At 65.6% G+C, this 42,387-nt stretch carries 41 protein-coding genes and 2 pseudogenes; 26 read left to right on the top strand and 17 right to left on the bottom strand.

Going from position 1 to position 42,387, the window contains the following annotated elements; genetic code table 11:
• Nucleotides 1-121 (top strand): annotated as a pseudogene (locus XINFAN_RS22565) (IS110 family transposase); the annotation flags it as partial.
• A 57-nt stretch (nt 122-178) separates the two neighbouring features.
• Nucleotides 179-307 carry a hypothetical protein gene (locus XINFAN_RS22570; RefSeq protein ID WP_435530846.1) on the top strand — a complete coding sequence of 43 codons (129 nt, stop codon included), beginning with the start codon at nt 179-181 and terminating at the stop codon, nt 305-307.
• Nucleotides 308-347: 40 nt separating this feature from the next.
• Here XINFAN_RS22570 and pcaD read toward each other — a convergent pair whose 3' ends face one another.
• The 7 genes from pcaD to XINFAN_RS04310 form a co-directional block, all read right to left on the bottom strand.
• Complete coding sequence (pcaD, locus tag XINFAN_RS04280) at nt 348-1,121, bottom strand: 3-oxoadipate enol-lactonase (protein WP_124085252.1); 774 nt, start codon at nt 1,119-1,121, stop codon at nt 348-350.
• A 1-nt stretch (nt 1,122) separates the two neighbouring features.
• The gene (gene pcaF / locus XINFAN_RS04285) at nt 1,123-2,322 is read right to left on the bottom strand and encodes a 3-oxoadipyl-CoA thiolase (RefSeq protein WP_124085253.1); all 1,200 of its coding nucleotides are present in this window, start codon (nt 2,320-2,322) and stop codon (nt 1,123-1,125) included.
• Nucleotides 2,323-2,325: 3 nt separating this feature from the next.
• Complete coding sequence (locus tag XINFAN_RS04290; protein WP_124085254.1) at nt 2,326-2,994, bottom strand: 3-oxoacid CoA-transferase subunit B; 669 nt, start codon at nt 2,992-2,994, stop codon at nt 2,326-2,328.
• A gap of 3 nt (nt 2,995-2,997) precedes the next feature.
• On the bottom strand, nt 2,998-3,729 hold the full coding sequence (locus XINFAN_RS04295) for a 3-oxoacid CoA-transferase subunit A (RefSeq protein ID WP_124085255.1): 732 nt from the start codon (nt 3,727-3,729) through the stop codon (nt 2,998-3,000).
• A 625-nt stretch (nt 3,730-4,354) separates the two neighbouring features.
• The gene (catA, locus tag XINFAN_RS04300) at nt 4,355-5,293 is read right to left on the bottom strand and encodes a catechol 1,2-dioxygenase (protein WP_124085256.1); all 939 of its coding nucleotides are present in this window, start codon (nt 5,291-5,293) and stop codon (nt 4,355-4,357) included.
• Between the two features lie 70 nt (nt 5,294-5,363).
• Nucleotides 5,364-5,654, bottom strand: a complete 291-nt coding sequence (catC, locus tag XINFAN_RS04305) for a muconolactone Delta-isomerase (protein WP_124085257.1) — start codon at nt 5,652-5,654, stop codon at nt 5,364-5,366.
• A 12-nt stretch (nt 5,655-5,666) separates the two neighbouring features.
• Complete coding sequence (locus tag XINFAN_RS04310; RefSeq protein ID WP_124085258.1) at nt 5,667-6,845, bottom strand: muconate/chloromuconate family cycloisomerase; 1,179 nt, start codon at nt 6,843-6,845, stop codon at nt 5,667-5,669.
• Nucleotides 6,846-6,968: 123 nt separating this feature from the next.
• On the opposite strand from XINFAN_RS04310, the gene XINFAN_RS04315 reads away from it, so the two are divergent.
• Both XINFAN_RS04315 and XINFAN_RS04320 read left to right on the top strand, forming a co-directional pair.
• A complete protein-coding gene (locus XINFAN_RS04315; RefSeq protein WP_124085259.1) occupies nt 6,969-7,877 on the top strand; it encodes a LysR family transcriptional regulator in 909 nt (302 codons plus the stop codon).
• Between the two features lie 101 nt (nt 7,878-7,978).
• The gene (locus XINFAN_RS04320) at nt 7,979-8,914 is read left to right on the top strand and encodes a LysR family transcriptional regulator (RefSeq protein WP_354002126.1); all 936 of its coding nucleotides are present in this window, start codon (nt 7,979-7,981) and stop codon (nt 8,912-8,914) included.
• Here XINFAN_RS04320 and XINFAN_RS04325 read toward each other — a convergent pair.
• Nucleotides 8,911-9,654 carry an IclR family transcriptional regulator gene (locus XINFAN_RS04325; RefSeq protein WP_160144531.1) on the bottom strand — a complete coding sequence of 248 codons (744 nt, stop codon included), beginning with the start codon at nt 9,652-9,654 and terminating at the stop codon, nt 8,911-8,913. The genes XINFAN_RS04320 and XINFAN_RS04325 overlap by 4 nt on opposite strands.
• A 146-nt stretch (nt 9,655-9,800) precedes the next feature.
• Here XINFAN_RS04325 and XINFAN_RS04330 point away from each other — a divergent pair, with 146 nt between their 5' ends.
• The 3 genes from XINFAN_RS04330 (at nt 9,801) to XINFAN_RS04340 (ending at nt 12,530) form a co-directional block, all read left to right on the top strand.
• Entirely contained in the window at nt 9,801-11,354 is a 1,554-nt protein-coding gene (locus XINFAN_RS04330) for a 4-hydroxyphenylacetate 3-hydroxylase N-terminal domain-containing protein (RefSeq protein WP_124085262.1), read from the top strand.
• Between the two features lie 80 nt (nt 11,355-11,434).
• Nucleotides 11,435-12,064 (top strand): FAD synthetase family protein, encoded by a 630-nt coding sequence (locus tag XINFAN_RS04335; RefSeq protein WP_124085263.1) that lies wholly within the window; start codon nt 11,435-11,437, stop codon nt 12,062-12,064.
• Nucleotides 12,051-12,530, top strand: a complete 480-nt coding sequence (locus XINFAN_RS04340) for a flavin reductase family protein (RefSeq protein WP_124085264.1) — start codon at nt 12,051-12,053, stop codon at nt 12,528-12,530. The genes XINFAN_RS04335 and XINFAN_RS04340 overlap by 14 nt, the downstream gene beginning before the upstream one ends.
• Here the strand turns inward: XINFAN_RS04340 and XINFAN_RS04345 are convergent.
• The gene (locus XINFAN_RS04345) at nt 12,505-13,026 is read right to left on the bottom strand and encodes a hypothetical protein (RefSeq protein ID WP_124085265.1); all 522 of its coding nucleotides are present in this window, start codon (nt 13,024-13,026) and stop codon (nt 12,505-12,507) included. The genes XINFAN_RS04340 and XINFAN_RS04345 overlap by 26 nt on opposite strands.
• Nucleotides 13,027-13,108: 82 nt before the next feature.
• Nucleotides 13,109-15,802: a 2-oxoglutarate dehydrogenase E1 component gene (locus XINFAN_RS04350; RefSeq protein WP_124085266.1), complete on the bottom strand. Its 2,694-nt coding sequence runs from the start codon at nt 15,800-15,802 to the stop codon at nt 13,109-13,111.
• Nucleotides 15,803-15,951: 149 nt separating this feature from the next.
• Between XINFAN_RS04350 and XINFAN_RS04355 the strand changes: the two genes are divergently transcribed.
• From XINFAN_RS04355 to XINFAN_RS04375, 5 genes are read left to right on the top strand one after another with little or no spacing between them, the layout of a single operon-like run.
• Nucleotides 15,952-17,181 (top strand): CoA transferase, encoded by a 1,230-nt coding sequence (locus XINFAN_RS04355; RefSeq protein WP_124085267.1) that lies wholly within the window; start codon nt 15,952-15,954, stop codon nt 17,179-17,181.
• Nucleotides 17,182-17,207: 26 nt separating this feature from the next.
• A complete protein-coding gene (locus tag XINFAN_RS04360) occupies nt 17,208-18,893 on the top strand; it encodes an acyl-CoA dehydrogenase family protein (RefSeq protein ID WP_124085268.1) in 1,686 nt (561 codons plus the stop codon).
• A complete protein-coding gene (locus XINFAN_RS04365; protein ID WP_124085269.1) occupies nt 18,890-19,768 on the top strand; it encodes an HTD2 family dehydratase in 879 nt (292 codons plus the stop codon). The genes XINFAN_RS04360 and XINFAN_RS04365 overlap by 4 nt, the downstream gene beginning before the upstream one ends.
• A complete protein-coding gene (locus XINFAN_RS04370; RefSeq protein ID WP_124085270.1) occupies nt 19,765-20,592 on the top strand; it encodes an HpcH/HpaI aldolase/citrate lyase family protein in 828 nt (275 codons plus the stop codon). Before XINFAN_RS04365 ends, XINFAN_RS04370 begins: the two co-directional genes overlap by 4 nt.
• A 34-nt stretch (nt 20,593-20,626) precedes the next feature.
• A complete protein-coding gene (locus XINFAN_RS04375) occupies nt 20,627-21,784 on the top strand; it encodes an alpha-hydroxy acid oxidase (RefSeq protein ID WP_124085271.1) in 1,158 nt (385 codons plus the stop codon).
• A gap of 20 nt (nt 21,785-21,804) precedes the next feature.
• Here XINFAN_RS04375 and XINFAN_RS04380 read toward each other — a convergent pair whose 3' ends face one another.
• Nucleotides 21,805-22,254, bottom strand: coding sequence for a hypothetical protein (locus tag XINFAN_RS04380; RefSeq protein ID WP_124085272.1), 450 nt, complete (start codon nt 22,252-22,254; stop codon nt 21,805-21,807).
• Nucleotides 22,251-23,924 carry a GMC family oxidoreductase gene (locus XINFAN_RS04385; RefSeq protein WP_124085273.1) on the bottom strand — a complete coding sequence of 558 codons (1,674 nt, stop codon included), beginning with the start codon at nt 23,922-23,924 and terminating at the stop codon, nt 22,251-22,253. Before XINFAN_RS04385 ends, XINFAN_RS04380 begins: the two co-directional genes overlap by 4 nt.
• A gap of 168 nt (nt 23,925-24,092) precedes the next feature.
• Here XINFAN_RS04385 and XINFAN_RS04390 point away from each other — a divergent pair, with 168 nt between their 5' ends.
• Nucleotides 24,093-25,508: an FAD-binding oxidoreductase gene (locus XINFAN_RS04390; RefSeq protein WP_124085274.1), complete on the top strand. Its 1,416-nt coding sequence runs from the start codon at nt 24,093-24,095 to the stop codon at nt 25,506-25,508.
• Between the two features lie 18 nt (nt 25,509-25,526).
• Here the strand turns inward: XINFAN_RS04390 and XINFAN_RS04395 are convergent, their stop codons facing one another.
• The 4 genes from XINFAN_RS04395 to XINFAN_RS04410 all read right to left on the bottom strand — a co-directional run bounded on the left by XINFAN_RS04395 (nt 25,527) and on the right by XINFAN_RS04410 (nt 28,126).
• The gene (locus XINFAN_RS04395; protein WP_160144532.1) at nt 25,527-25,973 is read right to left on the bottom strand and encodes a DMT family transporter; all 447 of its coding nucleotides are present in this window, start codon (nt 25,971-25,973) and stop codon (nt 25,527-25,529) included.
• 21 nt (nt 25,974-25,994) lie between these two features.
• Nucleotides 25,995-26,684 carry an RraA family protein gene (locus tag XINFAN_RS04400; protein ID WP_124085276.1) on the bottom strand — a complete coding sequence of 230 codons (690 nt, stop codon included), beginning with the start codon at nt 26,682-26,684 and terminating at the stop codon, nt 25,995-25,997.
• A complete protein-coding gene (locus tag XINFAN_RS04405) occupies nt 26,681-27,334 on the bottom strand; it encodes an RraA family protein (protein ID WP_124085277.1) in 654 nt (217 codons plus the stop codon). The genes XINFAN_RS04400 and XINFAN_RS04405 overlap by 4 nt, the downstream gene beginning before the upstream one ends.
• A gap of 126 nt (nt 27,335-27,460) precedes the next feature.
• On the bottom strand, nt 27,461-28,126 hold the full coding sequence (locus XINFAN_RS04410) for a GntR family transcriptional regulator (protein ID WP_160144533.1): 666 nt from the start codon (nt 28,124-28,126) through the stop codon (nt 27,461-27,463).
• Nucleotides 28,127-28,535: 409 nt separating this feature from the next.
• Between XINFAN_RS04410 and XINFAN_RS04415 the strand changes: the two genes are divergently transcribed.
• The 12 genes from XINFAN_RS04415 (at nt 28,536) to XINFAN_RS04470 (ending at nt 41,265) form a co-directional block, all read left to right on the top strand.
• Entirely contained in the window at nt 28,536-29,282 is a 747-nt protein-coding gene (locus XINFAN_RS04415; RefSeq protein ID WP_124085279.1) for an SDR family NAD(P)-dependent oxidoreductase, read from the top strand.
• 73 nt (nt 29,283-29,355) lie between these two features.
• A complete protein-coding gene (locus tag XINFAN_RS04420) occupies nt 29,356-29,748 on the top strand; it encodes a GlcG/HbpS family heme-binding protein (RefSeq protein WP_124085280.1) in 393 nt (130 codons plus the stop codon).
• A 165-nt stretch (nt 29,749-29,913) separates the two neighbouring features.
• Nucleotides 29,914-30,585, top strand: a complete 672-nt coding sequence (locus XINFAN_RS04425; RefSeq protein WP_160144534.1) for an electron transfer flavoprotein subunit beta/FixA family protein — start codon at nt 29,914-29,916, stop codon at nt 30,583-30,585.
• A gap of 2 nt (nt 30,586-30,587) precedes the next feature.
• Nucleotides 30,588-31,562, top strand: a complete 975-nt coding sequence (locus XINFAN_RS04430) for an electron transfer flavoprotein subunit alpha/FixB family protein (RefSeq protein ID WP_124085282.1) — start codon at nt 30,588-30,590, stop codon at nt 31,560-31,562.
• Complete coding sequence (locus XINFAN_RS04435; protein ID WP_160144535.1) at nt 31,555-33,507, top strand: heterodisulfide reductase-related iron-sulfur binding cluster; 1,953 nt, start codon at nt 31,555-31,557, stop codon at nt 33,505-33,507. Before XINFAN_RS04430 ends, XINFAN_RS04435 begins: the two co-directional genes overlap by 8 nt.
• A 59-nt stretch (nt 33,508-33,566) precedes the next feature.
• Complete coding sequence (locus XINFAN_RS04440) at nt 33,567-35,201, top strand: GMC family oxidoreductase (RefSeq protein ID WP_124085284.1); 1,635 nt, start codon at nt 33,567-33,569, stop codon at nt 35,199-35,201.
• Nucleotides 35,198-35,623 (top strand): hypothetical protein, encoded by a 426-nt coding sequence (locus XINFAN_RS04445; RefSeq protein ID WP_124085285.1) that lies wholly within the window; start codon nt 35,198-35,200, stop codon nt 35,621-35,623. Before XINFAN_RS04440 ends, XINFAN_RS04445 begins: the two co-directional genes overlap by 4 nt.
• 74 nt (nt 35,624-35,697) lie before the next feature.
• Complete coding sequence (locus tag XINFAN_RS04450) at nt 35,698-36,555, top strand: amidohydrolase family protein (RefSeq protein ID WP_124085286.1); 858 nt, start codon at nt 35,698-35,700, stop codon at nt 36,553-36,555.
• A 1-nt stretch (nt 36,556) separates the two neighbouring features.
• Nucleotides 36,557-37,315 (top strand): maleate cis-trans isomerase family protein, encoded by a 759-nt coding sequence (locus XINFAN_RS04455; protein ID WP_124085287.1) that lies wholly within the window; start codon nt 36,557-36,559, stop codon nt 37,313-37,315.
• A 199-nt stretch (nt 37,316-37,514) separates the two neighbouring features.
• Nucleotides 37,515-38,624 (top strand): sugar ABC transporter substrate-binding protein, encoded by a 1,110-nt coding sequence (locus tag XINFAN_RS04460; RefSeq protein WP_199286358.1) that lies wholly within the window; start codon nt 37,515-37,517, stop codon nt 38,622-38,624.
• A gap of 107 nt (nt 38,625-38,731) precedes the next feature.
• A complete protein-coding gene (locus tag XINFAN_RS04465) occupies nt 38,732-39,736 on the top strand; it encodes an ABC transporter permease (protein WP_124085288.1) in 1,005 nt (334 codons plus the stop codon).
• An 8-nt stretch (nt 39,737-39,744) separates the two neighbouring features.
• Nucleotides 39,745-41,265 (top strand): sugar ABC transporter ATP-binding protein, encoded by a 1,521-nt coding sequence (locus tag XINFAN_RS04470; protein ID WP_124085289.1) that lies wholly within the window; start codon nt 39,745-39,747, stop codon nt 41,263-41,265.
• Between the two features lie 460 nt (nt 41,266-41,725).
• Here the strand turns inward: XINFAN_RS04470 and XINFAN_RS04475 are convergent.
• A pseudogene (locus XINFAN_RS04475) lies at nt 41,726-41,848 on the bottom strand (IS5/IS1182 family transposase); the annotation flags it as partial.
• A gap of 83 nt (nt 41,849-41,931) precedes the next feature.
• Here XINFAN_RS04475 and XINFAN_RS04480 point away from each other — a divergent pair.
• Complete coding sequence (locus tag XINFAN_RS04480) at nt 41,932-42,330, top strand: hypothetical protein (protein ID WP_124085290.1); 399 nt, start codon at nt 41,932-41,934, stop codon at nt 42,328-42,330.
• Nucleotides 42,331-42,387 lie beyond the last annotated feature (57 nt).

Here is a 42,387-nt window from a genome sequence, read left to right on the forward strand (position 1 = left end):
GATCCCGCCCGCCCAGGTGAAGCCCTTCGTCAAACGCCAGAAGAGCGATGCGGGGATGCCGGGGCGATCTGCGAAGCCGCGGCGCGCCCGACGATGCGCTTCGTGCCGGTGAAGAGCGAAGAGACGCGAGGAGCGGCGCCTCGCCACGGCGCTCGAACCAGTGGCGCACCATGGCTCGATGTTCCGTATCCGTGAACTGCTGATCCGGCAGCGCACGCAGGCGATCAATGCCCTGCGTAGCCCGCCGCCCGCCGTGATCTCCTTCAACGGCATCGAAACCGATCAGCGGGCACCGGCCGTAGCTTAAATCAGCCGGAAATCTGCCCACGGATCGGGGAGCAGATCATTCAGAGCCCGGCGATGAACCCTTGTAGCAGCGCGGCCATTTCATCGCTGGCCTCGACCGGCGGGATATGGCCGGTTTGCGGCAGGATATGCAGTCGGGCGCCGGGGATCAGCGCGGCCATCGCCTTGACGAGATCGGGCGGTGAGGCGCCGTCATCTTCGCCGCCGATCACCAGAACGGGCAGGCGCAGGGTGGCGGTGTTCGCGGTCAGATCAGCGCCCGCAAGCGCCTCACAGGCAGCAACATAGCCATCAAGAGGTGAGCGGATCAGCATATTGCGCCATGGCGCCAGATCAGGGCCGTTGCAGAAGGCGGGGGCGAACCAGCGCTCCATCACCGGGTCGGCGATGGCCTCGATCCCGCCCTTGCGGATGGTGTCGATCCGCGCAGCCCAGGCCTCTGCCGTGCCCATCTTCGGCGCGGTGTTCGACAGCACCAGGCCGCGCAGGAGGTCCGGGCGCATGGATGCCAGCGCCTGCCCGATCATGCCGCCGATCGACAGGCCGACAAAGACCACCGGGGCACCGCCCGCCGCCCCGATCAGCGCGGCGGCGTCTTCGGCGTAGCCCTCGACCGTGACTGCGCCGCCCAGATCGGAAAGCCCGTGGCCGCGCTTGTCAAAACGCACGGCCCGGATGCCGGGCAGGCGGGCGACGATGTCGTCCCACAGATGCAGATCGGTGCCGAGCGAGTTGGCAAAGATCACCGTCGGGCCGTTTTCCGGCCCGTCGATGCGGTAATGCATGGCTCCCCAGGGGAGGGAAAGGGCGGGCATGTCAGACCCTTTCCGTGGCAATGGCGATGCCTTGCCCCACGCCGATGCACATGGTCGACAGCGCGCGTTTGCCCCCCGTCAGCGCCAGTTGCAGCGCCGCCGTGCCGGTGATCCGCGCACCCGACATGCCCAGCGGATGGCCAAGCGCAATCGCGCCGCCATTCGGGTTCACGCGGGTATCGTCATCGGCAATGCCAAGCTGGCGCAGGGTGGCGACGCCCTGGGCGGCGAAAGCCTCGTTCAGCTCGATCACGTCGAAATCGGTCTGTTTCAGACCAAGGCGGTCGATCAGTTTCTGGCTGGCAGGGGCCGGGCCGATCCCCATGATCCGGGGCGGAACACCGGCGGTCGCCCCGCCCAGCACGCGCACAATCGGGGTTAGTCCGTGCTTCGCCGCAGCCTCCGCCGTGGCAAGGATCAGCGCAGCCGCCCCGTCATTCACGCCCGAGGCATTGCCCGCGGTGACGGAGCCCTTGGGAAACAAGGGCTTCAGCTTTGCCAGCGTCTCGATGGTGGTTGCGCGGGGGTGTTCGTCCTGCGCCACGATCAGCGGATCACCCTTCCTTTGCGGGATCGTCACCGGGGTGATTTCCTGCGCAAGGCGGCCATTTGCCTGCGCGGCGGCCGCCTTGTTCTGGCTGGCCAGCGCCATCGCATCCTGCGCCTCGCGCGAGATGCCAAAGTCATCGGCGACGTTCTGCCCGGTCTGCGGCATGGAATCGACGCCATAAGCCGCGTTCATCGCCGGGTTCACAAAGCGCCAGCCGATGGTGGTGTCGTGGATCTCGGCCGCGCGGGAAAAGGCGGTCTCGGCCTTGGGCATCACGAAAGGTGCCCGCGACATCGATTCAACCCCGCCCGCGATCATCAGATCAGCCTCGCCCGCCGCGATCTGACGGGCGGCGACCAGCACAGCATCCATGCCCGAGCCGCACAGCCGGTTGATCGTGGTGCCGGACACGCCGACCGGCAGGCCCGCCAGCAGCGCCGACATGCGGGCGACGTTGCGGTTATCCTCGCCCGCCTGATTGGCGCAGCCGAAGACCACATCGTCGACGGCCTCCCAGTCAACCTTCGCATTGCGCGCCATCAGCGCGCGCAGCGGCACCGCGCCCAGATCATCGGCGCGAACCGGGGACAGGCTGCCGCCGAAACGGCCAATCGGGGTGCGGATATAGTCGCAGATGAAAACGTCACGCATGGATCACAGCTCCGGCACGATAAGGTCAGCGACGGTTTCCGGGATCACCAGTTCGGCCCCGGTCACGGCTTGCAGATCTTCCACCGAGATCGAGGGGAGTTTCTCGCGCAGCACAAAACGCCCCCCTTCAATGTCGATCACCGCAAGCGAGGTATAGATGCGCGTCACGCATCCCACGCCCGTCAGCGGCAGGGTGCAGGCTTTCACCAGCTTGGGCTTGCCGTCTTTGGTAACGTGGTCGGTGATGACCGCCACACGTTTCGCGCCATGAACCAGATCCATCGCGCCGCCGACGGCAGGCACGCCCCTTGGCCCGGTGGACCAGTTCGCCAGATCGCCGTTCTCCGCGACCTCATAGGCGCCAAGGATCGCCACATCCAGATGCCCGCCGCGCACCATCGCGAAGCTGTCGGCATGGTGGAAAAACGCGGTGCCGGGCCTGATCGTCACGGCTTTTTTGCCGGCGTTGATCACGTCCCAGTCTTCCTCACCGGGTTTCGGGCTTTCGCCGAAATTCAGGATGCCGTTCTCGGTGTGAAAGATCGCCTCATGCCCTTTGGGCTGATATTGCGCGACTTTTTCCGGGAAACCGATGCCGAGGTTCACATAGGAACCCGCAACGATATCCTGCGCGGCGCGCCATGCGATCTGGTTGTTGGAGAGTTTTTCCATCGCTCAGGCCTCCAGCGGGTAGGTTGCATTGGCGCGGTTCAGATCCTCTTCCTGATGCGGATGGGAGACCTGAACGATTTTCTGCACGAAGATACCGGGGGTGACGATCACCTCGGGGTCAATCGCGCCCGGCGCAACGATATGGCTGGCCTGAACCACGGTTTGCGCCGCCGCCATACACATCAGAGGGTTGAAGTTCCGCGCCGCTGCCCGGTAGGTCAGATTGCCATGCCGGTCGGCAGTTTCCGCCTTCACCAGCGCGACATCGGCCTTGAGCCAGCGTTCACGCACGTAAGAGCGCCCCTCGAATTCCTCGACCGGCTTGCCCTTTGCAAGATCGGTGCCAAACGAGGTCGGCGTATAGAAGGCCGGGATCCCGGCGCCTCCGGCGCGGATACGCTCGGCGAGTGTCCCCTGCGGCACCAGTTCCAGCTCGATCCTGCCGGCCAGATAAAGTTCGGTGAACACCACCGGATCGGCCGAACGCGGGAAGGAACAGATCAGCTTTCTGACCATTCCGGCCTCGATCAACGCGGCAAGGCCCACATGCCCGTTCCCGGCATTGTTGTTGACCACGGTCAGCGCCTTCGGATGCCCGGTCGCCCTGAAGCGATCAATCAGCGCGTGGATCAGCTCAATGGGCGATCCCGCGCCCCCAAAGCCCCCGATCATGACAGTCATCCCGTCCTCGATGCCCGCCACCGCCGTGGCAAGGTCTGCGACTGTCTTGTCCATCTGGAATCCTTTCCCCGGGTCAGGTTTCGACCTGTGACGGGGATAGGCAGCGCCAGGACTTCCGTAAAGATACTTTGTGCGATATGGTTACTTTGTTCATATATCGCACATGAAAGCTGATGATCATCCAGCAGCGCGACATGATGGCGGGCCTCGCCAGCGGCTTGCCGTGATCGAGGCGTTTGCCGCCACGCGACCGCGCCAGCCGATGGCCGAGGTCGCGGGGGGCTTCCGGCCTGGAGCGTGCCACCGCGCGACGGTGCCGGTTGACCCTGACGCAGCAGGGCTATGCGGATTGGGACGGTCTGTCTGGCCTCCATGCCCCTGCCGCAGATCGTGCAGCCGATGCCGGAGCGATTGTCGGATCAGATCGGCGAGAGCAGTTCGGTCGCCCTTCTGGCCCGTGACGAGACCGCCTGTGTCGCCCGCGCAGCGCAGCAAGGCCCAAGGGCCGGAGGCGCGTGGTGGCCAGACAGATGCCCCATCCTCTTCCTCCCGGCCATCGCTTTCGCAGAAACTGTCGTCTTCCGGCTTTGAGACTTAATGAGTCCGAAGCCTGGGGGTGGGACAGAAAACGCCGCCCGGATCCACATCCGGGCGGCGCGATAGTCGTATGGAAACCGGCTCAGGCGGCGGCGCGCTTGCGCTGTTCGTTGGCCTGATTGTCGACGCCGTCCAGCAACGGGGTCAGGTAGATGTCGAACTCGATCTCGGCGAACGGACCATTCAGCCCGTGTTCGCGGATGCTGTTCTCGTCGTTATGCTCCTTGATCGCCGGCACGAGGCCCTCGCGGGTGGCATAGGCGAAGTCGTCGTTGATCAGCGGGTCACCCTCGATATTGATCTGGGTGGTCAGTTTCCGGTGGTTCGGGTCGCTGACGAAGAAGTGGATATGCGCCGGGCGCTGGCCGTGGCGGCCAAGCGCCGAGAGCAGACGCTCGGTCGGGCTGCCCGGGGGGACGCCATAGCCCGAGGGCAGGATGCTCTGGAACTTGTAGCGGCCGTTTTCATCGGCGATGATGGTGCGGCGCATGTTGAAGGGCGCTTGCAGGCCGGTGGGGTCGAAATGCGAGTAGAAGCCACGGGTGTCGCAATGCCAGACCTCGACCTTCGCGCCCGGAAGCGGCTTTTTGTCGGCGTCATGGACCACGCCATGCATGATGAGGGTCTGGCCGTCGAGGTCGCGGCCATCGTCGAGCCGCGCAAAGCCCACCGATTCCGGTGCTCCTGCCACGTAAAGCGGGCCTTCGATGGTGCGCGGCGTCGGGTTGTCGATGCCAAGCGCGGCATCAATGGCGTCAAGACGTTCATCGATGAAATGGTCCAGACCCAGACCGGGCGAGATCAGCCCGGCCTGACCTGCGGCGCCAATGTCATTGAGCCAGGCGATCCCGGTCCAGTATTCATCGGGGGTGATGTTCAGATCGTCGATGGCCCTGAACAGATCCGTCATCAGGCGATGCGTGATCTCTTTCATCCGGGCATTGCCTTTGGAGTTATCAAGCCCGCTCAGCGTTTTGAGAAAGGATTGCACATCTGGGCGGTCGAAAATCTTGACGGTCATGGGTTTTCTCCTCCTGGATCGTCTGGAAACCGGGGCGCGCAGCTCCTCACACGCCCCATGAGTGGTGGGGTCAGCTGTCGTCCTCGCGGATCGAAGACGGATGGCGCAGAAGCGGCGTCACCTGTATTTCCATGAATTTGAACAGCGGCAGACCCACCAGGATCTCATGCAGTTCGGTATTGTCGCGCACATCGAAGATGCTGAAATTCGCGTATTCCCCGGCAAGGCGCCAGATGTGGCGCCATTTGCCGCTGGCCTGCAATTCCTGCGAATAGGCCTTTTCGCGGGCGAGGATCTCCGCCGCCTCATCTGCGGGCAGGTCGCGGGGAATACGGACATCCATGCGGACGTGAAACAGCATCGGCTTCTCCTCTCAGCGGCTTTTGCGGGCGAACCCATCGCGGGCAAAAAAGGCGACCCGATCCTCATCCAATGCGATGCCAAGGCCGGGGGCGTTCGGCACTGTCAGCTCGAAATCACTGTAATCGAGCGGCTCTTGGAGGATTTCCTCGGTCAGAAGCAGCGGGCCGAACAGTTCGGTCCCCCAGTCGAGGCGCGGGAAAGTCGCAAAGAGATGGGCCGAGGCCACGGTGCCCGGCGCCCCTTCCAGCATGGTGCCGCCGTAAAGACCGATCCCCGCCGCATCGGCAATCGCCGCGGTGCGCTGCGCGTTGAAAAGCCCGCCATTCTGCTCGATCTTGATCGCGAACACATCGGCACCATGGACCCGGGCGATCTCGAACGCCGATTCCGGCCCGGTGATCGATTCATCGGCCATCAGCGCGGTCGGAAAGCGGCGCACAAGGCGCGACAGGCCCGGGGCGGTGGCGACCGGCTGCTCGACCAGTTCACAGCCGGCATCGGCCAGCGCCGCCATGCCCCAGGCCGCCTCGACCTCGTTCCAGGCCATGTTCACATCGACGCGTACGGCGGCACGATCCCCCAAAGCGCGTTTGATTTCCGCAACATGGGCGATGTCGGTCCGCAGATCCTTCGCGCCGATCTTCAGCTTGAAAATCCGGTGGCGGCGCAGGTCGAGCATCTTCCCGGCCTCGGCAATATCGCGCGCGGTATCCCCCGAGGCCAGCGTCCAGGCGACCGGCAGCCGGTCCCGCCGCCGCCCGCCCAAAAGTTCCGAAATCGGCAAGCCGGTGCGTTTGCCCTGTGCATCCAGCAGCGCGGTCTCAACCGCACTTTTGGCAAAGCGATTGTCCTTCACCATCTTGCCGATCCGGGCCATCAGCGCCTGAACCCGGCCCGCATCCTGGCCGATCATCAGCGGCGCGAAATAGGTGTCGATCGCCAGCTTCATGCTCTCGGGGCTTTCGCCGCCATAAGCGAGGCCGCCAATGGTCGTGCCCTCACCGATCCCGGTGATCCCATCGCTACAGGTCACCTTCACCAGCATCAGCGTCTGGCCGTTCATCACCGCAACCGAGAGTTTATGCGGGCGGATGGTCGGCAGATCGACAAGCAGGGTCTCGACCCGCTCGACACGGATGCCTGTGGCCGACTGGCTGCTTTGCGGGTGGGAGGCGATAATATGATTCATGGCGTGGATCATGTGGCGCGCTTTCGCCCGCGTCCAAGATCATTTGCATTTGCTGTGATACCTGAAAGGTATTATCCTGCGCCTGACTCCATCCCAGGATGAGGTGCGGCAGGGGAGGGCAGCATGGATCTTCGCCAGATGCGCTACTTCGTGGCCGTCGCGCGTGAGCGTAATTTCACCCGTGCCGCGCAGGTTCTGAACATCGCGCAGCCGCCGCTCAGCCGTCAGATCCAGTTGCTTGAGGAGGAGCTTGGCGTCCCCCTGATCCTGCGCGATACCCGCCCGATCCGGCTGACCGATGCCGGGCGGCTGTTCCATGAACATGCATTGCAGGTCTTGGGCCGGGTCGAGCAGATGCGGGCTGCAACCCGCCGCGTGGGCCTGAACCAGAACCGCGTTCTGTCCATCGGCTTCGTCGCCTCGACCCTTTACGGCGGCTTGCCGACACTGGTGCGCAAGCTGCGCCAGCAGGTGCCGGATCTGGATATCCAGCTTCTGGAAATGCTCTCGGTGCAGCAGGTGCAGGCGCTGAAAGAGGGGCGCATTGATATCGGTTTCGGCCGTTTGCGTCAGAGCGATCCCAATGTGACCAGCACCGTGATCTATGAAGAGCGCCTTGCGCTGGCGCTGCCGCCGGATGCCCCGCTGGCGGCAGATGAGGGGCCGCTGCCGCTTTCCAGCCTCGCGGGACAAAAGCTGATCGTCTACCCGAAAGAGCCACGCCCCAGCTATGCCGATCAGGTGCTGACCCTGGTGCAGGAGGCCGATATTCCGCTGGCCGAAGTGCAGGAAGTGCGCGAGATTCAGACCGCGCTTGGGCTTGTCGCCGCAGCGGCGGGGCTGTGCATCATCCCGGCCTCTGCCAGTCAGATGCGTTCGGATCTGACCTATCGGATGATCGAGGGCCCGCGCGCGGTTTCGCCCGTGATTGTCAGTCACCGCGCGGGGGACAGTTCGTCCTGGCTGCCTTTGGTGCAGGAAATGCTGGGTGACATTATCGACAGCGCACCGCCCTGGATGGAGCGTGACTGACCCTACCATATCAAAGAGGTATCCAAGAATACTTTTTTAGCGGGTTGTGGCAGGGTTTGGAATCCGCTTCCATCCGGGCTTCGGACGATCGCCCAAAGGCCATGTCGTTCCGGATTCCGCTCTGGGAGGAGATCATGGAATTCCGGCAGCTCAGATACTTTCTTGCCGTGGCCGAGGAGTTGCATTTCGGCCGGGCGGCGACGCGTCTCGATATGGCGCAGCCGCCCTTGTCGCGCCAGATCGCCGCGCTGGAGGAGGATCTGGGCGCGCAGCTCTTTGACCGCTCGCGCAGTCAGATCCGGCTGACGCAGGCCGGGCTGGTGCTGCGCGAGCATGCGCGCCAGCTGATCGAGCGGGTTGACGCCGCGCGGCGCGAGACGCGGCTGGTCGGTGCGGGCGGTGCCGGGCGGCTTCGGGTGGCCTTTGTCGGATCGGCCTCGCATGGGCTGCTTCCGATGCTGATAAAGGATTACCGTTCTGCCTATCCCGATGTCGAACTGGCGCTTTCGGCGATGAACAATGCCGAATTGCAGCGTGCCCTTGTGACGCGCGAAATCGACATCGCGGTGGCGCGGCCCGAGTTGAAGGATGACGAATTCCGGCGCGAGCTGTTGTGCCGTGAGCGGCTGATGCTGGCGATCCCCGATAATTCTCCGCTGGCGGCGCAATGCGAGGTGCGTTTTGCCGATCTGAGCGGGCAGAATTTCGTGCTTTATCCGCGCAGGCCGCGCCCGGGCTATGCCGATCTGGTGCTGTCGATCTGCGAACAAGAGGGCGTGAAACCGGGCAATCTGGAGCTGACCCAGGATTTCCAAAGCGCGATTTCGCTGGTTTCCGTGGGGGTTGGCCTGTCGGTGGTGCCGGAATCGGTCAGCAGCACCACGCGGCCCGGCGTGGTTTACCGCCATTACCAGGGCCATAATCCAGGCACCGCGCTGACAGTGCATGCGCGGCTGGATAATCGCGCGCCGCAGGTGGTGAATTTCCTGGAGACCACCCGCAAATTCGTCCGCGCCGGGCAAAGCGGCGCGGCCTAAAGCGCGGCGCGGTAGCCCAGCCGGACGGAAATCTGCTGCGCGGCCTCGATCGTCACCGAGCGGAAGGCGCGGGGCTGGCGGGCATGGCGCCCCTCGGGGACGGTCATCGACAAGACCGCCACCGCCCGTCCGGCATGGTCGAGCACGCGGGCGGCCAGGCACATGAGATCCGCATCCTCACCAACCGGGCCGCTGTCGAAACCGTCGCGGGCTATTCGTTGCAAATCCGCGACCAGTCGCTCGCGGCTGATCACAGCCCCGCCCGGCCGGCTGTGCTGATCCAGCCAGGCCTGCAACCGCGCCGGACTGAACGAGGCCAGATGCAGCCGCCCCGGCGGGGCCTCATGCAGCATCAGATGCGGGCCGATCACCGTGGGCGAGACATTGAGCGGGCGGCTGCCATCCATCGCCTCGACCAGCAAGAGGCGGCCATGGTCATGCATGGTCAGATGCAGCGTCTCGCCATGATCTGCCAGGAGCCGCGCCATCACGGGCCGCGCCGCGCCGAGGAGGACCGAGCTGTCCTCCAGCGTGTGGTAAAGCGTGGCGACCAGCGGCCCCAGCCGATAACGCCCCCGCTGGATCTTGTGCAAAAGCCCGATTGCGGCCATCCCGTCTACCAGATCATGTGTGCCACTGACCGAGTTCTGGGTCAGCCGCGACAGGGCGGTCACACTGTGTTCGGGCTCTTCCGCCGTGAAACAGCGCAGCACATCGCCCAGTTTGCGGATGGTTTTCATCGCATCTTCCCCCCACATCCCCCGATGTCACTTTCCGGTAATGCCGGAAAAAGAACAGGTATTACCCGATACCTTCCGCCAAATTCCCCTGCCTGCAAAACTTCCCCGCAGGAGAGGGTGCGAGTCCGTGCCCGAGGGAGGAAGCGATGAAAGACCAGACCACCGCCACCCGGACACCCTATACCGGGGCCGAATTTCTCGACAGCATCCGCGACAACCGCGAGATCTATATCCATGGCGAGCGGGTGAAGGATGTCACCACCCATCCGGCCTTTCGCAACTCTGCCCGGATGGTTGCGCGCTGGTATGACAAGCTGAACGCCGAAAAAGCCACGCTTGGCCGCCCGACCGATACCGGCTCGGGCGGGTGGACGCATCCGTTTTTCAAGGGCGCCAAAACCGCCGAAGACCTGATCGCGGGCCGTGACGCCATTGCCGCCACGCAGCGGGTGGCGAATGGCTGGATGGGCCGCTCGCCCGATTACAAGGCGGCGTTTCTGGGCACCTTGGGCGCGAATTCCGAATTTTACGGCGAATATGCCGGCAATGCGAAAGCCTGGTATACCCGCACGCAGGAGCGGCTGGATTACTGGAACCACGCCATCGTCAATCCGCCGATCGACCGCCATCTGCCGATTGAAGAAACCGGCGATGTCTATATGCAGGTCGAGAAGGAAACCGATGCCGGGCTGATCGTCTCTGGCGCGAAGGTCGTCGCCACCGGCTCGGCGCTGACCCATTGCAACTTCATCGCCCATTACGGCATCCCGATCAAAGAGAAGAAATTCGCGCTGATCTTCACCGCGCCGATGGACAGCTCGGGCGTGAAGCTGATCAGCCGTGCCTCGTATGAGCTGAACGCGGCGGTGATGGGCACGCCGTTTGATTATCCGCTGTCGTCGCGGCTGGATGAAAACGACGCGATCCTTGTCTTCGACAAGGTGCTGGTGCCATGGGAAAACATCTTCATCTATGGCGATATCGCCAAGATCAACGCCTTCTTCCCGGCCTCGGGCTTTGTGCCGCGTTTCACGCTGCATGGTGCGACCCGCCTCGCGGTCAAGCTGGACTTCATCGCGGGCCTTTTCGCGCTGGCGCTGGAGGCGACCGGATCGGGCGCTTTCCGTGGCCCGCAGACCGCGGTGGGAGAGGTTCTGGGCTGGCGCAATATGTTCTGGGCGTTTTCCGATGCGATGGTGAAAAGCCCGGTTCCATGGGCTGGCACCGACGGCTATGTGCTGCCGAACATGAATTATGGCCTCGCCTCGCGGATCTTCGCGCCGATGGCCTATAACCGGATCAAGGAACTGATCGAGCGCAACGTGGCCTCGGGTCTGATCTACCTGCCATCCTCGTCGCTTGATTTCGCATCCGACGCCGTGCGCCCCTATCTTGAGCGGTTCGTGCGCGGCTCGAACGGGATGGTGGCGCTGGACCGGGTAAAGCTGCTGAAGCTGCTCTGGGACGCGATGGGATCGGAATTCGGCGGCCGTCACGAGCTTTACGAGACGAACTATGCCGGCAATTACGAAAACATCCGCATCGAGACCCTGCTGACCGCCCAGGCCACCGGCGAGATGGAGGTGCTGCAACAGGCGGTGCAGGACTATATGTCGGAATATGATCTGACCGGCTGGACCTCTCCCGACCTCATCAACCCCTGGGATGTGAACCGCCTGAAAGGTGGCTTCCAGCCCTGAGAGGTCGAACCGGGGGCGGGGCCGTCAACACCCCGCCCTCTCTTTACCAGTGACGGATTCTGTTTCGGGGAGAGGACAGAATGGGGTTAGATTTTTCAGGGCAAAAGGTGCGGATCGTCACCGACCGCCAGATCGCGCTGCCCGCCAGCATCATCGCCATCGGGGCGTTTGACGGGGTTCATCGCGGCCACCAGGATCTGATCCGAACGGCGGTCACGGCAGCCCATGATCAGGGCCTGCCGGCGGTGATCTGGACCTTTGACCCGCCGCCCAAGGTGCATTTCGGGCGCGCAACGCAGCTTTGCCCGCTGTCGGAAAAGCTGTCGCGCATCGCGGCTCTGGGGCCGGATTATATCGTCGTCGCACCCTTCACCGCGCTTTATGCCAGCCGCAGCCCCGAGGATTTCATCGCCGATCTGGCGCGGATCAACCCGGTGGGCATCCATGTCGGCGCGGATTTCCGCTTTGGCGCACGGCAGGCCGGAGACGTGTCGCTGCTGGCACAACATTTCCCGCTGGTCGAGGCTCAGGCCACCTGTTGCTGCGCGGGCGAGACCATTTCATCCAGCCGTATCCGGGCGCTGCGTGCGGCCGGAGAGATCGACGCCGCCCATGCATTGCTGGGCGGCCCCACGCCCTGGCAGATCATGGGCGCGGCCTGGGCAACAGCCGATATGCGCCATGCGGAGGAACACGATGTCTGGAATTGATCCGCGCGAGCTGCGCAATGCCTGCGGCGGCTTTGCCACCGGCGTGACCGTCATCACCACGCGCACCGAAACCGGCGATCATGGCATGACTGCCAATGCTTTCATGTCGGTCTCGCTCGATCCGCCGCTGGTGACGATCTCGCTCGACCACAAAAGCAAGATGCGTGAGCGCATCCGGGCCTCGGGGCGGTATGCGGTCAGCATCCTTGCGCATGACATGGAGCATGTCGCCTGGCATTTCGCGGGCCGCCACAATGAGGATCTCGCAACGATCCTCGAAGACCGCCATGATCTGCCGGTGGTGCCCGGTGCCGCCGTGATCTTCGTGACCGAGGTCGCGCAAGAGATCGAGGCGGGCGATCATACCCTGTTCATCGGCCGCGTCCTGCATCTGGAACGGCGCGATGACAGCGAACCGCTGTTGTTTTGCAGCGGGAAATTCACTCGTGTCGCACAGCCAGTCTGACTGCGCCCCATTGTGGTTCCCCTGAGCTGCTGCCGGTTTCGTGGACACGAAGATAAGATCGTGACCAGGGAACTGGAGTGCGGATACGAGACGGATGTTCGCCCGCGAGCTCAAAGTCCGGCCGTAAGGCGGGTGATTGACCGTGGCGCTGCGGTAGCGCAGGCAGCCCGTGGTATCTATGTTGAACAGGACTGCCGCCCCGGCATTGCGGCCCGTCCAGCAGCATCTTCGGATTGCGCATCGCGGCGCGCACGATTTCCAGCTTCTGCCGCTCGGCCCGGGGCGGGATATGCGCCAGTCCGAAACGCCGCGGCGCCCCGGCCGCGCGCTCCTCTGATTGCCGTCGCCGGATACCGCCGAACAGTGCCAACGGCTCACCCGTGTCGTCGATGTGCTGCGCCGCGATGGCAATGAGGTCAGCTTCGTCTCGACGCCCGGCGCTGGCCAGCGGCACGCCCGAGGCATCGGCGGCCTTTACGCGCATGGCGGCTTTCATGCGAAAACACGCCGGCGGCTGAGGCGGAATTGCGACCCACGACAGCAGAAAGGGCGCCTCCGGGGGCGCCCTTTCGCCTTGTTCACTTCCGCCGCTTCGGGGCCGGGGTGCGGGGTGCGTCGCCAAGCGCCCGGGCGAGGATCTCCGCCTGTTCCTGCTCATGGCGCTCGATATTCCCGCCCGCCGCCGCCGCCATCGGATCGCGTCCGACAAAGCGCAGCGCCCGCCCTGGGGCGATCTCATGCAGCCGATCACGCATCCAGCTCCAGGCACCCTGGTTCTGCGGCTCTTCCTGAACCCAGACGAGCTCCGCCTCGGGGTGGTTCGCGAGCAGATCGCGAAGCCCGGCCTCGGGGCAGGGGTAAAGCTGCTCGATGCGGGCGATCGCGATATCCTCGCGACCGGCCTCGCGCCGCGCCGCCGCAATCGCATAAGAGAACTTGCCCGAACACAGGATCAGCCGCGCCGCGCCGCCGGTATCGGGCGCGATGACTGGCCGGAACGCGGTGCCGGCGCCGAAATCGGCCAGCGGCGAGGTGGCGGCCTTGTCGCGCAACAGGGATTTCGGCGCGATCAGGAAAAGCGGTTTGCGCTCGGGCGCGAGGATCTGGCGCCGCAGGAGGTGGAAGAGGTTGGCGGGCGTCGAGGGATTGGCCAGCCGGATGTTCCCGTTGGCGCAGGATTGCAGGATACGCTCGATCCGGGCCGAGGAATGGTCCGGCCCCTGACCCTCCAGCCCATGCGGCAGCGCGATGACCAGCGCCGAGGGCAGCCGCCATTTCGCCTCGGCGGTGGTGATGAACTGATCGACCACGATCTGCGCGCCGTTGAGGAAATCGCCGAACTGGGCCTCCCAGATGATCAGGCGGTCAGGGTCGGCAAGGCTGGCGCCATATTCAAACGACAGGACGGCATATTCGCTCAGCGGCGAATTGATGGCCTCGAACCGGGCGCCCTGGCGGGCGGTCGCGTCCAGCGGAAAATGGCGGCGCGCGCTCGCGCGGTCATGCACCGCGAGATGGCGCTGCGTGAAGGTGCCGCGCACCGCATCCTGGCCGCTGAGCCGCACCGGCACGCCCTCGGCCAGCAGGGTTGCGAAAGCGAGGGATTCCGCCGTGGCCATGTTGATGCCCTCACCGGAAATGAGGCTCTCCCGGCGCATCCGGTAGAAGGTCGCGACTTTCGGATCGGGGTCGAAATCGGCGGGGATGGTGGTCATATCGGCCGCAAGGCGGCGCAGATGCGCCTCGGGCAGCCCGGTTGGCTGCTCTGCCCCGCTTAGGATCGCCCCGCCTGGCATCACCGGGCCGGGGCCGAAGGTGATGGTCTGATCGCCCTCGTCATGGGCATTGCGGCCATCCTGCGAACGGAAGGCCTCGTCCAGACGGGTCTGGAAGGCCTCGCGCGCCGCACTGGCCCGTGTGAGCGCGGGCAGCGAGAGCGCGCCGACACGTTCGGCGAAATGCCGGGCCAGCGGCGGCAGGGTCTCAATCCGCTCCCACATGGCGGGCTGGGTGAAGCGCGGCTCGTCAAGCTCGTTATGGCCATAGCGACGATAGCAGACCATGTTGATCAGCGCGCCGCGCCCGCTGTGCCTGCGCCAGGCGATGGCGGTGCGCATGATGGCGGCGGCGGCGACCGGGTCTTCGCCGTTCACATGGAAGACCGGCAGGCCGTAAGCGCGGCCGATATCGGTCGGATGCAGGGTCGAACGCCCCTCTTCCGGCAGGGTGGTGAAACCGATCTGGTTGTTGACCACGATATGGATGGTGCCGCCGGTGCCATAGCCCGCCAGCCCGTCAAGCTGGAGCAGCTCGCTGACCAGCCCCTGGCCGGCAAAGGCGGCGTCCGTGTGCAGCATCAGCGCCAGCACGTCGCCGTCGCTGCGCCGTTGCCGCCGCGCCCGCGCCGCGCCCATCGCCACCGGGGCGACCACGGTCAGATGCGAGGGATGCGGCAGCACCCTGATATCCATTTCCTGCCCGGCGATGCTCTGCCGGCTGCGCAGCCCGTTATGGTAGGGCACATCGCCGGTGAAATCGCTGTCGCCGGTGGTCACGTCGCGGCCCTTGATCTCGGCGATCAGGGCGGGAAGCGACTTGCCGAAGACCGTGGCGAGCGAGGCCAGCCGCCCGCGATGCATGCCGCCGATCACCACCTCGCGGCAATCGGTGCGGGCGGCGGCATCCAATGCCTCGTTGAGCAGCACGAGCGAGCTTTCCGAGCCCTCGCTGCCGAAGCGCTTCTTGGTCGGCCATTTCACCTTCACCGTCCGCTCGAACGCATCCGCGAGCAGGATGGCGGTCAGCGCGCGCGTCAGCCCGTCCTCATCGGGTTCCGCGCCTATCCCGCGCTCCCATTCCTGCCAGAGCCATTGCCGCGCGGTCTCATCATCGAGGTGGCCGGCCTGAAGGCTTGCCGAACCGCAATAGAAGGCCGAAAGCCGTTCGGCCGCGACCCTGGCGGGCAGGGCGAGGCTTTCGCCGGCCAGGGTCAGCCGCAACTCCTGGCCGGAGGTGAGGCGCAGGGCCTCATCAATGCGGGCGGATCGCGCCTCCGGGCGCAGCCCGAGCGGGTCGAGCCGGGCAATGGTATGGCCGCATTCGCGGTAGGCGAGGGCCAGCCATGTGCCGCCCAGTGCCGGATCGGCCGTCGCAACGCCGTCCATCGTCTCGAAATGGACGCGCCAGTCCGGGGGAACCGAGCCCGGATCGCGGCAATAGCGCCCGTAAAGATCAAGGAAATATCCGTTATCGCCTGAGAGGGCCAGGGTCATCTTTCGCGCAGCCTCTTGTCACTGTCCGGCCCCCGCCGCCGTGATCCTGTTCAGCGTTGCGGCAGGGTTCTGATGGGGAGATTACACATAGCGGATTGATTGTCGACAACATTGATGGCAATTATTGCGACGAAATAGCGAGACAGCCAATGTATCCCTTGCTTGCCGGACTCCGCATATTCGAAGCAGCTTCCTTTGTCGCCGGGCCGTTCGCCACGCTGCAACTGGCCCAGCTTGGCGCCGAAGTGATTCGGATCGACCCGATCGGCGGCGGACCGGATTATCGCCGCTGGCCGCTTGCGCCCTCGGGGGACAGCTATTTCTGGGAAGGGCTGAACAAGGGCAAGAAATCCGTCGCGATCAACCTTTCCGCTCCCGAGGGGCGCGCCCTCGCGCAAGCGCTGATCGCCGCGCCGGATCGCGACGGATACGAGGCGGGGTGCCTTGTCACGAATTTTCCCGAAAAGGGCTTTCTCGCCCATGAGGCGCTGGCCCGGGGGCGCGGGGATCTGATCACGCTGCGGGTGACAGGCTGGCCCGATGGCGGTCAGGCGGTGGATTACACCATCAATCCGGCGGTCGGCCTGCCGATGATGACCGGCCCCGCCGACCGGGCGGACGAGCCGGTCAACCATGTTCTGCCGGCCTGGGATCTGCTGACCGGGGCGGCGGTCTCGGTCGCGCTGATGGCCGCGCGAGAGCGCCGCCGCCTGACCGGGCAGGGCGGCGAGATCCGCATGCCGCTCAGCGATGTCGCGGCGACGACTCTGGCCAATCTGGGCATGCTGGCCGAGGTGCTCGGCAGCGGTCGGGATCGCGAAGCGGTCGGCAATACGCTGTTCGGCTCTTTCGGGCGCGATTTCGTCACCCGTGACGGCGTGCGGGTCATGCTCGTTGGGCTGACGACGAAGCAATGGCGCGCGATCCTCGCCGCGCTGGGTCTCCGGCAGGCGGTGGCGGCGGCCGAGGCAGAGCGCGGCCTTTCCTTCGATCCCGATGCGGGGACGCGCTATCTGCACCGCGATCTGCTTGAACCGATGGTGGCGCGCGCGGTCGCGGCCCGGGACTGGGCTGCGCTGGAGCCGGAACTCGTGGCGCAGGGCGTCTGTTTCGGGCGCTACCGGACGCTGCTGGAGGCCAGCGGCGATCCGGTCTTCCGCGCGAGCCCGGCCTTTGCCGCCATCACCCAGCCGAGCGGCGAGACCTATCCCGCGCCGGGTTTCGCCGGCAGCCATGCCGATCTGCCGCGTCAGCCGCCCAGGCCCGCGCCGCATCTGGGCGCCGATACCGGCGCGGTTTTGCATGACTGCCTCGGCCTTCCCGAGCGCGAGATCGCGGCCCTTGCCGCCCGTGGCGTCGTGGCCGCCACCCTGCCCTGATCCGACAAGCGAAAGACCGAACCGATATGATCAAAGTCCCCGATCCCGTGCCTCTGCCGAGTGGCCCCGCGCTGAATGCTGTTGCCCGTGAGGCGGTCGCGGCGGCGAGGCACCGGCTTCAGCGCCTTCGCGCCGTGGTTGCGCAGCGCGTTACGCGCGACGGTCGGGTCGACCGCGCTCTGATGGATCATGACCAGCGCCTGGTGCATGGCCTCGCCTGGGCGGGCACATTGACCGCCTCGCTCGACGCCACCGCTGCCTGGCATGAAACGGCGCTGGCGGCTGGCCGGGCCGGCGCGGATGAGGACCGTCTCCTGCTGATCGGTTTTGCCGAATACCTTGGCCAGCTCGCGCATGGCATCGTCATGGGCCAGAACGAGATCGTCCGCGACGCCGAATACGGGCCGGAGGCGGGGGGCGCGGAATTTGCCGCCGATCCGGCGGTCGCCTGGTTCCTCGGCTGCGATCTGCGGGCGACGCGCGCCGCTCTCGCGGCCTCGCTGGCCGAGGGCGGGCAGGTCGCCGATACGCTGCATGACGAGCTTCTGGACCAGTTCCGCCGCGAGCTGAACCGCTTTGCCACCGACCGCATCCTGCCCGTGGCGCATCACCTGCATCTGCGCGACGAACTGGTTCCGCAGGCTCTGCTTGACGAGATGGCGGCGCTTGGCGTCTTCGGCCTGTGCATCGGCGAAGAGCATGGCGGCCTCGGCCTTGGCAAGCTCGCGATGGCGGTCGTCACCGAAGAACTGAGCCGGGCCTGGATCGCCGCAGGCTCGCTCGGCACCCGGGCCGAGATCGCGGGCGAGCTGATCTCGCATGGCGGCACCGAGGCGCAGAAGGCGCGCTATCTGCCGGAAATCGCCGCGGGGCGCTGCCTGCCGGCAGCGGTGTTCACCGAGCCCGATACCGGCTCGGATCTGGGCGCGGTCTCGACCCGAGCGATGCGCAGCGCAGAGGGAAGCTGGCAGATCCAGGGCGCCAAGACCTGGATCACCCATGCCGCGCGCAGCGATCTGATGACGGTGCTGGTGCGCACCGATCCCGAAAGCCGCGACCATAACGGCCTGTCGATCCTGCTGGCGGAAAAGCCGCGCGGCAGCGAGGCCGATCCCTTCCCCGCCGAAGGGATGACCGGCAGCGAGATCGGCGTGCTCGGCTATCGTGGCATGCGCGAGTATGCGCTGTCCTTCGATGGTTTCACGGTGCCCGCAGAGGGGCTTCTCGGTGGTGTCGAAGCCCGGGGCTTCCGCCAGCTCATGCAGACCTTCGAGGGCGCCCGCATCCAGACCGCCGCGCGCGCCGTCGGTGTGGCGCGCCGCGCGCTTGAGCTTGCGCTTGCCTATGCGACCGACCGGCGCCAGTTCGGTCAGGCGCTGATCGGCTTTCCGAGGGTCTCGGACAAGATCGCGATCATGGCGACCGAGACGGTCATGGCGCGCGAGATGACCTATGCCGCCGCGCGGCAGAAGGATGGGGGCAGGCGCTGCGATATCGAGGCCGGCATGGCCAAGCTGATCGCGGCGCGGGTGGCCTGGTCGGCGGCGGATGCCTCGCTTCAGATCCATGGCGGCAACGGCTATGCGCTGGAATTCGAAGCGAGCCGCATCCTCGTCGATGCCCGCATCCTCAACATCTTCGAGGGCGCAGCCGAGATCCAGGCGCAGATCATCGCCCGCGGCCTTCTGAGCGGCGGAGGCAATGCGGTATGAACGGACGGCCCGAAATGGAGACGGTCACGGATCTGGTGACGCCGAGGCTGATCGCCGGTCTGCGCGCGGTTCTGGATCAGGAAGGCGACGATCCCGCACGGCTGCCGCAATGCGGCCATTGGGCGCTTTGCCCGCCCCCGGTCACGGTCGCCGCCACCGGCGCCGATGGCCATCTGCGCCCGGGTGGCTTTCTGCCCGATACCGGGCTTCCGCGCCGCATGTGGGCCTCGGGCGAGGTGGAGTTCCGTCATCCGATCCGCGCCGGAATGACGGTGACACGCCATTCGGTGGTCAGCGGGATCACCGAAAAGACCGGGAAAAGCGGGCGCATGGTCTTTGTCACCGTTCTGCACCGGCTGACGGCGGCAGAGCGGCTTTTGATCAGCGAGCGGCAGACAATCGTTTACCGTGCCGCCCCGAACCCTGCGCCGCCCCGGGACATGCCCGCAGCCGGGGAAACGGCTGTCGCCGGGGCGGAAGGCGCCGCACCGCGCGCGGCCGCTCTTTCCGCCTTGAGGGCGGATCAGGAAGCGGATTTCATCCGGACGGTGCTGCCGGATGAAATCATGCTGTTTCGCTATTCCGCCCTGACCTGGAACAGCCACCGCATCCACTATGACCGGCCCTATGCCACGGAAGGGGAATCCTATCCCGGCCTCGTGGTGCAGGGTCCGCTGACCGCGAGCCTGCTCGCGGATCTGGTAGCGCGGCAGATCGGCCCGGACCGGCTGCGCAGCTTTTCCTTCCGGGGGCTCGCTCCGGCGTTTTGCGGCCGCGCATTGCGGCTGTCCGGTGTGGTGCGGGGCGAGACGGTCGCCTTGCAGGCCAGCGGGCCCGACGGCGGGCTGGTGATGACGGCAGAGGGGAAAATATGATCCTGAGCAATCTGCGCACCCTGCTGTTCTTGCCGGCGGATCGGCCCGACAGGCTGGAAAAGGCGGCGGCCAGTCCGGCGGGAGGGGTTATCCTCGATCTCGAAGATGGCGTGGCACCGGCTGCGAAAGACGCCGCCCGGGCGGGGCTGGCCGGGGCGGTTTCGCTCCTGCGGGCACTTGGTCGGCCTGTGGTGGTGCGGGTCAACGCCGGGGCAGGGCTCTCGCGCGACATTGCCGCGATGGCGCCATGCTGGCCCGATGCGCTCATGCTGCCGAAGACAGAGCGCCCGGAGGATCTGGCAACACTGGCCGGTTTCCTCGCCGCCGCTCCGACTGCGCTGCGGCGCATCTTCCTGCTGGAAAGCCCTGCCGGTGTGCTGAATGCCGCGACACTTGCCGCCCTGGCGCAGGAAGGCGATGCGCTTGCTTTCGGCTCCGAGGATTACGCCGCCGCGCTGTCGGTTCCGCCGGGGCGCGAGGAACTGGATTTTCCCGCACGCCAGGTGGCCCTGGCGGCGCGCGCGCATGGACTTGCCGCCTTCGGGGTGATCGGCTCGATCGCCGGGATCGCCGACCAGGATCTGTTCGCCCGCTCCTGCCTTGCCGCGCGCGGCGCGGGATTCACCGGCGCGCTGACCATTCACCCGGCCCAGGTCGCCACCGCAAATGCCGCTTTCGGTCCGGCCGGGCCCGAGATCGAATGGGCCATCGCGGTGATCGAGGATGCGGCCCTTGGCGGCGAGGGCGCCATCCGGGGCCGCGATGGCAGGATGATCGACCGGCCGGTGCTGGAGCGCGCCCGCGCGATCCTTGCGCGGCGCTGATGCGGGCGGGCCGCGAGGGGGGGGGGAGAACGCCATGGGAAAATTCGGACACTACCTCGCGCTTGATGATTTCGAGACGGCAGCGAAGCGCCATTTGCCGCGCTGCATCTACGGCTTCATCTCGGGCGGGGCGGAAACCTGTCTGAGCCGCGACGGCAATCGCAGCGCCTTTGCCGATTACCGCTTTGTGCCGAGGGTGCTGAACGACACCTTCGCGCGCGATCAGGCGGTCAGCCTGTTCGGCCGCGAAATCGCCTCGCCGATTGGCATCTGCCCGATGGGGGCGATCAATGTCGCAGCGCGCGGCGGTGATCTGGCGCTCGCCCTGGCGGCGGAAAAGGCGCGCGTCCCCTTCGTTCTGAGCGCGGCCTCGCTCACGCCGATGGAGCGCATCATCGAGGCCGCGCCGTCAAGCTGGTTTCAGGCCTATCTGCCGGGCGAGGAGGAGCGCATCCTGCCGCTGATGGACCGGGCGGCGCGCGCGGGTTTCGGCACGCTGGTCCTTACGGTCGATCTGTCGGTGCCAGGCAATCGCGAGAACAATATCCGCAACGGCTGGAACATGCCGCTGCGCCCCGGCCCGCGGCTGATGCTCGACGGGATCACTCATCCGCGCTGGCTGCTGTCGACCGCCTTCGCCACGCTTGCCTTCGACGGCATGCCGCATTTCGAGAACATGGATGCCCGGCGCGGCCCGCCGATCCTGTCGCGCAACCTCTCGCGCGATATCGGCCGGCGCGAGGCGCTGAGCTGGGAGCATGTCCGCCTGATGCGCGACCGCTGGCAGGGCAGGCTCGTGCTGAAGGGGATCCTCGCGCCCGAAGACGCCGTGACGGCGCAGAAGCTGGGCGTCGACGGGATCATCGTTTCAAACCATGGCGGGCGCCAGCTCGACGGGGCGCTGGAAAGCCTGCATGCGCTGCCCGCCATTGCGGCAGCGGCGCCGGGGCTGACGCTCCTGCTTGATGGCGGCGTGCGGCGCGGATCGGATGTGCTCAAGGCCCTGGCGCTTGGCGCAAGCGCCGTGCTGATCGGGCGGCCGATGCTTTACGCCGTTGCGGTGGCAGGGAGGCCCGGCGTCACCCATGCGCTCGGGCTGATCATGCAGGAAATCGACCGCAATCTCTCGCTTCTGGGCGTCACCGCGCCCGGCCAGATCACCCCGGCACTGTTGCGCCGCGCCGGGGTCTGAGGCGGGGCGCCGGGCGTGGTCTACGCGCCCGGCATATCCGGGGGGCGGCGCCAGATCGGGCCGCGGGCGCGCACCCGTTCCAGCATGCCGTTCGCCTCGTATTCCGGGGTGGCATGCGGGTCATAGGGCACGCTCTCCTGGCCGGGATAGCCCAGCTTTTCGCGGATTTCGTCGGCGAGGAAATAGGCGCCGGTCGCGGCGAGGCCGATGGCGTCGAAGGCGGCCCCGTCCGAGGCGAGCAGCCGTTCCGCCGCCTCACGGCCCGCCGAACCCGGGACGAGGCGCAGACCCCGGATCACATCCTCGCGCAGATCCGGCCGTGCCGCGAGGGCGCGGTCGAGCCAGAGACCCGAGATGTCGATGCTTTCGGCGCCGGGCAGGCGCCCCCAGGCCGGCAGCAGTTCGGCGGCGATGGCGCGGAAGGTTTCACGATCCGCCGGGGTCAGGGTATTGCCGGTGGTGTTCATCATGCGGCCCTCACATTGCGGCGCTCATTGATCAGGTGGCGGGTCTGGCGCAGCGCGACCGACATGATCGTCGCGGTCGGGTTTACGCCCCCCGAGGTCGGGAAGGTGCTGCCATCGAAGATATAGAGATTGGGCACGTCATGGGTCTGGCCCCACTGGTTCACGACCGAGGTTTTCGGATCCTCGCCCATCTTGCAGGTGCCCAGGAGATGCCAGCCGGTGTCGCGCATCTGATGCACCACCGCCGTCTCGATGGCGCCCGAGGCCTCTGCCGCCTCCAGCAGGCGGTCGACATGGAATTTCAGCATATTGGTCGAATTCTCCGAGACCTTGTAGGCCAGTTTCGGCGCCGGGATGCCGTCGGAATCGGTCAGGTTCGGATCAAGGGTGATGCGGTTGCTTTCCTCGGGCAGATCCTCGCCGATGATGCCCCAGAGGAAGCCGCGTCCAAACCGGCGCTGCACCGTCTGTTGCAGGGCCGCGCCCCAGTTCCGGCCCAGGACATCGCCGCTGTCGGTGAAGGCGCGGCTCCCGAAGGCGCTGGTCGCGCCGAGCGGGCCGCCCGTCGGCATCGCGCCCCATTTGGCGCCCCGGATAAAGCCGCGTTTCTCGTCCGTCTCGTAGAATTCAAAAGATTCCACCGAATGGCCGAGCGGGCCGCGCCAGGACATCAGATCCTCGTCGACGATCCCCATCACCGCCGAGAACGGGTGCATCATCAGCCGCGTGCCGACGAGGCCGCTGGAATTTGCCAGCCCGTCGCGGAACCGCGCCGATTGAGACAGTTGCAACAGGCGCGGCGTGCCGATCCCGTTGGCGCAGAGGATGACGATACCGGCCTTCTGCCGCCGCTCGGTGCCGCCCGCATCGAAATAGACCACGCCCGAGGCGAGGCCGTTCCCGTCCACCTCGATCTCGCGCACCCGGCAGCCGGTCAAGAGCCGCGCGCCTGCCTTCTGCGCGGCGGGCCAGAGCGTGATATCGGCGGTGGATTTCGCGCCTTCCGGGCAACCGCTGAGGCAGGTGCCGCGCCGCTGGCAGGCATTCAGCCCGTTATGCGCCACCGAGGGGATCGCATTGGTTCCCGGCCACCAGTGCCAGCCCAGTTTGTCCAGCCCCCGCGCCGCCGCCATGCCGAATTCGCCGATCGGCAGGGCGGGGGTCGGAAAGGCCTTCTGCGCCGGATAGGCCGGGTTTCCGGGCACCCCCGAGACGCCGACGATCTCCTCGATCTCTTCCAGATAAGGCAGCAGTTCGAAATAGTCGAAAGGCCAGTCATCCGCGACCCCATCCAGCGAGCGCACCCGGAAATCCGAGGGCAGGAAGGGCGTCCAGTGCGCGCCGTAAAGCGTGGTCGAGCCGCCGACGCCCGCGAACATCAGCGGGTTGATGTCGGAATCGTCGGTGTTGATCGGGTAATCCTCGGCCCGGTCGCGCATATTCGGGTTGGGGTGCCATTGCTTCTGCGCCAGAAGCTCCCATTCCGGCTTGCGCCCGGGAAAGGCGTTGCGGTCCGGCCAGCCGCCCTGTTCAAGGCATAGGACCGAGAATCCGGCCTCGGCCAGAAACCGCGCCGCGACGGCGCCCGAAGGGCCGGCGCCTACGATCACCACGTCGACCGCGCCTCTCTCCGGGCGTGTTCGGCTGGCGGATGCTTGCTGTGCTGTTGTCATATCCCCCTCCCCGGGCGCGACTTCCGATGCCTCGCCCTGTCTCCCCTGCGCGGGGCGACATCTGCGGTATTTTTCCCGCAATGGTCCGGCACGCTATGTTGACTGTTGTGTTGAAATGATTGTCAACAATAATGTGGAACAAATCGACAAGGAACGGACCAGGACGAGATGGATGCTGAACGGGTAAGGGCACGGCTGCTGGAAGCGGTCGGGCCGAAGGGGCTGGTGAACGATCCGGCGCAGCTGCGGGCGATGTCGACGCCCTGGCGCGATTCCTGGCCCTCGGAGCCGCTGGCTGTGGTGATGCCGGGGGCGACCGCCGAGGTCAGCGCCGTGGCGCGGATCTGCCATGAGGAGGGCTGGCCGCTGGTGCCGCAAGGCGGCAATACCGGCGTCACCGGGGCAGGGCTGAGCCGCCCCGGCGGCCGGGACGTGCTGATCTCGCTGAAGCGGATGAACCGGCTGCGCAGCATGGATGCCGGGGATGACATCATGGTGGCCGAGGCGGGCTGCATCCTTGCCGATCTCCAGGCGGCGGCGGCCGCGCAAGAGCGGTTTTTCCCGATGTCGCTCGGCTCTCAGGGAAGCTGCACCATCGGCGGCAATATCGCGACCAATGCCGGGGGCATCAATGCGCTGCGCTACGGCACCATGCGCCAGCTGGTCAGCGGGCTTGAGGTCGTGCTGCCCGACGGGCGGGTCTGGGACGGGCTTCGGAAGCTGCGCAAAGACAATACCGGTTATGATCTGAAGCATCTCTTCATCGGCTCGGAAGGCACGCTCGGCATCATCACCGCCGCCGCTCTGTTCCTGTCGCCGCGCCCGCGCGCGCGCTGCACGGCGCTGGTGGGGCTGGAAAGCCCGGCCATGGCCCTGCGCTGGCTGCGCCGGCTCCGGCACGCGATGGGCGAGCATCTGACCGCCTGCGAGCTGATCGAACGGATCTGCATCGAGGTCGCGATGCGCCATCAGCCGGGGCTCCGCGATCCGCTGGCGCAGCCTTGCCCCTGGTATGCGCTGGTCGAGGCCGGTTCCTGCGATGAGGCGGCGGCGCTTGACGAGCGCATCACCGCCTGTTTCGCCGCGGCTCTGGAGGCGGGCGAGGTGCTGGACGGGGTGATCGCGACCTCGCTCGCGCAATCGGATGCGCTCTGGGCGATGCGCGAGATGCTGGCCGAGGGGCATCGCCATGAGGGGATATCGTTCAAGCACGATGTCTCGGTGCCGGTCTCGCAGGTGCCGGTTTTCATCGACCAGGCGGGTGAGGCCCTGGCGGCGCGCTTTCCGGGGATCAGGCAATTCGCCTTCGGCCATATCGGCGACGGCAATATCCACTACAACAGCCTTCAGGCGGCGGGGGAGCCGGCAGCGGACTGGGCCCCGCGCCTGCCCGAGGTCAACCGCATCGTGCATGACATCGTGCATCGGCTTGGCGGTTCGATCAGTGCCGAACATGGGATCGGCCAGCTCCGGCGGCAGGAATTGCCGCGCTACAAACCGGCCGTCGAGCTTGAGATGCAGCAGCGCATCAAGGCGGCGCTCGACCCGCTTGGGCAGATGAATCCGGGCAAGCTGTTCCTCTGAGCGGTGCCTGTCGCGGCTTCAGAACCGCGACAGGACCACCCCGGCAAAGACGAAGAGCACCGAGAGGAGGCGCGCCGGGCTGACCGGGCGCGCCGCGGTGCCGAAGGCGCCGATCATGTCGATGATCACCGCGCCGAGCAATTGCCCCGCCACCACCATGGCAAAGGTCGAGACCACGCCGATCACCGGCACCGAGAAGATCACGCCCAGCATGTAGAGCGGCCCGAAAAGCCCGCCGATCCACAGAAACCAGCGCAGCGGTTCGGCGCCGGCCAGCAGGCGGTATTCGCCCGACATCAGGGTGGTGGCGATCAGCAGAAGGGTGCTGAGCGAAAAGCTGATCGTGCTGGCCAGAAGCGGGCTGTGCACTGCCTTGCCAAGCTGCGCGTTGATCGGCGCCTGGACCGCCAGAGCGACGCCCGCGCCAAGCGCAAATGTCATACAAAGCGCGAGGGGAAAACTCATGCCGGGCATCCTTGTCGCCGGTCAGGCGTGGCGCAGGCTCGCCGCGATGCCGGTAAAACTTTCGCCGGCTCTGAGGCGGGCAGAGAAGGCATTGTCCCGCGCATCCAGATCTTCGGCGGTTGCAAGAACCCGTTCGGCGGCGCCGGCGGGAATGGCGATGACGCCGGTGTCGTCAATCACCACCAGGTCGCCCGGAGTGACGCAGATGCCGCCGCAGATCACCGGCTCGTCAAGGCTGACCACCCGCACCCGCCCCTTGCCCGAGCGGGGCGTGAGGCAGCGGCTTGCCAGGGTAAAGCCCAAGCGGCGAATCTCTTCGATATCGCGCGCGCCGCCATCGACCACCGCCCCGGCGGCGCCGCGCAGCGACATGGTTTCGGCCGCAAGCCCGCCCAGGGTCGAGATCTCGACCCCGCCCATATCGGCGACGAGGATCTCGTCCGGGCCGACGCTGTCAAAGCCGCGCCCCACCGCGAAATCCTCAAACCGGAAGCTCCCGTAGGGGGCGGCCTGTTCCTGCATGGTGCGGGCGAAACCGGCGATACGGCCCTGGCCGGAGTGCCGCGCGAGGCCGGTCATGATCCCGGGCAGACCGAGTTGGTCCAGCGCATCCGCGATCGTCGCGCTCGCCAGGGCGCGGGCGCGCGCCAGCAGTTCGGCATCGCCGCCACTCCGACCGGAGCCGGCGGTCTTTTGGACATGATTCGTCATTCCGACACCATCCGGTCCCTGATCCTGCGCTCGATGGCGGCGTCGCGATCCTCGATGGCTTCGGCGATAGTCAGCACATCGTCGACGCGGCCGCGCGGCACCACCACGACCCCGGTGTCGTCGACGAGAACCAGGTCCCGCGGCGCGATGCTGACCTCGCCGCACAGAACCGGCTCGTGGCGCGAGAGGATGCGCATCCGGCCGCGCCCGCTGCGGGGCGTGACATGCCGGCTGGCCACCGTGATATCGGTCGCGATCAGCTCATCGACATCCCGGCAGGCGCCGTCGATCACCACGCCCGCGGCGCCGCGCGAATGCAGGATCAGCCCGGCAAGACCGCCGAAGGTCGAGGTCTCTGCCCCGCCCATCGCGATCACCAGCACCGCATTGCGCCCGATTTCGTTGAAGATCGGGAAGACCGCGAAATCGGCCTCGCTGAAACTGCCAAGCTCGCCCGTCTCGGCGCTGACCGTTTCGGCAAAGCCCGCGATGCGGCCGCTGCCCGATCGGCGCGTGATCCCATTGACGACGCCCCGGATGCCGGAGCGGTCAAGCGCGTCGCTGAGGGTTGCCGTGCTGAGCGCGGCCAGCCGTCTCAGAACCTCTGCATCCGCGCATTCCTGATCTGTGCTTTCAATCTGTGCCGACAAGACCGGGCAACCCTCTCATATCTTCCGAGAGCAGCCTAATATTTGCCGGAAATATCGTCAACCTTATTGTCGATAATCTTGGGGGCGAATTTGCTGCATCGCAGCTTCACTCCCACATATATGATTTCACAGCCGATTCACGCGCTTATAGGCTTCGAGCGCCGGATACATATGCTGGGTCACGGTCTGGATGAACCGCTCGCGGTCGCCGCGCTCCAGGGCATCGATCATCCGGTTGTGATCCTCGTAGGAGTTGCGCAGATGGTTGGAATCACCCAGGGCGAACCAGTGGATCGGCGAGGTGCGCAGCCAGAACTGATCGAGCGTCTCCACGAGGAACCGGTTGCCGCTGGCGGCATGGATCAGCGAGTGGAAATCGGTATTGATGCGCGAGGATTCTTCCTTGTCGCCGGTCTCGGCGGCGGCGAGATAGGCGGCATTCAGCCGGCGCAACTCTGCGATGAATTCCGGCGCGGCCGGCATCGGCACCCTGGCCGCGACCTCGCGTTGCAGGATCTCGCGCATCTCGTAAAGCTCTTCCAGCTCGCCGATCGAGAAGTCCCGCACGATCACGCCCTTGTTGGGGCGGCGCTCGACAAGGCCCATCCGGTCCAGCTCGACAAAGGCGCTGCGGATCGTGTGCCGCGTGGCGCCAAAGCGCTCGTTCAGTTCTTCTTCGACAAGATGCTCGCGCGGGCGGTAGCGGCCGAAGATGATCGCTTCCCGCAGGGCATTGCACAGCGCAGTCACTTTGTCGTCGCCAGATCTGTTCTCAGAGCTTTTTCGGGGCATCATATATCCTTCACCGAAACTATCTTCTTCCTGTCTGCCGCGCTGGCCGAAAGCCATCCGGCCGGGAAGATCCGGGGCCGCATCGCAGTTGCGCTCCCGAATTGTGCGTCCCGGCAGAATTTTCGCCGTTTACCGCAGGCAGGGGGAGGTCAACAAGCATGCAGTAAGGTCCGGCCGCTTTGCCGCCGGGTTTCATGCCGGTTCTGCCGGGCGAAACAGGGTCGGACGGGGGTTCGGCGGGCAAGCGGTCTTCCTTTCCTGCGGTCCAGGGCGATCAAACGCGGTTGACACAGTTCAGCATATCGCTTTACGGATAACAATAAGGACGACACAATTGTCGACGATCTTATCGTCCGAATCGCGAATGGTGCCGGGCGAAGCGATAAGAAACCGATCCGGGGAGGGATTCATGGGGCGTCTGAGTGGAAAGAAAGCCATTTTCATTGGCGCGGCAACCGGTATCGGCCGGGTCACGGCTGCGAAATTCGTCGAGGAGGGCGCGAGCCTTGTGATCCTCGATATCAACGCCGGGGCCGGGGCCGCCAGCGCCGCCGAGGCTGGCGCGGGTTTCGTTCAGTGCGACATCTCGAATGAGGAAAGCGTGGCCGCCGCGATCCGGCAGGCAGCCGAACAGCTTGGCGGTATCGACATTCTGGTGAACAATGCCGCGCTGCAATATTCCGGCGAGGTCACCTCTTTCGATGTCGGCCTCTGGGACCGCATCTTCGCGGTGAACACGCGCGGGGTCTTCCTCGCCTGCAAATACGCCGTGCCTTATCTTGAGAAATCGAAAGCGGCCTCGATCGTTTCGACCGCCTCGCTGGCGGGGCTGCGCGGCGGTCCGGGGATGACCGCCTATTCGGCGACCAAGGGCGCGGTGATCGCCTTCACCACCGCGCTTGCGATGGAGCTGGCGCCGAAGAAGATCCGCGTCAATGCGATCTGCCCGGGCTGGGTCGATACCCCGTTCAACGGGCCGGCCATCGACTTCATGGGCGGCACCAAAGTGCAGGAAGAGGTGATCCGGCAGATCGTGCCGCTCGGCCGCCAGGGCGTGCCGGCCGAGATCGCGCCGCTCTTCGTCTATCTCGCCTCGGACGAATCGATCTTCATGACCGCGCAGTCGATCGTCATCGACGGCGGCGTCTACAACTGATCCGCCGGCCCCCCGGAAAGGGGGCCTGCGGAGCGCCGGTCCGTGCCGGCCGAATTCAACGGGAGGAAATCTGATGAGCTATAACGACCGGATCAGCGCCGCTGTCGCGGCGGGTGTGGCAAAGGCGAAGGAACTCGGCTCGCCGAGCAGCATCGCCGTGCTTTGCGCGGGCCGCAATCTCGTGGCGTTCCAGCGTATGGAAGGCGCGCTTCTCGCCAGCATCGAAATCTCGCAGGGCAAGGCCTATACCGCCGCCTCGCTGCGGCTGAATTCGGGCGATGTCACCCAGGCCGTGCAGCCCGGCGGGCCGTTCTACGGCATGGAACACACCCAGCGTCAGCCGATGGTGGTCTTTGCGGGCGGCCTCTATGTCGCGAAGGACAGCTTCACCGGCGCGGTCGGTGTGGCCGGCGGCACGCTTGAACAGGATGTTGCCGTGGCCGAGGCCGTAGCTGCCGCTCTCTGACAGAAGGGGCGGCCCGCTTCCGGCCGGCTGCCCCGCATAAGTTCCGTATCAAAAGACAAGGGCGCGCATATGCATGTAGCGGCTATTCTCAGGCTTGTTCCCGATACGAGGGAAGAGCTTGAAGTCGACGCTTCCGGCCGGGATATCGACCGGGAATGGGTCGGGATGAGACTCTCGGAATTCGACGATCAGGCGCTGGAAGAGGCGGTGCTGCTGAAAGAGCGCAGCGGCGCGAAAGTGACCGCCATTGCGCTGGCGGGCGAGGGTGTCGACCGGCTGTTGCAGACCGCGGTTGCGCGCGGCGTCGATGAGGTGGTCCGGGTGGTGCATGACATCGCGGACAGCCGCGACACCGCCCGCCAGGTCGAAGCCCTGGCCGGGGCCTTGCACCGCATCGGGGCCGATGTGGTTCTGACCGGCGTGATGACGCCGGAGGATATTCTCGGGCAGCTTGCGGGCACCCTTGCCGGCCGGCTGGGCTGGCCGGTGTTCAACGCCGTCACCTCGGTAGCAGCCGAAGGCGATGGCCTGCGCCTGCGCCAGGAGTATTCCGGCGGGCGCGCCGCCATTTTCGATGTGAGCGGCCCGGTGGTGATCGGGGTGCAGTCGGCCTCGCAGGCGCCGCGCTATGTGGCAGGCTCGAAACTCCGCCAGGCGGCGGGAACGCCGATCGGCCAGGAAGAGATCCCGACCCGGGCACCTGCGGCAGCCGCCGCGATCACGGGGCTCTCGCTGGTCGAGGCGGGGGGGCAGGCGGTGTCGCTCGAAGGGGATGCCACCACCATCGCCGGCAAGATCATCGCGATCCTGTCCGAGAAAGGCCTGATCGGAGCGTGAGCATGAAAATTCTCGTCTACATCGAACAGATTGCCGGTCAGACCGCAGGGATCACCGGCGAGCTTCTGACGCTGGCGCGCGGGCTGGCCGAGCGGACCGGCGGTCACGTCGAGGCGCTGATCGCCTCGGATGCGCCCGAAAGCATCGGGGGAAGCCTTGCCGGCGCCGATCTGGTGCTGACCGCCGCGGATCCGGCTTTCGCGCAGTATAATCCCCAGGCCCAGGCCGCGCTGATCGAGGCGGTGATCGCCGCGCGCGCGCCGGATCTGGTCCTCTTCGGCTATACGACCATGGGCATGGATCTCGCGCCCTGGCTTGCGGCCCGCACCGGGCGCCCGCTGGCCGGCTATTGCATCGGGCTGGAGCCCGATGGGGCCGGGCTGAAGGCACGCAGCCAGATCTATGGCGGCAAACTGATCGCCGATGTCGAACTGCCTTTGCCCGCCATCGTGGTCATGGCGCCGGGCGCGGTGCGCGAGGCGGAAGGCCGCGGCGACGAACCCGCGCGTGAGGCCGTCGCCGTGCCGCCCGGTCTTGCCGGGGGAGCGGTGCGCTTCGTTTCCGCTCAGGCCCCGGACGCTAATGCCATCGACATCACCCAGGTCGAAAAGCTGGTCTGTGTCGGGCGCGGTATCGGTGAACAGGACGCCATCGAAGAGGCACGCGGCCTTGCTTCCGCGCTGGGGGCGGAACTGGTTTCCTCGCGTCCGCTGGTCGATCTGGGCTGGATGCCGAAAGAGCGTCAGGTCGGCAAGTCGGGCCGAACGGTCAAGCCGCGCCTCTATCTGACGCTGGGGGTCTCGGGTGCGCCCGAACATCTGGAGGGCATGTCGGCCGCCGATCTGATCATCGCGGTCAATACCGACGCGAATGCGCCGATCTTCCAGGTCGCGCATTACCGCGCGGTGGTGGATTGCGCCGATCTGATCCCCGAAATCGTCGATGAGCTGGAACGTCAGGGCCTGTCGCATGCCTGATCGTGCGATCCTGCTGGCCTGTGTGACCCTGCTGGCCTTCGCCATCGCGGGCTGGCGCTTTGCGCAGGTCTTCAGGCCGGTCTTCCGGGGCGGCCCTGCGGCCCGTTTCGACCAGCCTCGCCGGCGGCTGAAGGGCGTGCTGGGCGATATCGGCCTGCATCGCCGCCTGTTCCGCTATCGCTGGTCGGGGATCCTGCATGCCTTCATGATGAGCGGCTTTCTCGTCCTGCTGACGGTCACGCTGGAAAGTTTCGTCAGACCCTTCTTTCCGGGTTTCAGTCTCGATGCGATCGGCGGCAGCACCGGGCTTGCCCTGGTGCAGGAGATCTTTGCCGGCTTCATCCTGATCGCGCTTTCGATGGCGATCTGGCAGCGGCTGGTGTGGAAGCCCAAACGCTTTCGCACCTCCAGCGCGAAGGACGCCTGGATCATCTATGCGCTGGTCGGCACCATCGTCGCAAGCCTGGTGCTGGAGGCCGCCTGCCATCAGATCCTGCAAGGCGGCGTCTCGCCCTGGCGCCCGGTCTCCGGCACGCTCGCGCGGATTCTGACGGCGCTCGGCATGGGGCAGAGCGGTGCGGCCGTCGTCGAGCCCGCCGCCTACTGGCTGCATGTCGCGGCGATCCTGAGCTTCCTCGTCTATATCCCTGGCTCCAAACACCGGCATATCTTCACGGCAGCCTTCAACATCTATTTCCGTCCGCTCGACCGCGCGCAGGAACTGCCGAAGACCGATCCCGATGCCGCTTCCGTCGGCGTCGTCACCATCGAGGATTTCTCCTGGAAGCATAAGCTGGATCTGGTCTCCTGCACCGAATGCGGGCGCTGCGAGGCGGCCTGCCCGGCCAATGCCGCCGGCCTGCCGCTGTCGCCGAAGCTGATCGTCACCGGCCTGCGCGACCATATGATCGCCGAGGAGAAAGCCGCCTGCGAACACACGCCCATCGTCGGCAATGTGATCCCGGAAGAGACGCTTTTCGCCTGCACCACCTGCCGCGCCTGCATGGATGCCTGCCCGGTCTGGATCGAGCCGATGAGCAAGATCATCGAACTCCGCCGCACCGCCGTCGAGGAAGGCAGCGTCGAGCCGATGCTGCAAACCGCGCTGAAGAATTTCCAGAACAGCGGTAATTCGCAGGGCAAACCCGCCCGCCAGCGCCCCCGCTGGGCCAAGGGCCTCGACTTTGCGATCAAGGACGCGCGCGAAGAGCCGGTGGATATCCTCTGGTTCGTGGGCGACCATGCCTCCTACGATCCGCGCGTGCAGGAGATCACCCGCAAGGTGGCGAAACTCCTGCATGAGGCCGGGGTCGATTTCGGCATCCTGCACGACGGCGAGACCAATGCCGGCAATGACGTGCGTCGCATCGGCGAGGAGGGCATGTTCCAGGACCTCGCCCAGGCCAATGTCGAGGCGATCAATGGCTGCACCTTCAACCGCATCCTGACCACCGATCCGCACAGTCTGAACGCGCTGAAGAACGACTACCGCCAGTTCGGCACCGATTACACCGTGGTTCACTATACGGAGTTGTTGGTGGAACTGGTCGGCAGCGGTGCGCTGACGCTGGAAGTGCCGGAGGATGGCGCCGCCGTGACCTATCACGACCCCTGTTATCTGGGCCGCTATAACGGCGTTTTCGACGCGCCGCGCGATCTGATCCGGATGGCGGGCTATGAGGTCCATGAAATGGCGCGCAACCGCGAGAACAGCTTTTGCTGCGGCGCGGGCGGCGGGCGGATCTGGATGGACGATTCCGCCATGACCGAGCGCCCCAGCGAAAGCCGGATCAAAGAGGCGCTGTCCATCGGCAATGTGACGGCCTTCGTCGTCGCCTGCCCGAAGGATCTCATCATGTATTCCGCCGCCGTCCAGGCCCTGGGCGTCGGCGATCGGATCCGCGTGACCGATATCGCGGATCTGCTTATCCCGCGCGCCGCCTGAGAAGGGCGCGAGGGCTCCGGCCAAGACATTTCAATTCGTCACTCAGGGGAGGCAAGACGATGGCGAAAAATCCAGGCGGACGCGACGAAGTCGCCGACGTTCTCATCATCGGGGCAGGGGCCTCGGGGTCTGTTGCCGCGGCGCATCTGGCCAAAGCCGGTTTCAGCGTGGTCTGCCTTGAGCAGGGCCGTAAGATCGACGCGTCCGAATATTTCGGCGACAAGCCGGAATGGGAGGTCACCTCGCAAAAGCAGTGGCACCCCAACCCGAATGTCCGCGATCTCGACACCGATTATCCGATCAATACCGACGAATCCGATGTCAACCCGCTGATGTATAACGCGGTCGGCGGCTCGACGATCCTGTACGCCGCGCATTGGCAGCGCTTCATCCCCTCGGATTTCCGGGTGAAGACGATGGACGGCATCGCCGATGACTGGCCCTTCACCTATGAGGATCTGGCGCCCTTCTACGATCAGATGGAAGAGGAGATGGGCGTCTCGGGTCTGAGCGGCGATCCGGCCTATCCGGCGGGCAAGGCGCCGCCGCTGCCGCCTTTGCCGATCAACAAGATCGGGCGCAAGGCGGCCGAGGGGATGAACAAGCTCGGCTGGCACTGGTGGCCGAGCCCGAACTCGATCCCCTCGAAACCCTACCGCGGCCGCAACGCCTGCGTTCGGCGCGGCACCTGTCTGACCGGCTGCCCGGAAAAGGCCAAAGCCTCGATGGATCTGGTTTACTGGCCCGATGCCATCGCGGATGGCGCGCGGCTGATCACCGGCGCAAGGGTCTCGAAGATCGAGACCAATGAGCAGGGGCTGGCGACCGGGGCGATTTACGTCGACCGCAGCGGGCGCGAGCGCCGCCAGCGCGCCAATGTTGTGATCATGTGCGCGAACAGCATCGGCACGACGCGGCTTTTGCTGCTGTCGGCCACCGGCAAAGCGTCGAACGGGCTGGGGAATTCCTCGGGCCTGCTGGGGCGCAATCTGATGATGCACCCCTATGCGGCGGTGAACGGCCTGTTCGACGAGCCGATGGAGAGCTGGCTCGGCCCCTCGGGCCAGGTGATCCATTCGATGGAATTCGCCGAAAGCGATCCCTCGCGCGGGTTCCTGCGGGGCGGCAAGTGGCAGGTGATGCCCTCGGGCGGGCCGCTCGGCCTGCGGGCGGGCTACAGCGGCAAGGCGCTGGACGATGCCTGGGGCGCGAATTTCCACAAGAACACCCTGCGCACCTTCGGCCGCAGTTTTGAGTGGGGCATCATCGCCGAGGATCTGCCGGAATATGAGAATCGGGTGGTGCTGGACAGCACGCTGACCGATTCCGATGGTATCCCCTCGCCGAAGATCCTTTACCGCAACGCTGAGAATACCAGGAAGCTCCTCGATTTCCACGTTGCCCGCGCGCGGGAGGCGATGGAGGCCGCCGGCGCCATCGAGATCAGCCATACCTCGCTGATGCGCGATTGCGGCTGGCACCTCATGGGCACGGCGCGGATGGGCAACGACCCGGAAACCTCGGTCGTCGACCAGTGGTGCCGCAGCCATGACGTGCCGAACCTCTACATCATGGACGGCTCGACCTTCGTGACCTCGTCCTCGGCCAACCCGACGGCGACCATCACCGCCATCGCGTTGCGCGCGACCAAACATATGATCGCCAACCGTCGCAACCAGGAGGTCGCAGCATGAGCGCGCTCACCCAGACCGAACGCGATATCCTTGCGGGGATCGCCGACTATCTGATCCCCGAAGCCGAGGGGATGCCTTCTGCAAGCCAGGTGAACCTGGCGTCTGAGCTTGCTGACCGGGTCTTTGCGGTGCGCCATGATCTGGTCGGGCCGGTCAGGGGGGCGCTTGGCAAGGTGCCGGGCCTTGCGGGAGAGGTGGCGGCGAAAAAGCTTGCCGACATCGATCCCGAAGGGTTCCACGCCATCACCACCGTCGCCTCGGCCGGCTATTTCATGTCGCCGAAAACGCGCGAGGCGCTTGGCTATCCCGGCCAGGAATCGCGGCCCTTCGATCCCGACAAGACCACCGATTACCTTGAGGACGGGTTGTTGCAGCCGGTGATCGACCGCGGTCCGATCTACAAGCCGACCCCGGGCCTCTGACCCCGGCGAAAGCCCCGGGCGGCAGGATCTGCCCGGGGCATACGACCTGACCGAGCCAAAGATCGGATGCGAAGATGAGCGATATTCCCGTCGATATTCCGCCCGCCCTCCCGAGCGCGCCGAAAACCCGCGCCCCCGCCGGCACTACGGATACCCATTTCCATATCTTCGGGCCGAAGGACAAATATCCGCTCAGCCCGCAACGGATGTATGAGCCCGCGCTGGCCGATGTCGACCAGTATCTGGCAATGGCCGAAATTGTCGGGATCGAGCGGGTGGTGATCGTGAATGGCAGCCCCTACGGCGCCGATAACCGCTGCATCCTCGACGCGATCCAGACCTTTGGCGCGCATCGGGCGCGCGGCGTCGCGGTGGTGGAGAACGATATCAGCGACGCCGGTCTGCGGGCGCTGCACGATCAGGGCATTCGGGGCATCCGCTTCAATCTGATCACCAATATGACCACGATCGGCGATCTGCGGCAAACCATCGGACGGCTGGCGGCGCATGGGCTCCATGCCCAGCTTTGGCTGAAAAGCCATGTGCTGGAGGATATTCTGTCGATCATCGACCAGATCGACGTGCCGGTGGTGCTGGACCATATGGGCCAGGTGCCGACCTCTCTCGGCATGGATCATCCGCATTTCCAGAACATGATGCGGCTTCTTGAGACCGGCAAGGTCTGGGTCAAGATGATCGGCTACCGGGTGTCAGAGGGCGCGCCCTTTGACGATCTGCGCGCGCCGGTGGCCGAGATCATGCGCCGCATCCCTGAACGCATGATCTGGGGCACGGACTGGCCGCATCCCTTGCTGAAGGGCATGCCGATGCCCGATGACGGCAGGATGCTGGATCTGCTGGCAAGCTGGTGCACAGAGACGCAGCTGAAGCAGATCCTCGTCGACAACCCCGCCCGGCTTTACGGGTTCTGAGATGGCGGGCGGGATCAGCGCCCCGAATGCGGCCCCTTCGGTGGCTGAAATCCGTCTGGGCTTCGTGCTGCCCGGCGTGAACACGATTGTCGAGCCCTGGTATGCCTCGGCGCTGCCCCGGGGCTTCAACGCGCATTTCGCGCGCATGCTGCTCCCGGCCCGGCTCACCCCCGAGGCGGTGCGGCAGATGGACGAAGAGGACGGAGCCCGCGCGCTGCGCCAGATCGCCTCAGTGCGCCCGCATGCCGCGATCTATGCCTGTTTCGCCTCATCGGTGGTGCTGGGGGTGGCGGCGGATCGCGAGCTTGCGCTGAGCAGCACGCGCCTGACCGGCGCTCCGGCAGAGACGGCGGCCGGCGCCTCGTTCAAAGCGATGCGGGCGCTCGGGATGCGGCGAATCGCGGTGGTCTCGCCCTATGCCGAAGAGATCGACCGGGCGGAACATGCCCTGCTGGAAGAGGCGGGTTTTGAGGTCATCGCCTCGCGCAGCTTCGGGATTACCGGCAGTTTCGAGCTTGCGGGCCTTTCGGCCGCCGGGATGATCCGTGCCGGGCAGGAGATCGCCCCCGGCGCGGATGGCCTTTTCCTGTCCTGCATGAACACGCCCTCGCATCTGGCGATTGCGGAACTTGAACGCGAGACCGGCCTGCCGGTCGTCACGGCGACCTCGGCGACGCTCTGGGCCGCATTGCGCCTTGCGGGTTTCGCCGGCGATCCGGAGAGAATCGGCCGCCTCGGCGCCGCCGCCTTCCCGGGCTGAGAACCGCTCCGGCAATGAGATCCCCCCTCCGGCCCGCCGGTTTGCGGGGGAGTGCCCGCCTGTTTCCCAGGAATGACGCATCTGACCCGATCAGGCGATGTTTTTTGTCGACCTGTGTGACGATTATTAGATTTACAAGATTGTCGACTATATTGCCGCCTGTTAGTGTTGCCAAAGTCACGTCATGAGGGAGGAACAGATGACTGGCGAAGAAAACGGGATGGAAAAACCCATCGAGACGGCCAGCGGTGCAGGCTTTTCCCGGCGCTCGCTTCTGCGGGGCCTTGGGGCGCTGACGGCCGGGACCGCGGCAATCGGCAGCATGCTGTCCACGGCAAAGACGGCCTGGGCGCAAGAGGTTCCGACCGCATCAGGCACCGGCAAGAAGGTTCGCGTCGGCCTGCCTCTGAACTACGGCCCCTTCAACCAGCCCTGGCGCCGCGGCTGCGCGGCCATCGCCCGCATCGTCGAGGAACGCGGCGGTGAACTGGTCACGGTGCGCGGCGAGCCGAGCAAACAGTCCGAACAGCAATCCGAGCTGCAACTTCTGGACCAGGGCATCGACGTGCTGGTTCTGGGTATCTATCAGACCGAATCCGAGACCGCCTTCATCGTCGACCAGGCGCGCGAGCGTGGCATCAAAACGGTCGGTTTCGCGGTCTCGGTCAAGGATTCCCCGGCGGTGATCGAGGATGACTGGACCGTCGGCGTCAATATGGGCTACCTCGTCCATAACGCGCTGAAGCGTCAGGGCACCATCGTTCAGACCGCCGAGGATCGCGGCTTCTATGCCGGCTTCGACAAGATGAATGACGCGGTCGAACTGATGACGCGGTTCGAATCGCGGATGAATGTGCTGCCCTTCATGTCCGGCTCGGTCTCGACCAGCGACCAGATCTCGAAAGGCCGCGACAACGTGCTTGCGCTGTTGCAGGCCAATCCCGATCCGGCCTCGCTCCAGGCCATCGTCTCCTGGTGGTGGCCGCTTGCGGTCGGCGCCTCGCAGGCTTTGCGCACCATGCCCGACCGCGAGATCCTGATCGCGAGCCATTACTTCTCGGAGCAGCTTCTGGGCGAGATGGCCTCGCCGGGCAGCCGCATCGGCTTCGCGACCGACACGCCCTGGGCCTATATGGGCGAAAAGGTGGCCGAGCTTGCGATGCGCCTTGGCCGCGACGAAGAGGTCGAGAACATCGTCTACCGCTCGCCGGTGACGACGATCCGGCCGGATCAGGCTTCGGAGACGCTTGATGCGCTGCTGGCCGAGGATCAGGCGGCCATCGCACTTCTGGCCAATTACGGCGGCTGAGCCGCAGCCGACCTGCCGGCCGCCCGCGCATGCGTCGTGGGCGGCCGCTGCTTCATATCGGAAGCCGGGTCAATCAGCGTTCAGGGCAGCGTTTCGGAGAGAAAAACATGGCGACGAGTGCCACCAACAATCAGATCAAATCAACCGGGTCGAATGAGACGGCCCTTATCCGCCTGCTCAGGACCTGGGGTACGATCATCGTCATCGCGCTGGTCGGAATCGGGTTTGCAATCGCCTCGCCCTATTTCGCGACGGTTTCCAATTTCAACAATATCCTGTTCGCGATGATCGTCTCCGCGCTCGTTTCCATCGGGCTGACCTATGTGATCGTCGCCGGCAGTTTCGACCTGTCGATCGGGCTGACCGTCACCACGACCTCGATCGTCACCGCCTTCCTGATCCCGGTCACGGGGCCCTTCCTCGCGGTTGTTCTGGCGCTGGCGGTGGCCTGCTGCATCGGCCTCGTGAACGGGCTGCTCGTCACTTACGGCCGGCTGTCGGGTATCGTCGTCACCCTGGGGATGAGCTTCGTTCTGGGCGGGCTGAACCAGTATGTGACCAATGGCTACCAGATCGCGGTGGATTACCGCGAAGAGGCCTTCCGCTGGATCGGGCAGGGCCGGATCGGACCTATCGCCGTGCCGGTGATCATCCTTCTCCTGGTCTTCCTGCTGGGCTGGATCGTGCAGGCCCGCACCCGCGCCGGGCATTACATGTCGGCGGTCGGAGACAATCCGATGGCGGCCTATTACTCGGGCATTCCGGTCTATCGCTGGGTGATCTTCTCTTTCATCCTCGCGGCGCTGATGTGCGGGGTGGGCGGCGTGATCCTGACCTCGATCTCCTCCTCGGCGCAGCCGGTGGGCGGGCAGGGCTATCTGCTCGAAGCCTTCGCGGCGGTCTATCTGGGTGCGACCATCCTTGGCAAAGGCAAACCGCATGTGCTTGGCACGCTGATCGGGGTGCTGTTCCTCTATATGGTCAGTTCCGGCATGAACATGGTCGGGGTGCCGTTTGCCGCGCGCCAGCTGTTCAACGGCCTCGTGCTGATCCTCGCGGTGGGCGCCAATGCGATGCTGAACCGTGAAGAAATTCACCTGAAGTTCATCTGAGGCCCCCGATGACCTGGCAAAACCAATCCCCCGTCGTCGAGTTGCGCGCGATTTCCAAAGATTTCGCCGGCACCCCGGTCCTGCGCGGCATCGATCTCGCCTTTCATCCCGGCGAGATTCACGGCCTTCTGGGCGAGAACGGGGCCGGCAAATCGACCCTGATCAAGATCCTGACCGGGGTTTATGCCCAGTCGGGCGGCTCTGTCGTGATCGAGGGCCGGGAGGTCAGGATCACCACCCCGAAGGATGCGCAGCGCCTCGGGCTCGGCGCGCTTTATCAGGATGCCGAACTGGTTCCCTCTTTCACCATCGCCGAGAATATCCTTCTCGGCCACGAGCCGGGCGGGGTGACGATCAGCCGCCGCGCCATGGTCGAAGAGGCGGGGCGCATCCTGCGCGAGATGGGGCTCGACCTCGACCCTTCGCGCCGTGCCGCAAGCCTCAGCGCCGCCGAGATGCAGCTTGTGATGCTGGCCACGCTGATGCACCGGCGCTTCCGGCTGATCGTGCTCGACGAGCCGACCGCGCGGCTTTCGGCCCAGGAAACCGCGCTGCTGTTCGAGGTGATCCGCAACTTCCAGCGTCAGGGCGTGGCCATCATCTATATCTCGCACCGGCTCAATGAGATCAAAGAGCTCTGCGACCGGGCTACGATCCTGCGGGGCGGCATGATCTCGGCGACGCTTGAGGCCGCAGATATCACCGAGGACGAAGTGACCCGGCTGATGGTCGACCGCAATCGCAGCGAGCTGGAGGTCAGCAATCCCGGTTATGCCCGCGAGGGCCAGGGTCTGCGGCTTGAGGCGCTGGCGACGGCGCGGCTGAAACCGCTCGATATCGAGGTGCGCCCTGGCGAGGTTCTCGGCATCACGGGGCCGATCGGCGCCGGGATGGAAGAGATCGAGCGCTCGCTGGGCGGGTTGACCGCGCATAGCGGCCGCATCGTGATCGGTGGCACGGAATGCCGGATCAGCGATCCGATCTCGGCCCGCAAGGCCGGCATCGCGATCATCCCCGAAGACCGGCGCAAACAGGCGCTTTTCCCCAATATGTCGGTCAGCGACAATGTCTCCATGCCGGTTCTGCGCAGTCTCGCGCGGGCGGGCATCGTCACGAACGGCGCGAAACGGCGCTACGGCGAGGAGGTGATGAACCGCCTCAACGTCAATCCGCGCCAGCCGCTGAAAGCGATCCGCTTCTTCTCCGGCGGCAATCAGCAAAAGGCGGTGATCGGCAAATGGCTTCAGGCCGATGCGCGGGTCTATGTTTTCTCCGAACCGACCGCGGGCGTCGATGTCGGCGCCATCGCCGAGATCTACGAGGTGATCCTGCGCGTCGCCTCGGAAGGGGCGGCGGTGCTGGTGATCTCGTCAAGCCTGCGCGAGATACTCGCGCTCTCGGAAAGCATCATGGTGGTATATGCCGGCGAGCAGGTTTGCCGCCTTCCGCGCTCAGCCTTCAACTACGACAGTCTGCTTGCCACGACCATGACCGGCAAACTGTCCGCGACACCGGAGGCGGTGCAATAGCCCGGCGACCCGCGGAGGATATCGCTTCGCAGCTTCGCCATGCCGCCGCCGCCGGGGCCAATCCCGTGGCGGTCTCGCGTACGTGGATATGGAAGGCATGTCCGAAGAGGACTCCCTGGCCTGATCTTCGGTCGCAGCGCGCCGTGGTGATGAGGCTGATGATCGTCGGATAGCCCGCGCGCCGGATCATCCGGACTTCGCGGGCGCAAAGGCTGCGATCCCATGGCGCGGATGCCGCGGGATGGGATCGCATCGGCCACGGGTATTTCGACATCGGTCGCCTTCCTCGCTATTGGGGGCGGCTGGTATGCCCTGCCACACCGTTCGCTCGACATTGATCATGCGAGTGGCGCCGGCGATTGTCCTGGCCTTCCTGTTTCTGAACTCCTGGTGCCCGACCGTCATACCCCCGGGGCTTTCATTCGATCTCAGTCCGGATTTCTCCCTTTCCCCGCTTTTGTCAGGGCACGCGGGCGGCCTCTGGCGTGCCGGGTGCCGTGAAGCGGTTCATGAGTGCGCTACGGATCCGGACCCCGGCATCTTGCCGGTAGAAGTCTCTGGCCATGATGCATTCGCCCAAGAGCGTGAGGTCGAGCAGGTGAGCCACGACGCTTCAGGGACTGACTGTAACTGCGCCGGTTCGTCGCCTGGAAAACAGGGGCAGGTTTGATCGAGATCGGGGTTCCTGAGAAGGCGATTGCTGTTCACACGTCAGGAGAGCCAAATCCTGCGTTTCACACGCTGGCCTATGACCCCGAGATCGAGGTTCTGGTGTTCAAGCTGGCCGTGGCGACCGGCTTAGACGCACCTGGAGCATGGACGCTGGTTTCGGTGCGCCCGTCGCGTGGGCAGGATTTTGGTTTGCAGATCGTGGTCCGGATCATGCGGGTGCATCCGCTGGTGCGCCTGTTGCATGGGACCGAGCCGCTGTTGGACTGGGGCTATGTCTTCATGTCGGACCCGGAGTTGCAGGTCGGGTTGGATGAAGCGGCCGCAGATCTGAAAGCGGTGCGCGAAGGGATCGCGGTTCTTGAGCTGCTGCCGGTTTCGTGGACAGCAGGTTAAGCTAGCATAGCGCGGGCCTCGAACTCCATTGGGCTGAGGTAGCCCAGTTTCGAATGC

Source organism: Pseudogemmobacter humi, assembly GCF_900609055.1.
In the GTDB taxonomy this organism is placed as follows: domain Bacteria; phylum Pseudomonadota; class Alphaproteobacteria; order Rhodobacterales; family Rhodobacteraceae; genus Pseudogemmobacter; species Pseudogemmobacter humi.

Bases quoted from the DNA above. Each gene is read 5' to 3' on its own strand.
- XINFAN_RS04315 (WP_124085259.1), top strand. From the start codon at position 6,969: ATGGATCTTCGCCAGATGCGCTACTTCGTGGCCGTCGCGCGTGAGCGT.
- XINFAN_RS04390 (WP_124085274.1), top strand. From the start codon at position 24,093: ATGGATGCTGAACGGGTAAGGGCACGGCTGCTGGAAGCGGTCGGGCCG.
- XINFAN_RS04395 (WP_160144532.1), bottom strand. From the start codon at position 25,973: ATGAGTTTTCCCCTCGCGCTTTGTATGACATTTGCGCTTGGCGCGGGC.
- XINFAN_RS04445 (WP_124085285.1), top strand. From the start codon at position 35,198: ATGAGCGCGCTCACCCAGACCGAACGCGATATCCTTGCGGGGATCGCC.
- XINFAN_RS04355 (WP_124085267.1), top strand. From the start codon at position 15,952: ATGTATCCCTTGCTTGCCGGACTCCGCATATTCGAAGCAGCTTCCTTT.
- pcaF (WP_124085253.1), bottom strand. From the start codon at position 2,322: ATGCGTGACGTTTTCATCTGCGACTATATCCGCACCCCGATTGGCCGT.
- XINFAN_RS04310 (WP_124085258.1), bottom strand. From the start codon at position 6,845: ATGAATCATATTATCGCCTCCCACCCGCAAAGCAGCCAGTCGGCCACA.
- XINFAN_RS04400 (WP_124085276.1), bottom strand. From the start codon at position 26,684: ATGACGAATCATGTCCAAAAGACCGCCGGCTCCGGTCGGAGTGGCGGC.
- XINFAN_RS04430 (WP_124085282.1), top strand. From the start codon at position 30,588: ATGAAAATTCTCGTCTACATCGAACAGATTGCCGGTCAGACCGCAGGG.
- XINFAN_RS04325 (WP_160144531.1), bottom strand. From the start codon at position 9,654: ATGAAAACCATCCGCAAACTGGGCGATGTGCTGCGCTGTTTCACGGCG.
- XINFAN_RS04380 (WP_124085272.1), bottom strand. From the start codon at position 22,254: ATGATGAACACCACCGGCAATACCCTGACCCCGGCGGATCGTGAAACC.
- catA (WP_124085256.1), bottom strand. From the start codon at position 5,293: ATGACCGTCAAGATTTTCGACCGCCCAGATGTGCAATCCTTTCTCAAA.
- XINFAN_RS04460 (WP_199286358.1), top strand. From the start codon at position 37,515: ATGACTGGCGAAGAAAACGGGATGGAAAAACCCATCGAGACGGCCAGC.
- XINFAN_RS04425 (WP_160144534.1), top strand. From the start codon at position 29,914: ATGAGACTCTCGGAATTCGACGATCAGGCGCTGGAAGAGGCGGTGCTG.
- XINFAN_RS04330 (WP_124085262.1), top strand. From the start codon at position 9,801: ATGAAAGACCAGACCACCGCCACCCGGACACCCTATACCGGGGCCGAA.
- XINFAN_RS04370 (WP_124085270.1), top strand. From the start codon at position 19,765: ATGATCCTGAGCAATCTGCGCACCCTGCTGTTCTTGCCGGCGGATCGG.
- XINFAN_RS04450 (WP_124085286.1), top strand. From the start codon at position 35,698: ATGAGCGATATTCCCGTCGATATTCCGCCCGCCCTCCCGAGCGCGCCG.
- XINFAN_RS04470 (WP_124085289.1), top strand. From the start codon at position 39,745: ATGACCTGGCAAAACCAATCCCCCGTCGTCGAGTTGCGCGCGATTTCC.
- XINFAN_RS04295 (WP_124085255.1), bottom strand. From the start codon at position 3,729: ATGGACAAGACAGTCGCAGACCTTGCCACGGCGGTGGCGGGCATCGAG.
- XINFAN_RS04320 (WP_354002126.1), top strand. From the start codon at position 7,979: ATGTCGTTCCGGATTCCGCTCTGGGAGGAGATCATGGAATTCCGGCAG.
- XINFAN_RS04435 (WP_160144535.1), top strand. From the start codon at position 31,555: ATGCCTGATCGTGCGATCCTGCTGGCCTGTGTGACCCTGCTGGCCTTC.
- XINFAN_RS04335 (WP_124085263.1), top strand. From the start codon at position 11,435: ATGGGGTTAGATTTTTCAGGGCAAAAGGTGCGGATCGTCACCGACCGC.
- pcaD (WP_124085252.1), bottom strand. From the start codon at position 1,121: ATGCCCGCCCTTTCCCTCCCCTGGGGAGCCATGCATTACCGCATCGAC.
- XINFAN_RS04465 (WP_124085288.1), top strand. From the start codon at position 38,732: ATGGCGACGAGTGCCACCAACAATCAGATCAAATCAACCGGGTCGAAT.
- XINFAN_RS04440 (WP_124085284.1), top strand. From the start codon at position 33,567: ATGGCGAAAAATCCAGGCGGACGCGACGAAGTCGCCGACGTTCTCATC.
- XINFAN_RS04360 (WP_124085268.1), top strand. From the start codon at position 17,208: ATGATCAAAGTCCCCGATCCCGTGCCTCTGCCGAGTGGCCCCGCGCTG.
- XINFAN_RS22570 (WP_435530846.1), top strand. From the start codon at position 179: ATGTTCCGTATCCGTGAACTGCTGATCCGGCAGCGCACGCAGGCGATC.
- XINFAN_RS04455 (WP_124085287.1), top strand. From the start codon at position 36,557: ATGGCGGGCGGGATCAGCGCCCCGAATGCGGCCCCTTCGGTGGCTGAA.
- XINFAN_RS04340 (WP_124085264.1), top strand. From the start codon at position 12,051: ATGTCTGGAATTGATCCGCGCGAGCTGCGCAATGCCTGCGGCGGCTTT.
- XINFAN_RS04345 (WP_124085265.1), bottom strand. From the start codon at position 13,026: ATGAAAGCCGCCATGCGCGTAAAGGCCGCCGATGCCTCGGGCGTGCCG.
- XINFAN_RS04385 (WP_124085273.1), bottom strand. From the start codon at position 23,924: ATGACAACAGCACAGCAAGCATCCGCCAGCCGAACACGCCCGGAGAGA.
- XINFAN_RS04415 (WP_124085279.1), top strand. From the start codon at position 28,536: ATGGGGCGTCTGAGTGGAAAGAAAGCCATTTTCATTGGCGCGGCAACC.
- XINFAN_RS04420 (WP_124085280.1), top strand. From the start codon at position 29,356: ATGAGCTATAACGACCGGATCAGCGCCGCTGTCGCGGCGGGTGTGGCA.
- XINFAN_RS04365 (WP_124085269.1), top strand. From the start codon at position 18,890: ATGAACGGACGGCCCGAAATGGAGACGGTCACGGATCTGGTGACGCCG.
- XINFAN_RS04375 (WP_124085271.1), top strand. From the start codon at position 20,627: ATGGGAAAATTCGGACACTACCTCGCGCTTGATGATTTCGAGACGGCA.
- XINFAN_RS04410 (WP_160144533.1), bottom strand. From the start codon at position 28,126: ATGCCCCGAAAAAGCTCTGAGAACAGATCTGGCGACGACAAAGTGACT.
- catC (WP_124085257.1), bottom strand. From the start codon at position 5,654: ATGCTGTTTCACGTCCGCATGGATGTCCGTATTCCCCGCGACCTGCCC.
- XINFAN_RS04290 (WP_124085254.1), bottom strand. From the start codon at position 2,994: ATGGAAAAACTCTCCAACAACCAGATCGCATGGCGCGCCGCGCAGGAT.
- XINFAN_RS04350 (WP_124085266.1), bottom strand. From the start codon at position 15,802: ATGACCCTGGCCCTCTCAGGCGATAACGGATATTTCCTTGATCTTTAC.